We start from the raw sequence: 55,525 nt of genomic DNA on the forward strand, positions 1-55,525 counted from the left end.
CCGCGCGGACCGCCATGGCCGAGGCGTCCGGCACCGACCTCGCCGGCTATGACGCCCAGCTCGCGACGACGAAGATGTTCTATGATCCGGCGGACGCGGTCGCCTTCACCGAGGACCCGAAGCTGCTCCAGACCATGGATTTCGTGCGCAACTTCCTGTTCGACCACGGCATCCTGGGCGAGGGCGCGCGCTCGGTGGACGACATCGGCATGGCCTTTCCCGGCGGCGCCACGCTCGGCGATACCAGCAACATCAAGTTCCGCTTCGATCCCGCCTACATGGTGATGGCCGCCGAAGGGAAGCTGTGACGGCCAAGTCGCATCCGTCGCTGCCCGGCTCGTCCGGGCAGCCCACGGATCCGCTGATTTCGAGACATGGATTGCCCGGATGAACCGGGCAATGACGTCAGGGTTCCATTTTCCTGTCAGAGGGATTGGCCAAGCTCGATGCGCTGGATGAACCGCCGTCCCGTCAGGTCGGTCGCGGTGCTGCTCGCCGCCCTGCCCTTCGTGCTCACCCTGCTTGCCTATGTGGTCGGCTCGGAGGTCCGCCGGGCGGAGAACCCGAACGACAAGCTGCTGCCGGCGCCGGCGAAGGTGATCGAACGCGCCGCCGAACTCGCCACGGAACCGGACCGGCGCAGCGGCGACGTCCTGCTCTGGCGGGACACGGCGGCCAGCCTGCAGCGCCTGGCGGTCGGCGTCGCCATAGCCGCCTCGCTCGGCCTCGGCTTCGGCCTCGCGATCGGTCTGTTCCCGGCGGGCCGCTCCACCCTGGCCTCCTATGTCGCCTTTCTTTCCCTGATACCGCCGCTGGCGCTGCTGCCGATCCTTTTCATCGTCTTCGGACTCGGCGAAGTCTCCAAGGTCGTGCTGATCGCCGTCGGCATCACCCCCTTCATCATCCGCGACCTGAGCCAGCGGGTGCTCGAGATTCCGACGGAACAACTGGTCAAGGCGCAGACGCTGGGCGGGTCGTCATGGCAGATCCTGCTGCGCGTCGCGCTACCTCAGGTGGCGCCCCGGCTGGTGCAGGCGGTCAGGCTCTCGCTCGGTCCCGCCTGGCTGTTCCTGATCGCGGCCGAGGCGATCGCCGCACAGGACGGCCTCGGCTATCGCATCTTCCTGGTCCGCCGCTATCTGGCGATGGACGTGATCCTGCCCTATGTCTGCTGGATCACGTTTCTCGCCTTCGCCATCGACTGGTCGTTGCGCCGGTTCTCCCGGCGCGCCTTCGGCTGGGCCCATACGGAGGGAGAGAGCCTTTGAGCGCGGTCTCCGTCCGCCAGGTCTTCAAGACCTATGACCACACACCGATTCTGGAGAACGTCGACCTGGAAATCGACGAGGGGCAGTTCTGCGCCATCGTCGGCGCCTCGGGCTGCGGCAAATCCACCTTCCTGCGCATGCTGCTGGCGCAGGAGATGCCGAGCGCCGGCGAGATCCGCATCGACGGACAGCCGCCCGCGCGCGAACCCGGCCCCGACCGCGGCGTCGTCTTCCAGCGCTATTCCGTCTTCCCGCATCTGAGCGTGCGTCAGAACCTGCTGCTGCCGATGGAGTTCAGCGGGAGCCGCCTGCTCGGCCGGCTGTTCGGTCCGCGCAAGCAGGAACTGGAGCGCGAGGCCGACCGGGTGCTGGAGCGTATCGGACTGGCCCACATGGCCGACGCCTGGCCCAGCCAGCTCTCCGGCGGCATGCAGCAGCGTCTCGCCATCGCCCAGGCGCTGGCGCTGAAGCCGAAGGTGCTGCTGCTCGACGAACCCTTCGGCGCGCTGGACCCGGGCACCCGCAAGTCGATGCACGAATTCCTGCTCGACCTCTGGCGGGAAACCGGCATGACCATCTTCATGGTCAGCCATGACCTGTCCGAGGCTTTCACCCTGGCCAACAGGGTGCTGGTCTTCGACAAGCGCCGCTGGGACCCCCATGATCCGACCGCCTTCGGCGCCACCGTGACCTACGATTTCAAACTGACCGAGAAAGACTGGGAGAAACCCGATGTTCCTGCCTTTGGACCGCCGGACGCGCCGCAACCGGCCGCCGGCTGACGCCGCAACTCAGGAAAGCCGCCGCCGCCACCACCCCGACCTCTCGAAGCTGAGGGGCTGGAAGTCCATGCAGGCCGAGGCCGGCATTCCGGGCGACGAATGGGACAAGGAACGCCGCTGGGCGCTGCGCATGGGGCTCACGGGCGCGGATTCGATCGAGGACCGCTCGATCCCGACCTTCGCCCGCGGGGAACTGCCCCACTATGCCGGCATCAACACCTTCCTGAAGGCGCCCTATACCGAGGACGTGACCGAGGTCGGGAACTACGACGCGACCGTGCTCGGCGCCCCCTTCGACGGCGGTACCACCTACCGTCCCGGCACGCGCTTCGGGCCTCAGGGCATCCGCAAGATCTCGGCGCTCTACACCCCCTACAACTACGAACTGGCCGTCGACCTGCGCGAGCAGATGAGCCTCTGCGACGCCGGCGACATCTTCACTATCCCCGGCAATATCGAGAAGACCTTCGACCAGATCAGCCGCGCCTGCGCCCATGTCTTTTCCACCGGATCGATGCCGATCATCCTGGGCGGCGACCACTCCATCGGCTTTCCCACCGTGCGCGGCATCGCCGAGTGCACGTCGAAGACCATCGGCATCGTCCACTTCGACCGCCATGCCGACATCCAGGAAAAGGACCTGGACGAGCGCATGCACACCACGCCCTGGTTCCACGCCACGAACCTGCCCAACGTGCCGGCGAAGAACCTGGTCCAGGTCGGCATCGGCGGCTGGCAGGTGCCGCGCGAGGCCGTGGCCGTCGCCCGCGAGCGCGAGACCAACATCATCACCATGTCCGACGTGGAGAAGATGGGCATCGACAGGACCGCCGAGATGGCGCTGGAGATGGCCTGGGACGGCGCCGACATGGTCTACCTGTCCTTCGACATCGACTGCATCGACTGCGGTTTCGTGCCCGGCACCGGCTGGCCGGAGCCCGGCGGCTTCCTGCCGCGCGAGGCGCTGGGGCTGGTTTCCCGCATCGCGGCGGAGGGGATCTGCGGCATGGAGATCGTGGAGGTCTCGCCGCCCTACGACACCTCCGACATCACCGCGCTGATGGCGACCCGGGTGATCGTCGACGCGCTGGGCTCCATGGTCGCCGCCGGCAAGTTGGGCGCGCACAGCGGCCTGATCGACAAGCCGGTCGAGTTCCCCAAGGGCGACTATGATGCCGCTCGCGACGGTGCGCGGTGGACGACCAGCGCGCGGAAGGGCTGAGCCATGGCGCACGACCATCACGGCCACGGCCATCACGACCATCACGGTCCCGGCCACAATCACGATCACGCCGCGCCGACCCACCTGCATTCCCACATGGAGGGGGAGGACCGGGCGGAAGAGATCGCCATGCTGGCCGAACAGTTCCTCGAGGGCTTCCGCGAAGCCTCCGACAAGGCCAGCTATCTGCGCCTCGCCAGCGTGCCCCTGGAAATCGGCAGCGAGTGCGGCGGCAAACCGCTCCGGCTGGTCGACCTGACCATGGAATCGGCCTGGCAGGTCGGCGCAGCATCGCCGGGCTTCGGCGGCGGCGATCTGGTCTACATGCCCTTTCCGGGGCAGATGATCCGGGAGCGGGTCAACTGCCGCCTGACCTATGTCTCGCTGACCGAGCGCCGCGACGTCGACCTGCGCCGCTTCCTGGCGGAGAAGGTGCGAACCTAGGGGATCAGCACCGCCGCGCCGTTGAGCCGGCCCTCGCGCAGGTCATCCAGGGCGCGGTTGGCGTCCGCCAGCGGATATTCCGTGACGTGCGTCGCGATCGGCACTTCCGCCGCCAGACGCATGAACTCTTCCCCGTCGGCTCGGGTCAGGTTGGCGACCGAACGCACCACCCGCTCGCCCCAGAGTATCCCGTAGGGAAAGGCCGGGATGTCGCTCATGTGGATGCCGGCGCAGACCACCGTGCCGCCCTTGCGCACCGCCCTCAGCGCCGCCGGCACCAGAGGCCCGACGGGCGCGAAGATGATGGCGGCGTCCAGCGGCTCCGCCGGCGTCTCGTCCGACCCGCCGGCCCGGGCGCAGCCGAGGCTTCGGGCGAAATCCTGCGCGGCCGTATCGCCCTCCCGGGTGAAGGCATGGACCTCCACGCCCTTCGCGATCGCCACCTGGGCGATGATGTGGGCCGCCGCGCCGAAGCCGTACATGCCCAGCCGCTTCGCCTCGCGGACCATGGCCCAGGAGCGGTAGCCGATCAGTCCGGCGCAGAGCAGCGGCGCGGCCTCGGCATCGCCGTAGCGGTCCGGCAGCGAGAAGACGTAGCGCGCATCGGCGACGCAGTACTCGGCATAGCCGCCCTGCATGGTGTAGCCGGTGAAGCCCGGCGCGTCGCAGAGGTTCTCGTGACCCTCGCCGCAGTAGAAGCAGGTCCCGCAGGTATGGCCGAGCCAGGGCACGCCGACACGCTCTTCCTCCGCCAGACCGGATACGCCGGAGCCCAGCGCATCGACAGTCCCGACGATCTCGTGGCCGGGAATGACGCCCTGCGGCACGTCCGGCAGGTCCCCGTCGACCACGTGCAGATCCGTGCGGCAGACCCCGCAGGCGGCAATCTTCACCCGCACCTGACCCGGCCCGGGCTCGGGCAGCGGGACCCGGCTCGCCTCCAGAGCCGCGCCCGTGCGCGGCAGCGTCATCGCGTTCATTTCCGCCATCGCATCCCCCGTGGCGCTTCCTGCCGGACCATCATCTGCCCCAGCGCAAGCGAATCAAGCGACGCATCGCTCAGCCGGCGAGGCGGTCGGACTCCGCGACGCCGAGACCGCCGCGGCTGATGACGAAGTCGCGGATCGCCTCGACGCCGTCGCCGAAGCGGATGCGGGCGAAGACGAAGGGTCGTTCGCCGCGCTGCGCCTTCGCGTCCCGGTCCATGCGCCCGAGGTTCGCGCCAACGAGTTCGGCCAGATCGGTCTTGTTGATGATCAGCATGTCGGAGCGGGTGATGCCCGGGCCCCCCTTGGCCGGGATCTTGTCGCCCGCCGACACGTCGATGACGTAGAGCGTGATGTCGGCGAGTTCGGGGCTGAAGGTCGCGGCCAGATTGTCGCCGCCCGACTCGATCAGAATGACGTCGAGATCGGGAAACCGCTCCGTCATCTCGGCCACGGCGGCGAGGTTGATGGAGGCGTCCTCGCGGATCGCCGTGTGCGGGCAGCCGCCGGTCTCGACGCCCATGATCCGCTCGGGTGGCAGGGCGCCGGTGCGGGTCAGGATCTCGGCGTCCTCCTTCGTGTAGATGTCGTTGGTGATCGCGGCGACGGAGTAGTTGCCGGTCAGCGCCTTGGAGAGCTGCTCCATCAGGGCGGTCTTGCCGGAACCGACGGGACCGCCGATGCCGATGCGGAGAGGGCCATTGGGGGACTGGCTCATGAGCGGAACAACCTCGTTCTCTGGGTTTCGTGCTGCATGGATTTCAGATCCGCGACGAAAGCGCCGCTGGCGACGCTGGCGAGCGGCGTGGCCAGCGCGGCTCCCGCGACCTTCGGCAGAAGCGGCTCCACGGCGCGGGTCAGGTGCAGCCCGTCGGTCTGGCCGAGCGGCACCAGGCGCACCACGGCCGAGATCAGATTGCCGGCATAGGCGTGCAGATAGGCCACCGCCGCCTCGGTCAGGGGCAGTTCGTGGCCAGCCGCGGTGACGCCGACGGCCACGGGATAGGCGACGGGCCCGTCATGGACGCGCGCCAGCATTTCCAGCGCCGGCGTCGGCCAGGCCGCTTCCACCGCCTTGAGGAAGGCGCGGCCCTGGGACTCGGTCTCCAGCGCCAGTTCCGAGGTGGCCGAGAGCGCGGCGGCTGTCTCTGCCGTTTCCGCCAGCAGGGCCTCGTCGCCATTCGTCACCGCCCGCCAGGCGTGGGCCAGCAGCGTGGCATCGGTTCGTCCGGCGCCGAGCGTGACAAGGTCGACGATCCACGCCTCCGCGCTCCGGCGGTCGCGGATCAGATTGTCCTCGACGGCGGCCTCCAGCCCGTGACTGTAGGTATAGGCCCCGACGGGAAAGGCCGGGGAAAGCCAGCTCATGAGCCGAAGCAGGTTGGTATCGGACGGCATCTCAATGACCTCCATGACTGGAACGCGGGGCATGGCCATGATCGTGCGCGTGGACGGGGCCGTGGCCATAGGCCCCGCCCTCGGGTTCGAACGGCGCGGTGACATGCGCCACCTCGCCGCCAAGTCCTTCTACCATCGCCTCGATGACATGATCGTGGCGGATGCGCAGCTTTTCCCCCTTCAGTTCCGTCGGCAGATGACGGTTGCCCAGATGCCAGGCGATGCGGACCAGGTGCGCCGCGTCGCGGGCCGTGATCTCCGCCAGGCGCTCCGGCGCGGCGGCGACGGCGACGATGCGACCGTCCGTGAGCCGGAGCCCGTCGCCCTCCCTTAGCGCCGGCACCTCGGCGAGATCGAGCAGGAACGCCAGTCCGCTCTCGCCCGTGATCGACAGCCGCCGGCGCCGCCGGTCCTCCAGGTCGAGGACGACGCGGTCCGCGGCAGCGGCCGGCTCGAACGTTCCGGCGGGAATGATCTCGTGGCATTTCAGCATGAAGTCACTCCAGGACGGCGCCCCGGGCGAAGACGCGGGGCCATGCCTGAGAACCGCAACCATTCTCGTGCCCCCGGGAACACTCCGGCATGGGTCCTCGGGTCAAGTCCGAGGACGCCTTCGTACTGTGCGCGGAATACGCCATCAGAACAGGAAGTACCGCTGGGCCATGGCGAGCTCGGCGGCCGGCTCGCAGGTCAGCAGTTCCCCGTTGGCGCGGACCTCGTAGGTCTCCGGATGGACGTCGATCTCCGGCGTCATGCCGTTGAGCACCATCGATTTCTTGCCGATCCCCCCGCGCACGTTCTCGACCGCCAGCAAGCGCTTGGCCAGCCCCAGGCTCCCGCCGATGCCGGCGTCGAGCGCCGCCTTCGAGACGAAGGTCACCGAGGATTCGGTCAGCGAGCGACCGTAGGACCCGAACATCGGGCGGTAGTGCACCGGCTGCGGCGTCGGGATGGAGGCGTTGGGATCGCCCATCTGCGCCGCGGCGATGGTGCCGGACTTCAGGATCAGGTCCGGCTTGACGCCGAAGAAGGCCGGCGACCAGAGCACCAGGTCGGCGAGCTTGCCGGGCTCGACCGAGCCGATATGGGCCGACATGCCGTGCGCGATCGCCGGGTTGATCGTGTACTTGGCGATGTAGCGGCGGACGCGGAAATTGTCGTTGTCGCCCCGCTCCTCGGGCAACGGCCCGCGCTGGCGCTTCATCTTGTCCGCCGTCTGCCAGGTCCGGATGATCACCTCGCCGACCCGGCCCATGGCCTGGCTGTCGGAAGCGATGATCGAGAACGCGCCCATGTCGTGCAGGATATCCTCGGCGGCGATGGTCTCGCGGCGGATGCGGCTTTCGGCGAAGGCCACGTCCTCCGGGATGTTCGGATCCAGGTGATGACAGACCATCAGCATGTCGAGATGCTCGTCGATGGTGTTCACCGTGAAAGGCCGCGTCGGGTTGGTCGATGAGGGGATGACATTGGCCTCGCCGCAGACCTTGATGATGTCCGGCGCATGACCGCCGCCCGCGCCCTCGGTGTGGAAGGCGTGGATGGTGCGGCCCTTGAAGGCGGCGACCGTGTTCTCGACGAAGCCGGACTCGTTCAGCGTGTCGGTGTGGATCATCACCTGCACGTCCATCTCGTCGGCGACCGAGAGGCAGCAGTCGATCGCAGCGGGCGTCGTGCCCCAGTCCTCGTGCAGCTTCAGTGAGGACGCGCCGGCCAGCACCATCTCCTGCAGCGCCTTTGGCGTCGAGGCGTTACCCTTGCCCGAAAGCGCGAGGTTCATGGGGAATGCGTCGAAGGCCTGCAGCATCCGCCCGATGTGCCAGGCCCCCGGCGTGCAGGTGGTGGCGTTGGTGCCTGTCGCGGGACCGGTGCCGCCGCCCAGCATGGTGGTGATGCCGCTCATCAGCGCCTCCTCGATCTGCTGCGGGCAGATGAAGTGGATGTGCGCGTCGAAACCGCCGGCGGTGAGGATCTTCCCCTCGCCGGCGATGGCCTCCGTGCCCGGGCCGATGACGATGTCGACGCCGGGCTGGGTGTCCGGATTGCCGGCCTTGCCGATGCCGGCGATGCGGCCGTCGCGGATACCCACATCGGCCTTGATGATACCGGTATGGTCGATGATCAGCGCGTTGGTGATCACCGTGTCGACAGCGCCCTCGGCGCGGCTGACCTGCGACTGGCCCATGCCGTCGCGGATCACCTTGCCTCCGCCGAACTTCACCTCCTCGCCGTAGATCGTGCGATCTTCCTCGACCTCCACGATCAGCTGCGTGTCGGCCAGGCGCACCCTGTCGCCGACCGTGGGACCGAACATGTCGGCATAGGCTTCGCGTCCGATGCGATAGGCCATCAGTCCAGCCCTCCCATGATCTTCTGGTTGAAGCCGTAGACGAAGCGCCTGCCGCCATAGGGCACCAGCGTCACCTCGCGGCTCTGGCCGGGCTCGAAGCGCACAGCGGAGCCCGCCGGGATGTCGAGGCGCATGCCGCGCGCCTTGTCGCGTTCGAAGTCCAGCGCCGGGTTGGTTTCGTGGAAATGATAGTGGCTGCCGACCTGGACCGGCCGGTCCCCGGTATTGGCCACCGTGATCGTGACCGTTTCGGCGCCGGCGTTGAGTTCGATCTCGCCCGGCTTGATGAAGTATTCGCCCGGAATCATGCGGCTCTCCCCTAACGGATCGGCTGGTGGACGGTGACCAGCTTGGTCCCGTCGGGGAAGGTCGCCTCGACCTGGACGTCGTGGATCATCTCGGCCACACCGTCCATGACCTGGTCGCGGCTGATCACCTTCGCGCCCTCGCTCATCAGATCGGCGACGGGCCGGCCGTCGCGCGCGCCCTCGACCACGAAGTCGGTGATCAGCGCGATCGCCTCCGGATGGTTGAGCCTGACGCCGCGCTCCATCCGCCGCCTGGCGACAACCGCCGCCATGGCGACCAGCAGCTTGTCCTTCTCCCTGGGCGTGAGGTTCATGCCAGTTCCCTCCCTCTCGTCATATTCCGAAAACCCGCGGCAGCCGCGCGGGCTGACCCGTGACGACGCGGCGAAGCGCCGGTATCAGCGCCGCCAACCGCAAACGCAGCGTGTCGCCATCGGGCGCGGTCACACGGCCGACCACCAGCGGACCCCGGCGGCTCGCCCCGCCGTCGGCGCCAACCCCTTCGCGGATCGCGGCAAGCACGGCGTCCGGCTCGTCCGCCTGCGCGATCACGGTGGCATAGGCGCCTGCGCCCGCGAGCACCGCCGGACGCGCGATCTGCGCGGCCAGATCGTCCTCCAGCCGGAACGCGTCCAGCCAGACCAGCCGGCCGCCCACCCACACCGACCAGCGGTCGGCGATCATGCCGGTGCGTATGGTCTCGCCCATGGCCTTGCGGCCGAGCACGACGCTCTCGACCGCCAGGAAGCGCGACGCCGGATCCAGGTCGACCGCCGTCTCGCGGCGGAACCGGCCGGCATCGAACAGGATCGTCTCCTGCGGCAGCCACTCGGCCGAGGCCCCGGCGCCGGCGGTGAGCCTGTTGCGGATCAGCGCCGCGCCGCCGGAACTGCGGTAGATACGCTCGGCCGCCTGGGTCGAGAAGCAGGCCTGCGCCTCTGCTCCCCATTCCACCGCGGTTTCCACATCGTCGCCGCCGGTCAGGCCGCCGGCAGTGTTGATCAGAATCGCCGTGAGCGGATCGCCGTCATAGGATCGCGGCAGGCGGGCCTTCATGCAGCCCTGCTGATGGAGATCGGCCAGCGCCGTCCGCGTGCCCACCCCCAGGAAGGCGATGCGGACGGCGCCGACCGATCGCGGCGGCCCCGGACTGCCTGCCTTCGAATTCGGGACCGCCGATTCAGACCGTGAGATGGCGGCGAACATCGTCCTCGTCCATCTCGTCGGCCTTGCCTGAAAGCACGATCTCGCCACGGTCCATGACGTAGAACCGGTCGGCCAGATCGCGCGCGAAATCGAAATACTGCTCCACCAGCAGGATCGCCATGTCGCCCCGGTCGCGGAGCAGTTCGATGACCCGGCCGATGTCCTGGATGATCGACGGCTGGATGCCTTCGGTGGGCTCGTCGAGCAGCAGGACGCGCGGCCGCGTCACAAGCGCCCGGGCGATGGCGAGTTGCTGCTGCTGGCCGCCCGAAAGGTCGCCGCCGCGCCGGCCCAGCATGTCCTTTAGCACCGGGAACAGTTCGAACAGATCCTCCGGCACGTGACGCTCGGCGCGCGGCAGGCAGGCATAACCCGTCTCCAGGTTGTCCCGCACCGACAGCAGCGGGAAGATCTCGCGGCCCTGGGGCACGAAGGCGATGCCGCGCCGCGCCCGCTCGAACGGCTTCATGGCGTTGACCGCGGCCCCGTCGAGGCGGATCTCGCCCGACGAGACCGGATGCTGTCCGACGATGGCGCGCAGGGTCGAGGTCTTGCCCACGCCATTGCGGCCCATCAGACAGGTGACGGTGCCCGGCGCCACGTCAAGGGAGACGCCCCACAGGGCCTGCGAGGCGCCATAGGAGAGGTTGATATCGGAAACGTTCAGCATCCCTACCTCCCCAGATAGACTTCGACGACGCGCTCGTTGGCGCTGACCGTGTCGAGCGAGCCCTCGGCCAGCACCGAGCCCTCGTGCAGCACCGTAACCTTGACGCCCAGATCGCGCACGAAGGTCATGTCGTGCTCGACCACCACGACCGAGTGCGTCTTCGCGATGTCCTTCAGCAGGATCGCCGTCTCGGCGGTCTCGTCGTCGGTCATGCCGGCCGCCGGTTCGTCGACCAGCAGCAGCTTCGGATCCTGCGCCAGCAGCATGCCGATCTCCAGCCACTGCTTCTGACCGTGGCTGAGCGACCCCGCCAGCCTTCCCCGGTGATCGCCCAGACGGGTGATCGCGAGGATCTCGTCGATACGATTCTCGGTATCCTTCGAACGCCGCCAGAGCAGGGTCGCGAAGACCGAGCGGTCGGCCTTCAACGCCAGTTCCAGGTTGTCATGGACCGACTGGGTCTCGAACACCGTCGGCTTCTGGAACTTGCGTCCGATGCCCAGTTCGGCGATCGCCGCCTCGTCGTGCTTCGTCAGGTCGATGCTGCCCTCGAAGAAGATCTCGCCCTTGTCGGGGCGGGTCTTGCCGGTGATGACGTCCATCATGGTCGTCTTGCCGGCGCCGTTGGGGCCGATGATGGCTCGCATCTCGCCCCTGCCCATGACGAGCGAGAGATCGTTCAACGCCTTGAAGCCGTCGAAGGAAACGCTGACGCCGTCGAGGTAGAGGATGCTGTCAGTCAGTTGCTGCGCCATGGTTCCTACTCCGCCGGGGCCGGGCCAAGGGCCGGCTTGGTGGGATCCGGACGTCCGGGCCGCCGGTTCCAGAGGGACGCGGCGAGCCCGACCAGCCCCTTCGGCAGGAACAGCGTGGCGCCGATGAACAGACCGCCCAGGGCGAACAGCCAGACATCGGGCAAGGTGCCCGTGAAATAGGTCTTGGCGTAGTTCACCAGGATGGCTCCGATCACCGCGCCGTAGAGCGTGCCCCGGCCGCCGACGGCGACCCAGACCACGATTTCGATGGACACCGCGGGCGCAAACTCGCTGGGATTGATGATGCCGACCTGCGGCACGTAGAGCGCGCCGGCGACGCCGGCCATGCAGGCCGAGAGCGTGAAGACGGCCAGCTTGTAGCGGTCCACCCGGTAGCCCAGGAAGCGGGTCCGGGATTCGGCGTCGCGGATCGCGGCGATCACCTTGCCGTATTTCGAGCGGGTAACCGATTTGCAGATCAGGAAGCCGAGCGCCAGCGCGGCGGCCGAGGCGAACAGGAGCCCCACGCGCGTCGCGTCCGACTGCAGGTCGAAGCCCAGGATGTCCTTGAAATCGGTCAGGCCGTTGTTGCCGCCAAAGCCCATGTTGTTGCGGAAGAAGGCGAGCATCAGCGCGAAGGTCATAGCCTGGGTGATGATCGAGAGATACACGCCCGTCACCCGGCTGCGGAAGGCGAACCAGCCGAAGACGAATGCCAGCGCGCCCGGCACCAGGATCACCATGACCATGGCGAACCAGAACATGTCGAAGCCGAACCAGTACCAGGGCAGCGCGTCGTAGTTCAGGAAGACCATGAAGTCCGGCAGCTCCGGATTGCCGTAGACGCCGCGATCGCCGATCTGGCGCATCAGATGCATCCCCATGGCGTAGCCGCCGAGGGCGAAGAACGCGCCGTGGCCGAGGCTGAGAATGCCGCAATAGCCCCAGATCAGGTCCACCGACAACGCCAGCAGGGCATAGGTCAGGTACTTGCCGACCAGGCTGACCATGTAGGTCGGCGCATGCAGCGGTGACGACGCCGGGAGCAGCTGGTTGGACAGGCCGACCAGCAGGATCACGCCCAGCAGGATGGCGAGAAAGATCATCCCGCCACGGTCGAACGCGCGAAAGACGAAGCCTTTCATGATCATGACTCCACCACGCGGCCCTTGAGCGCGAACAGACCGCGCGGCCGCTTCTGGATGAACAGGATGATGAAGACCAGGATCAGGATCTTGGCCAGCACTGCACCGGCGAAGGGCTCGAGGAACTTGTTGGCGATGCCCAGCGTCAGGGCGCCCACCAGTGTCCCCCACAGATTGCCGACGCCGCCGAAGACCACGACCATGAAGCTGTCGACGATGTAGGACTGCCCCAGATTGGGGCTGACATTGTCGATCTGGCTCAGCGCCACGCCGGCGATGCCGGCGATGCCGGAACCCAGCCCGAAGGTCATTGCGTCGACCCAGTCGGTGCGGATGCCCATGGCGCCCGCCATGCGGCGGTTCTGCGTCACCGCGCGCATCTGCAGGCCCAGCGGCGTCCTGCGCAGCACCAGCATCAGCGCCGCCAGCACCACGAAGGCGAAGCAGATGATCCAGATGCGGTTGTAGGTCATCGTCATGGCGCCGATCTCGACCGCGCCGGACATGAAGGACGGATTGCCGACTTCCTGGTTGGTCGGCCCGAAGATCGTCCGGACCGCCTGCTGCAGCACCAGGCTGACACCCCAGGTGGCCAGCAGGGTCTCCAGCGGCCGGCCGTAGAGATAGCGGATGATGCCGCGTTCGATGGCGACACCCACGGCGCCGGAGACGAGGAAGGCGAGCGGTATGGCGAGCGCCAGGCTGCCGTCGAACAGCTCCGGCGCATGATTGCGGATGACTTCCTGGACGACGAAGGTCGTATAGGCCCCCAGCATTACCATCTCGCCATGGGCCATGTTGATGACGCCCATGACGCCGAAGGTGATGGCGAGACCGATGGCGGCCATCAGCAGCACCGAACCCAGGCTGATGCCGTAGTAGATGTTCTGCGCCGTCGCCCAGAGCGCCAGCCGGTCCTCGATATCGCCGATCGCGGCGACGGCCGCCTGACGCAGTTCCGGCGGCGCGTCGGCCGGAAGCCGCTTGAGCATTGACATCACATCGCGGCCGCCCTTCTCGGCGAGAATGCGCACAGCCTCGACCTTGGTCGCCGTGTCGAAGTCGGAACGAAGCACCGAAGCGGCGCGGGCCTGCATCATCGCCTCGAGTATGGCCTCATCACGCTCGTTGGCGATCGCCTGGTCCAGACTGGCGATCGCCTCCGGATCGGGACTGCCGAACAGCGACGCGGCGGCGGCGCGGCGAACCTTCGGGTCCTTGGCCAGCAGCGTCAGCGCGCCAAGCGCGCTGTCGATGGCGCGCCGCAGGTTGTTGTTGACGCCGATGCGGCGGGCGTCGCGGCTGCCGACATTCTCGACGAACTCGCCGGTGATCGGATCCAGCAGATCGCGGCCGCTTTCGGCCTTGCGGGCGATGAAGACCTTGCCGTCGGACTTGCGGGAATAGAGATCGCCGTCGCGGAAGGCGGTGAGCGCGCCGGCGGCCCGGGCGTCGCCGGTGGCGGCGATCTTCGCGACGATCGCCTCCTTCTCGGCGTAGTCGTCGGTGTTCAGTTGTTCGATCAGCCCTGTCAGGTCGTCCGCGCGCGCCTCGATCGCTGGCAGGCAGAGGCAGAGAGCGAACAGCAGGGCGAGAAAGCGGGCCATCATCAGCCGATCTCGCTTCGTTGTCTGGGGGTCTGGAACTCGTCTCGGTCGGTCAGGGACCGGCGGCGGCCGTCGCTCAGGGAGCGCAGGCCGCCGCCTGCCCGTTCGTCACGCCGCCATGAAGGCGGCGCCTCTCAGGTCAGGAACCCGAGCCGTACTTCGGCTTCTCGCAGCCGCCGCAGACCCAGGGATAGGTCCAATTGGCGGTCAGCTTGGAGCTCTCCGGAATGAAGTCCGACCAGGCGTCGCCCTTGACCACGCCTTCGGTCGACCAGACGGTCTGGAACTGGCCGTCATCCTGGATCTCGCCGATCAGCACCGGCTTGGACAGATGATGATTGGTGTTCATCACCGCGACGCCGCCGGTCAGGTTCGGAACCTCCTGGCCGTACATGGCCTGGCGCACCGCATCGACGTCGGTGGTGCCGGCCTGCTGGACGGCCTGCACCCACATCTGGAAGCCGATGTAGTGGGCTTCCATCGGGTCATTGGTGACGCGGTCCTCATTGCCGATGAAGGCGTGCCACTTGCCGATGAAGCTGTCGTTCTGCGGCGTGTCGACGCTCATGAAGTAGTTCCAGGCGGCCAGGTGACCGACCAGCGGGCCGGTGTCGATGCCCGCCAGCTCTTCCTCGCCGACCGAGAAGGCGACGACCGGGATGTCCTGGGCGGCGATGCCCTGGTTGCCGAGCTCCTTGTAGAACGGCACGTTGGCGTCGCCGTTGATGGTGGAGACCACGGCGGTCTTCTTGCCCGCGGAACCGAAGTTCTTGATGTCCGCCACGATCGTCTGCCAGTCGGCGTGACCGAACGGCGTGTAGTTGATCATGATGTCCTCGGCCGCGACGCCCTTGGCCTTGAGGAAAGCCTCGAGGATCTTGTTGGTCGTGCGCGGATAGACATAGTCGGTGCCGGCGAGAACCCAGCGCTCGACGCCTTCCACATTCATCAGGTACTCGACAGCCGGGATCGCCTGCTGGTTCGGCGCGGCGCCGGTGTAGAACACGTTCTTCGAGCTCTCCTCGCCCTCATACTGGACGGGGTAGAACAGCAGGCTGTTCAGTTCCTCGAAGACCGGCAGCACGGACTTGCGCGACACGCTGGTCCAGCAGCCGAAGACCACGTCGGCCTTCTCGACCTCGATCAGCTCGCGCGCCTTCTCGGCGAACAGCGGCCAGTTGGAGGCCGGGTCGACAACGACCGCCTCGAGCTGCTTGCCGAGCAGGCCGCCCTTCTTGTTCTGGTCCTCGATCAGCATCAGCATGACGTCCTTCAGGGTCGTCTCGCTGATCGCCATGGTGCCGGACAGCGAATGCAGCACGCCGACCTTGATCGTCTCTTCAGCCTGGGCTGCGCCTGATACCAGGCCGAGCGCCATTGCGCTCGCGGCTGCCAGGGCTTTTACCCTCCCGAATTTCAACATCGTCTCATCCACCTCCTGTGAGCGATTGGCCTAACGCTCTCCCTAGTCCAAGAGACGTGCCAGTCGTTGTTGCGCTCGCGAAGGTGAAATTAGCGATTTACTTACATGAGGTTAGACGAATATGACTGAAAATCGGGCACCGTTGTAACTCGCCTTTATTTTGGGCATGGCGACAGGACATCGCCCAAAATTCATGCATACTCGCCGCCTGCATACGAATGAACCAGCAGGGATCAGGGGCCGGCCGCGATCGCCTTGTCGATGATCGCGGCGGCTTCATCGGCATCGACCCAGCCATGGACCTTGACCCACTTGCGCGGCTCCAGATCCTTGTAGTGCTCGAAGAAGTGACGGATCTGGTCGAGCAGAAGCTGCGGCAGGTCGCTGTAGGACGACACGCCGGCGTAATACGGATGCAGTTCGTTGACGGGCACGGACAGGATCTTCTCGTCCATGCCGGCCTCGTCCTCCAGCACCAGCGCGCCGACGGGCCGCGCGCGCACCACCGCGCCGGGAATCACCGCCGGCCGGCCCGCGACCATGATATCCAGCGGGTCGCCGTCATCGGCCAGCGTATGCGGGATGAAGCCGTAATTGCACGGGTAGTACATCGCCGTGTGCAGGAAGCGGTCGACGAACAGCGCGCCGGACTTCTTGTCCACCTCGTACTTCACCGGCTCGCCGCCGATGGGGATTTCGATGATGACGTTGACGTCCCAGGGCGGGTTCCGCCCGATCTCGATCTCGTTGACGTTCATCGCTGGATCGCCGCTCCCTTGCCGGTTCGATGGGCCCTGAAACCAGAGGTCGGGCCTGAGGCCGCGAAAGCAAGGGCGGGCTCAACTGCCGGCGACCGGATCCTCGCCCACCACGAACTGGACACGATCGGCGGCGAACAACGCGACGCCGTATTCGACCGGCGCCCCGTCGGCGTCGACATTGACGCTTTCGGTGCGCAGCAACGGGCGGCTGCGCGGTAGCTCCAGCGTCTCGGCTTCGGCGGCGGTCGGCAGCAAGGCCTGGATGCGCGTCACCGCGCGGCGGTAGTTGACTACCCCGCACTCGGCCAGCGCGCGGGAGACCGACAGCGTCGCCTCGAAGCGCCGCGCGATGTCGGGAAAGCGCGCTGCCGGGAAGCTGTGGGTCGTCAGGCTGAGCGGCCGGCCGTCGACCAGGGAGACCGTGCGGATCGCCCACAGCCGGGCGCCGCGGCGCAAACCGAGCGCGGTGGCGGCGGCGGTGTCGGCGGCGACCTTCCCGGCCGATAGCAGGCGCCTTGAGCGCTCGGCCTCGGGCCCGGACAGACTCTCGGAGAACCGCGTCCGCGGACCCACGGCATAGTCGCGCACATGCTCGCGCACGAAACTGCCCCGCCCCTGCTCGGAGCGGATCAGGCCCGCATCGTCCAGCGCCGCCAGGGCGCGGCGCACGGTGTGACGGTTCACCCCCGCGTCGCGCGAAAGCGCGGCCTCGGTCGGCAGACGTTCGCCCGGTTTCAGACCGCCTCCCCGGATGCGGGCGGCGAGCTGTTCGGCGATCTGCGCCCAGACGGAGGCGGCCCCGCCGCGTTCGATCTCGAATGTCATCAAGACGTCGTCGAATCCCTGTTGAACTGCATCGTGCAGATTGGTAAATAGTCGATAATTGTCTAGACATCTAGACAAATCTTCAAATTGTTCGGTTTTCGGGACGGCGCGATGACGGACTCGGCGGAACTCACATCAGGACAGCGGGACCGGCGGCGCTGGATGGGCGTACTGGCGAAGGCCGATCCGGCGCATCTGGCGGAACTCTGGCAGGTGGCCATGCGCGCTGGCGAACCGGCGCATGAGACGGTGCGCGCGCCGGAGATCGGCATGGTGATGACCCGCGGCCGGGCCGGCGGTTCCGGACAGGCGTTCAACCTGGGCGAGATGACCGTCACGCGCTGCGCCGTACGGCTGGCGGACGGCGCGGTCGGCCAGTCCTGGGTCGCGGGCCGGAGCAAGAAGCACGCGCGTCTCGCCGCGCTCTGCGACGGGCTGATGCAGGGCGATGCTGCGGCGATGATCGAAGCCGCCATCGTCGCGCCGCTGGCGCGGGCCGAGGCCGAACGCCGGCGGCTGCAGGCCCGCAAGGCGGCGGCGACCACGGTCGAGTTCTTCACCATGGTGCGCGGAGAGGACGAATGAGCCTTCAGGGCGAACTCCATGCCGGCCTCGCCGATCCGGTCTTCGATTCCCAACGGGTCTTCCGCGCGGTTCTCGACGCGCTGGCGCGCCCCGGTCGCGTCGTCGCCTTCCCCCGGTCCTGCGACGCCCTCGGCGGACTTGCCGCCGAACCGCTGGCGATCCTGCTGTCGCTGGCCGACAACACCACACCGGTCTGGCTGCCCGAAAGCCTGCAGGACGGCACGCTCGCGGGCCACCTCGCCTTTCACGCGGGTGTCGTGCTCACGACGGAGCCCGTGAAGGCCGCATTCGCCGTGATCGACAGCGCGGTGGACGCGGCCTTCATCGACCGCTTCGCGATCGGCGCGCCGGACTATCCCGACCGTTCGACGACGCTGATCCTGCCCTGCGCCAACGTGACGGACGACGCCGGGTGGAGCCTTGCCGGCCCCGGCATCGAGACGACGGCCCGCCTCGGCATCGAGCCCGCGCACCCGGCGCTGGAGACGGCGATCCGCCGCAACGCGACGCTGTCGCCGCTGGGCCTCGACGTGATCTTCACCGCGCCCGGCCGTGTCGCCGCCATCCCCCGTTCCACCCGGCTGGAGGAGTGATCGCATGTATGTCGCCGTCAAGGGTGGCGAGAAGGCCATCGAGAACGCCCACGACTGGCTGGACGAGGAGCGCCGCGGCGATCCGGACCTGCCGCGCATCACGCCCGAGCAGATCGAGCAGCAGCTCCGTCTCGCCGTCGACCGGGTCATGACGGAGGGCTCGCTCCACGACCGGAAGCTCGCTGCGCTCGCCATCCGCCAGGCCCGGGGCGACCAGATCGAGGCGATCTTCCTGCTGCGGGCCTATCGCACCACCCTGCCCCGCTTCGGCGAGGCCGAGCCCATCGACACGGGCGCGATGCGGGTCAAGCGGCGCATCTCGTCGACCTTCAAGGACCTGCCGGGCGGTCAGGTGCTGGGGCCGACATTCGACTACACCCATCGCCTGATCGATGTGGACGACGACGGCGAAAGCGCAGTCGCCGCCGAGGCCGAAGCCGAGGGAACCGCCGCGCCTCGCGTGATCAACCTCCTGGACCGCGAGGGGCTGATCGAGGCAGAGAAGCCGGCCGGCGCAGAGACCGAACCCGCCGACATCACGCGCGCGCCTCTGGAGTTCCCGGCCGGCCGCGACGCACGTCTGCAACGCCTGGCTCGGGGCGACGAGGGCTATCTGCTGGCGCTCGGCTACTCCACCCAGCGCGGCTATTCCCGCAGTCATCCCTTCGCCGGCGAGATCCGCCACGGCGCAGTCGCGGTCGAGTTCGCGCCGCCCGAGTTGGGCTTCCCCATCGAGATCGGCGAGATCGACGTGACGGAATGCCAGATGATCACCCAGTTCTCGGGGTCCGAGACCGCCCCGCCCCAGTTCACCCAAGGCTACGGCCTTACATTCGGTTTCTGCGAGCGCAAGGCCATGGCCATGGCGCTGGTGGATCGCGCCTTGCGGGCCAGCGACTTCGGCGAGGAAGTCACCGCGCCGGCCCAGGACGAGGAGTTCGTTCTGGCCCATTGCGACAACGTGCAGGCTACCGGCTTCGTCGAGCACCTGAAGCTGCCTCACTATGTCGACTTCCAGTCCGAACTGGAGCTGGTCCGCAAGCTGCGCAGGGAGCACGCCGGGCGGCATGCCGCCGGCGCCGGCGAACCGTCCATGGCCGCGGAGTGATGCGATGAGCAAGTGGACGGAAACGCCGGGCCGCTGGGATCCAGCCTACAATTTCGCCTATCTGGACGAGCAGACGAAGCGGATGATCCGCCGCGCGCTGCTGAAGGCGGTGGCCATTCCCGGCTACCAGGTCCCCTTCGCCAGCCGGGAGATGCCGATGCCCTATGGCTGGGGCACCGGCGGCATCCAGGTGACCGCCGCCGTCATCGGCCGGACGGACCGGCTGAAGGTGATCGACCAGGGCTCCGACGACACCACCAACGCCGTCAGCATCCGCCGCTTCTTCCGCCGTACCACGGGCGTGGAGACCACCGAGCGCACGGCCGAGGCGACGATCATCCAGACCCGCCACCGCATTCCGGAGAAGCCGCTCGCCGAGGATCAGATCCTGGTCTACCAGGTGCCGATTCCGGAGCCGCTGCGCTTCCTGGAGCCGCGCGAGACCGAGACGCGGAAGATGCACGCGCTGTCCGAATACGGCCTGATGCATGTCAAGCTCTACGAGGACATCGCCCGCCATGGCCACATCGCCACCACCTACGCCTATCCGGTCAAGGTGAGCGGGCGCTATGTCACCGATCCCTCGCCGATCCCGAAATTCGACAATCCGAAGATGGACAACATGCGTTGTCTGCAGCTCTTCGGCGCGGGGCGGGAACAGCGCATCTACGCCATCCCGCCCTTCACCCGGGTCGCCAGCCTGGACTTCAAGGACCATCCCTTCGAGGTGCAGACCTGGGACGAGGCCTGCGCGATCTGCGGCTCGACGGAAAGCTTTCTGGACGAGATCGTCACCGACGACCGGGGCGGGCGGATGTTCGTCTGCTCCGACACCGACTATTGCGCCGCGCGGCGCGGCGAGAGACCGGAGGACGCGGCATGACGGCGGTTCCGCCCCTGCTCGAGGCGCGCGGTGTCTCCAAGCGTTTCGGCCGCATCGAGGCGTGCCGCGACGTCTCCTTCTCGATCCGCCCCGGAGAGGTGCTGGGCGTGGTCGGCGAGTCCGGCTCAGGCAAGACGACCCTGCTGCGCTGTATCTCCGCCCTCATGGAGCCGAACGCCGGGGAAGTCCTCTACCGCATGAACGACGGCGAGACCCGCAACGTGTTCGGCCTTTCCGAGCCCGAACGGCGGCTTCTGATGCGCACGGACTGGGGCTTCGTTCACCAGAACCCACGTGACGGACTGCGCATGGGCGTCAGCGCCGGCGCCAATGTGGGCGAGCGGCTGATGGCCGTGGGGCAGCGTCACTACGGCAATATCCGGGGCGCGGCGCTAGACTGGCTCGACCGCGTGGAAGTGGCTGCGGACCGTATCGACGACCGGCCGGACACCTTTTCCGGCGGCATGCAGCAGCGCGTGCAGATCGCGCGAAACCTCGTCACCCATCCGCGGCTCGTGTTCATGGATGAGCCGACGGGCGGCCTCGACGTTTCGGTGCAGGCGCGGCTGCTCGACCTGCTCCGCGGCCTTGTGGCGGAACTCGGCCTGTCGGCCATCGTGGTCACTCACGATCTCGCAGTGGCGCGCCTGCTCTGTCAGCAGCTCATGGTCATGCGCCAGGGCGAGATCGTCGAACAGGGCCTGACCGATCAGTTGCTCGACGACCCGCAGCACCCCTACACGCAGCTGCTCGTCAGCTCCGTCCTGCAGCCCTGAGGCCGATCTCATGAAAGACATGCTCCGGGTCGAGAACGTCGCCAAAAAATTCACGCTCCACTTGCAGAGCGGTGTTGAACTCTCTGTACTGAAAGATATTTCCCTGTCGGTCCAAGCCGGAGAGTGCGTCGCACTTGCCGGCGAATCCGGCAGCGGCAAGAGCACGCTGACGCGCATGATCTACGGCAACTACCGCTGCGACGAAGGCGCCATCCGCGTCCGTCATGGCGACGCGTGGGTCGATCTGGCGAAGGCCGATCCCTGGACGATCACCGAGGTTCGCCGACGCACGCTGGGTTATGTCAGCCAGTTCCTGCGCGTCATTCCGCGCGTGCCGACGCTGGAGATCGTCGCCGAGCCGGCGATCGTGCGCGGCGTGGAACGCAGGGAGGCTCTGGATCGGGCCCGGCAATTGCTGGAGCGGCTGCGCGTGCCGGAGCGGCTCTGGTCCCTGCCGCCCGCCACCTTTTCCGGCGGCGAGCAGCAGCGCGTCAATGTCGCCCGCGGTTTCATCGCGCGCTTTCCGGTCATGCTGCTGGACGAGCCGACGGCGTCACTGGACGCCCTCAACCGCGCGACGGTGCTGGAACTGATCGAGGAGGCAAAATCCGCGGGCGCGGCGGTGGTCGGCATCTTCCACGATGCGGACGCGCGGGCGCAGGTCGCCGACCGCAATTTCGAAGTCGCCGCGCGCGCCGGCGCAGGCGCCGCATGATGACGAACGGGGCCCGCTACGCGATCTACTTCATGCCGGAGCAGGGCGGCATGCTGGCCCGCCGCGGCGCGTCCTGGCTGGGCCGGAACGCGCTGACCGGCGAGACGGTCGAACAGCGCTGCCCGGGAGAGATCGAACCGGCCGGTTTCGTGGCGCGGACGCAATCGCCCAGCCGCTACGGCTTCCACGCGACCCTTAAAGCGCCGATCCGTCTGTCTCCGGGTGTCTCCGAGAGAGCCTTCCGCGCGGCGGTCGCCGAATACGCCTCCCGCGCCCGGTCCTTCAACCTGGGCCGGCTCTCGCCGAAATGGATCGGAGCCTTCCTCGCCCTGACGCCGGACAGCGCAGATCCCGAACACATGCGGGCGCTGAATGACTGGGCCTTCGGGATCGTCCGCACCCTCGACCCCTTTCGGGCGGCGATGCCGGCCGAGGAGTTCGAACGGCGCGTACGGGGACTGGACGACCGCCAGCGCCAGCTTCTGGAGCGCTGGGGCTACCCCTATGTCTGCGACCAGTTCCGCTTCCACATGACGCTCTCGGCCCCGGTGCCGGAGGCCGAGCGCAGCGCCTGGCGGGCGGCCGCGGACCGCTGGTTCGCTCCGGCGCTCGCGCGGGACGTGGCGATCGACGCCATCAGCATCGCCGTCGAACGCAACCCGACCGGGCCCTTCGTCGAACTGGCCCGCTACCCGCTCGGCGATGGTTGAGCGAAGCCCGGCCTCAGGGCAACCCGGCGCCGGCGACGTCCACTTCCGTGACCTCGACGCGGCCCGCCGTGCGCTCCGCGACGCCGGGACCGCTGTCCTCGTTGGTGATGACGAACAGGTGCCGCTTCTCCGGACCGCCCAGCATGCAGGCATAGGCGCCACGGCCTTCCAGCGCGATCTCCTCGGCGACGCGGCCACCCTCCAGGATCCGCTGCACGCGACGCCCGCGCGGGTCGGCGACCCAGATGGCGCCCTCCTGGTCCAGGCAGATGCCGTCGGGCACGCCCCCCTCCATCTCCGCCCAGACCCGGCGGTTCGACAGCGCGCCGTCTTCCGCCACATCGAACGCGGTCAGGCGGCTGGCGAAGGTCTCGCCGACGATCAGCGTGCCCCCGTCGGGCGTGATCACCGTGCCGTTCGGGAACATCAGCTCGTCCGCGGCCTCGTGCATCGAGCCGTCGGGGTCGACGCGCCACATGCTGGTGGTCTTCGGCGACTGGCCCTTGTGACGCTCGAAGCCGAAATTGCCGACATAGGCGCGGCCCTTCGCGTCGACGACCATGTCGTTGCAGGGGGCCTCGACCCGGTCCGACAGGTCGGCGTGCTCCGTCAGCTTGCCGTCCTTCAGCCGCAGCAGCCGGCGGTCGAGCATGGAGACGATCAGGCACGAACCGTCGGGCATGAAGCCGAGACCGGAAGGCTGGTTGGCGACATCGACCACCTCGTCCACCCGGCCCTGCAGGTTCACCCGCCGGACGTGATGGGCGTAGAAGTCCGAATACCAGAGCCAGCCATCCCGCCAGCGCGGGCCCTCGCCGAACTTCAGCCCCTCGACCAGCGTTTCCAGTGTCCGCGTCATCCGTCGCCTCCTATTGCCTCGTCATGGCCGCGCGCGCCTCGGCGCTGGCTTCCGCCCTGCGGTCCTTGCCTGTCATGGGCTTCGGCAGGTCGAAGATCACCCGCGCGATCCGCCCCGGGTACTCGAAGGGCGCGCGGTAGTCGTCGGTCACCGGCGCCATGGAGCGCCCGAAGTCCATGCCCGTCGACGAGAGGATCCGGACCAGCAGCGGGATCGCCGCCCGCCCCGCTTCGGCGCCGTCGATGCGGAGTACCGCCTCGGCCGATTGGTCGCCGGTGCGCGTCACCGCAACCTCGACCACATGATCGCCGGGCGCAAGCGGTTCGGCGGCCTCGATCCGGCTGTGATCGCGGAAGCAGTTGTAGTCGAAGACCACACGCCCGCCCTGGACGAACAGAACGTAGCCGGAATTGATCGTGCCGCGGGCGATCAGTGCGCCGTCAGCGCCCGCCTCCGGATGAACGATCTCGGCGGACATGGTGAAGTCCCGCGCGGCGCTGGGACAGGCGTCGGCGACGATATGGCTGAGCGGCGGGTAGTAGGTGAAACGGCTGCGCGCCGTCGGCGTGCCTGCGCGGCGGGAAGCGCGGAAAAGCTGCGCCGCACCCCGGTCGTCCAATGGCAGGACGCCGTGCTTTTCGGCCTCCTGCCACCAGAGGTCCACCATCTCCTTGACCTTCTCCGGCTGCGCCCCGGCCAGGTCGTCGCTTTCCGAGAAATCCTCGTCAAGGTGATAGAGCTCCCAGCGGTCCCCGTCGAAGCCGTTGCGCCGGTCGTGACGGGTCACGGCCTTCCAGCCGTCGCGCCAGATGCCGCGATGGCCCAGCATCTCGAAATACTGCACCGCCCGGTTCGGCCGGGCCTCAGGATCGGTCAGCGTCGGCAGCAGGCTGACACCGTGCATGGGCATCTGCTTCACACCGGCGACCTCTTCCGGCGGTTCCAGCCCGGCGGCGTCCAGGATCGTCGCGGCGATATCGGTGGCGTAGGCGAACGGCCGGCGGAACTGTCCCTCCTGGCCTTTCAGCTTCTCCGGCCAATGGACGATCAGGGGGTCGCGGACGCCGCCGCCATGGGTGTTCTGCTTGTACCATTTCAGCGGCGAGTTGCCGGCCTGCGCCCAGCCCCAGGGGATGTTGGAATGGCTCCGCGGCCCGCCGATCAGGTCCAGATGTTTCACTGCCTCGTCAACGTCTTCCTTCAAGCCATTGAAATAACGCATTTCATCGAAGACTCCGGTCGCCCCGCCTTCCTGGCTGGCGCCGTTGTCGGACATGACGATCAGCAGGGTGTTGTCCAGCTGGCCCACCTCTTCGAGAGCGCGCACGAAGCGCCCGATCTGCTGGTCGGTGTGATCCAGCATGGCCGCGAAGGCCTCCTGCAGACGGTTGGAGAAGGCCCGTTCGTTGTCGGAAAGCTCCTTCCAGGGCCGGACGCCGGGATTGCGCGGGGCCAGCTTCGTGCCCGCCGGGATCACGCCCATGTCGAGCTGTCGCGCATACCATTCCTCGCGCACCGCATCCCAGCCGGCGTCGTAGCGCCCGTGGTACTTTTCCATGAAATCCTTCGGCGCATGGTGCGGCGAATGGGTCGCGCCGAACGCCATGTAGAGGAAGAACGGGCGCTCCGGCACCAGCGAGGTCATGTCGCGCACCATGCGGATCGACTGGTCGACCATGTCCTCGGAGAAGTGATAGCCCTCCTCCGGTCCGGCCGGCGGGTCGACGAAGTGGTTGTCGTGGGTCAGCTCCGGATGGAACTGGTCGGTCTCGCCCTGCAGGAAGCCGTAATAGCGGTCGAAACCCTTCTGCAACGGCCAGTTATGAAACGGTCCTGCAGCAGAACATTCACTCATCGGCGCGAGGTGCCACTTGCCCGTGCACATGGTGGCGTAGCCGCTCTCGCGCAGGATCTCCGCCACCGTCGCTGCCGAGCGGGGCATGGCGCCGCGCATGTTCGGAAAGCCGGAATCCATGTTGGAGATGGCGCGCATCCGCACGGCGTGATGGTTGCGCCCGGTCAGGATGCAGGCCCGCGTCGGCGAGCAGAGCGCCGTGGTGTGGAAACTGGTGTAGCGCAGCCCGTTCGCAGCCAGCGCGTCCGTGTTCGGCGTCTCGATGGTCGAACCGTAGCTGCCGAAATGTGCGAAGCCGGTGTCGTCGAGCACGATCAGGACGACGTTCGGCTTGCCCTTCGGCAGCTTTTCCTGGGGCCACCAGGCTTCGGAATCGTCGACCGTGCGGCCGATCCTGCCGCCGAAATCGGGTTCCCCCGGATGCGTGTAGCCCATCGTCGTCCCTCCCCGGCGCACTGGCGCCACGGGAAGTGTGCCGTCAACCGCCCGCCGCCGCAAAGGAAGAGAGCACAGGGCTACTCCGTGTCGGGCGCGGGCCGGTTGGCGCGTTCCTCCACGAACCGCTCCAGATCCTTGAAGGCGACGCGCCAGTCGCGGCCGAACTTCACCGCGCGGAGGGAACCGTCATTGATCCAGCCGCGCACGGTCGTCTCCTTCATCTTCAGGAGTTCGGCCACCTCGTGAATCGTGAGCATCGGTCGTGACAGCATGGTTCAAACCATATGATCCTTGGGTTCCGGCGAGGCAAGGTTGATATCAGTTTGAATCAGTTTATTGACATTCATATCTGTTTCTATATCTCAGCGTCAATTTTCACCAGCAAGAGAGACTTCGACATGATAACGCGCGCGATTGAGAAGTTCATCAATCAGACGGCTTCCACCCCGGTCGCCGTGACGCGCGTTTCCCGCCGACGCCCCGCAGGAGAAGACCAGGCCCGCCCGGCGCGCGACTGAGGGGGCCGACATGACCGAGATACTCTCGCTCGCGGCCGGCAACCTGCTGAGCCCGATGGTTCTTTTCTTCGCGCTGGGGCTGGCCGCCGGTCTGGCGCGCTCCGACCTCGCGGTCCCGGAAGTGCTGGCCAAGGGCATGGCCCTCTATCTCATGCTCGCGATCGGCCTGAAGGGCGGCGTCGCCCTGTCGGAGACGGGCCTCACACTGGCCGTGATCGCCATGCTCGCCCTGGGGGCGGCGCTCAGCTTCCTGCTGCCCTTCCTCGCCTTTTTCCTTCTGCGAGCAACGACAGGCATGTCGGCAACGGATGCCGGCTCCGTCGCCGCGCACTACGGCTCCATCAGCGTGGTCACCTTCGTCGCCGCCAGCACCTTCCTGACCGAGGTTGGCGTCGTCCATTCCGGCGCCATGGTGGCGGTGGTCGCCCTCATGGAAACGCCGGCCATCGCCGCCGGCCTCCTGCTGGTCCACATGAACCGGCAGAAGACCGCCGACAGCGAACCGGAAGTGGGCGGCAGGCTGGTCCGCGAAATCCTGCTGAACGGTTCGATCGTGCTGCTGATGGGCTCCTTCGTCATCGGCTGGATCACCGGCGGCGAAGGCTTGGAAGCGGTCTCCCCCTTCGTCGTCGACCCCTTCAAGGGCGTGCTCTGCCTCTTCCTTCTCGACATGGGGCTGGTGGCCGCCAGCCGCCTGAGAGAGGCAAAGGGCATCGGACCGTCGGCGCTGCTGTTCGGGATCTACATGCCGCTCATCTCGGCGGTGCTCGGCTGCGGCCTGGCGGCCCTGCTGGGGGTTCAGGCGGGCGACGTCATGCTGTTCGGCCTGCTGGCCGCCAGCGCATCCTATATCGCCGTTCCGGCGGCAATGCGTCTGGCGCTGCCTGACGCCAACCCGTCGATCAGCCTGTGTCTCAGCCTGGGCGTCACGTTCCCCTTCAACCTCGCCATCGGCATTCCGCTCTATCTGGGCTTCGCGCGCTGGCTGACCGGCTAGGGCCGGATTTCATCGAAGCGTTCGAAGGCCCGGCGCATGACGGCGATGTCGGGGGCGACCCCGGTGAACAGTTCGAAGGCGCGGACCGCCTGGTGGATCGCCATGCCCTCTCCCGACAGGGTCTGGCAGCCGAGCGCGCGCGCGGCCCGGAGAAACTCGGTTTCCAGCGGCAGGTAGACGATGTCGGCGGCCCAGTGGGCGGAGCCGAGCAGATCGAGCGGCAGCGGCGCGCCGGGAAGCTTGTCCATGCCGACCGGCGTCGCGTTGACGATGCCATCGGCCGAGGCGGCTTCGCCCGCCACATCGGCCGCCATGCGAACGCGGTCGGCGCCGAAGCGCCCCGCCAGCCGCCGGACAAGTTCATCGGCCCTGTCCGGCTCGACGTCCAGCAGGACAAGTTCTCCGACGCCGCAGTCGAGCAACGCGCGCGCCACGGCGGCCCCGGCCCCGCCGGCCCCGAGCTGCAATACCCGGCGGCGTACGACGCCGGTCATCCGTTGCTGGAAGCTCTCGCGGAAGCCCCAGTAGTCGGTGTTGTGGCCGGTGCTTCGGCCGCCGCGGAAGACCACGGTGTTGACCGAGCCGATCTCGTCGGCTTCCCGCGCCACGTCGTCGAGCAGCGGCAGCACCGCCTGCTTGTAGGGATGCGTGATGTTGAGGCCGGAGAAGCCGAACATCGCCGCCTGGTCCAGCAACTGCCCCAGGTCGGGCCCCGCCGGCCCCATCCGGTCCGTGTCCAGCAGGCGGTAGACCAGCGAGCGCCCGAGGTGCCACGCCGCGGCCTCATGCATCGCCGGCGTGCGCGAGAGACCGATACCGCTGCCGATCAGGCCGACCAGCACGCCCGCCAACGCCTCCGCGCCGCCCCGGTTTTCAGTGTTCTTCCAGTTCATGGACCGGCCTCCGCCATCACGCTGGCGGACATGTGTTGTGCCGCCCGCCCGGCGACTATAGTGCGGCGGATCACAACGGGAGGAGCGGATGTTGGATCTGGGACTGGAAGACAAGGTCGCCGTCATCACCGGCGGCAGCGACGGACTGGGACGGGCCACGGCTCACCGCATGGCCGCCGAGGGGGCGAAAGTGGTGATCTGCGCGCGGCGCGAGGATTATCTTCAGACGGTCGCCAGTGAACTTACCGACGAGACCGGCGGCACGGTGCTGGGGGTGCAGGCCGACGTCTGCAAGGCCGCCGACTGCGAGAAGCTGATCGAGGCGGCGCGCGAGGCCTTCGGCGGCGTCGACATCCTGGTCAACAACGCCGGCGCCTCGGCCGCGGCGGGCTTCATGGACGTTACCGACGAAGGCTGGCAGGCGGACTTCGACCTGAAGATCATGGGCGCGGTGCGAATGTGCCGCGGCGTCATCCCCATGATGCAGCAACGCGGCGGCGGGGCGATCGTCAACGCCACCATCGGCTGGGGCAAGGCGCCGGGCTCGGCCAAGCTGCCCACCAGCCTGTCGCGCGCCGCCGGCATCAACCTGACCAAGTCGCTGTCCAACGAATACGCCGCCGACAACATCCGCGTGAACACGGTCTGCATCGGCCTGATCAAGAGCGCCCAGTGGACGCGGCGCGCCGACGGCGACGCGGAACTGGCGGCACTCTACGACCGGATGTCGGAACAGGTCCCGCTCGGCCGCATGGGCGAGGCAGAGGAGTACGGCGATCTCGTCGCCTTCCTCTGTTCCAAGCGCGGCGCCTACATCACCGGCACGGCGATCAACCTCGACGGTGGCATGTGCCCGGTGGTGTAGGACCGGGGAGGCGACCGTAGCGTGCGGCGATGCCCGACTTCCTGAACAGCCTGGCCGGAATGCCGACGCCCCTGGCGGGCTTTCTCGGCAGCCTGGCCGCCGGGTTGATGAGCGGCGTCGGCGCGGCGCTGATTCTGCTGGTCGACACGCGCAACGAGCGGGCGGAGGTGCTGCTGCTGGGTTTCAGCGCGGGAGTCATGCTGGCCGCGACCTCCTTCTCGCTGATCGTGCCGGGCGTGGATGCGGCCCTCGCCGGCGGGTCCAGCCCCATGGCCGCCGCCTTCATCATGGCCGCCGGCCTGATGCTGGGCGGCGTGGCGCTGTGGCTGATCAACGCCTATGCGCCCCATGAGCATTTCGTGGGCGGCCACGAGGGGCCTCCGGCCGAGAGCCTCAGCCGCATGTGGCTGTTCGTCATCGCCATCACACTGCACAACTTCCCCGAAGGCCTGGCGGTCGGCGTCGGTTTCGGCGGCGACAAGCTCTCCGACGGCGTGCCGCTGGCGGCGGGCATCGGCCTGCAGAATATCCCGGAAGGTTTCGTCGTCGCCCTGGCGCTCGCCTCGGAAGGCTACTCGCGGAGCCGGGCCATCGGGATCGGCCTGCTCACCGGGCTGGTGGAGCCGGTCGGTGGCCTGGTGGGCGCCGCCGCCGTGACCCTCAGCGCCGCCGTCCTGCCCTGGGGCATGGCCTTCGCCGCGGGCGCCATGCTGTTCGTCATTTCCGGCGAGATGATCCCGGAAACGCACCGGGAAAGGCGCGGCGTTCTGCCGACCTTCGGCATCCTCATCGGCTTCGCCGTCATGATGGTCCTCGACATCGGACTGGGCTGACGGGCCGTCACGGAACCGATCAGGACTGTCATCAACGAGTCACAGCGAATCGCTATCACCGCCTCAAACAGGAGGTGGCTGGTGCTGGAAGTCTCGCAGATCAGAAAGGAATTCGGCGGCCGCGTGGTGGCCGTCGACAATGTCAGCTTCGGCGCCGACAGGCCCCAGATGATCGGCGTGATCGGGCGCTCCGGCGCCGGCAAGTCGACCCTGCTCAGGATGATCAACCGCCTGACGCCGGCGACCGCCGGCGAAGTGCTGGTGGAGGGCCGCGACATCCTGCGTCTCAAGGGCGCCGAGAAGCGGGCCTGGCAGCGCGACTGCGCCATGATCTTCCAGCAGTTCAATCTGGTGCCGCGGCTCAACGTCGTCACCAACGTGATGCTGGGCCGCCTGAACGGCCACGGCGCGCTCCGCAGCCTGTTCTCCATCTTCGGTGACGACGACATCGAACGCGCCCTGTCGGCGCTGGACCGCCTCGGCATTGCCGGCCAGGCGCTGCAGCGCGCGGAGACGCTCTCCGGCGGCCAGCAGCAGCGCGTCGCCATCGCCCGGGCCCTGACCCAGAACCCGAGGATGGTCCTCGCCGACGAGCCCATCGCCTCGCTGGACCCGCTGAGCGCCGAGGTGGTGATGAAGTCGCTGCGCGAAATCCACGAGCGCGACGGCCTGATGGTCATCTGCAACCTGCACACCCTGGATACCGCCCGCGCCTATTGCGACCGGGTCCTCGGCATGCGGCAGGGCAAGCTGGTGTTCGACGGCCCGTCGAGCGAACTCAGCCCGGCCGTCGTGCGCGACATCTATGGCGCAGACCACGAAATCGACGAGGCGGCCACATCCACGTCGATCGGACCGGTCCCGCGCCCCGCAGAGCATATCGGCCCGGCGGCCGTACCCGCCTGAGGACAATGCCGCGCCGCGACAACCATCTTCGTTCGAGTCCAAATCCGAGAGGGAGACGACCATGAAGTACACCACCATCCTGGGAGCCGCCGCGGCGGCGATGATCTCGACCGGCGCGCTGGCGCAGGACAAGATCGACGAGTTCCGCATCGGTATCCTCGGCGGCGAGAACGCCTCCGACCGCCTGCGCTCCAACGCCTGCCTGGAGGAGAAGACCGAGAAGCTGCTGGGCGTGCCCGTCAAGCTGTTCGCGCCGGCCGACTACAACGGCGTCATCGAGGGTCTGCTGGGCGGCAACCTGGACATGGCCTGGCTGGGCGCGTCCGCCTACGCCAAGGTCCATCTGACCAACCCTGACGCGGTCGAACCGGTGCTGACCAAGATCAATACCGACGGCTCCTTCGGCTACCACTCGATCGGCTTCGCCCGCATCGACAGCGGCATCGAGAACCTGGACGACATGAAGGGCAGGAAATTCGGCTTCGGCGACCCGAACTCGACTTCCGGCTATCTGATCCCGTCGGTCGAAATCCCGAAGGCCGGCTATTCCATGAAACCGGGCGAGCACTTCAGCGACGTCGTCTTCACCGGCGGTCACGAACAGACAATCGTCGCGGTGCAGAACGGCGATGTCGACGGCGGCGTGAGCTGGGCCGACGGCCTGGGCAACTGGGAAGACGGCTTCAACTCGGGCGCCTTCCGCAAGGCCGTGGACGCCGGCCTGGTGGACATGACCCAGCTGAAGGAGATCTGGCGCTCCAAGGTCATCCCCGAGGGCCCGATCGTCCTGCGCAAGGATCTGCCTGAAGACGTCAAGCTGAAGGTCGTCGGCATGCTGGCCAGCCTGCCATCGATGGATCCGGAATGCGCCTACGGTTTCATGGCCGGCGAGATCAAGGCCATCGCGCCGATCTCCCACGCCGACTATGAGAGCATCGTCGCCGCGCGCCAGGCGAAGTCCAACTGATCATCGTCTGACCCGAGCAACGGGCGGTCCGGATCGCCGGGCCGCCCGCGCTCTTCCTGCCAGCGGCGGCCCCCACCCATGAACACGTCCCTGTTCCACGAAGAACTGCTGCGGATGAAGCGCCGCCGCCAGCTCTACTCCATGGCTGTCGTGGCCATCGCCGCCGCGGTCATCGTCGCGGGCTACGGCCAGGCCAATTCCATGAACTCCGGCGGGTTCCTGAGCGGTCTGGAGCAGTTCTTCGACTATCCGGGCGAGATCGTCGTGGAGGCCTGGCAGGCAGGCCCTGCCTTCTTCGACCTGCTCATCCGGTTCCTGCCGGCCCTGATCGAGACGCTGAACATCGCCGCCGTCGCCACGATCCTGGGGGGCCTGGCGGCCGTGATCTTCGCCTTTCTGGGCGCCTCCAACCTGAATGTCTGGCCGCCGGCAGTCCCGGTTGCGCGCCGCCTCATGGACCTGTTGCGCGCCTTCCCCGAACTCATCGTCGCACTGTTCCTTATCTTCGTCCTGGGCACCAGCCCGGTGCCGGCGATGATCGCCGTCGCCCTCCACACCACCGGCGCGCTGGGCAAGCAGTTCTCCGAGGTCAACGAGAACATCGACCGCAAGGCCATCGAGGGCCTCGAGGCGGTCGGCGCGAGCTGGTTCCAGCGCATGAAGTTCGGCGTCCTGCCGCAGGTGCTGCCCAACTATCTGAGCTATTTCATGATGCGCTTCGAGATCAACGTACGCGCTTCGGCCATCCTCGGCTTCGTCGGCGCCGGCGGCATCGGCTCCGAGCTTCGCCGCACCATCGGCTGGGGCCAGGGCAGCGGCGACGAGACCGCGGCGCTGTTCCTGCTGCTGATCATGGCCATCTTCGTCATCGACCAGGCGTCATCCTGGATGCGCCACCGCGTGTCCGGCGGAGGGCTGCCGGCATGAGCGCCCCGGCGATGGGCATGGACACCGGCGAGGCGGTCCCGACGCGCGGCCGGATCGCCCGCTCGGTCCGCATGCAGTCCCGGATCGGCTTCGCCATGCTGGCCGGCGTGCTGATCTATCTCGCCTATGCCTGGACCGCCTTCGACGTCAGCGGCCTGATCGCCAGCGCCCGGCCGGAACGTGCGGCCCTGCTGGCGACGGACGCGGTCGCCCACAAGGTCCATGTCGAGAAGTCGTTGCGTTTCGACAAGCTGGTGATCGCCGTCGAGGGCGAGCGCACGGCGACCTACAAGACGCCGCCCGAGTGGGTGGACATCGACGGCGAGCGGGTCCGGGTCGATCTGGGCGACGGCTACACGGCCCTGATCGAAGGCCGCACGGTGATCCTGAACGCGCCGGACTATGGCGAGATCCGGGTGACCGCCACAAAGGACGGCGTTGAAACGGAATTGCCGGCGGGCGAACAACCGGACTGGCTGCGCGCCACCGACGCCAAGTTCGACGCCAGACCCAGTCTGGCGCAGCGCGTGCAGGTCTCCCGCGCCAAGATCGAGGTGCACCGCTATTTCCTAGGCTGGGAGAATTTCTTCTTTCCCTTCGATTCGCCGCTCGCCGCCTTGTCCTTCGGCGAGGTCACGGATCTCGTCTTCGACGGCCGCCGTCTGGACCCGGAACGCTCCAACGCCGCGCTGGTGTTCCGCAGCTTCTGGGAGAACCCCGACTGGCAGCACGGCAACGTCTTCGTGGCCCTGCTGGAAACCCTGCTGATGGCCGTGCTTGGCACCTTTACCGCCGCCTTCGTCGGGCTTCCGCTGGCGTTCCTGGCGGCGCGCAACTTCACGCCCTCGGGCACGCTGCGATTCATCGTCAGACGCGTGTTCGACTTCCTGCGCGGCATCGACATGCTGATCTGGTCGCTGATCTTCATCCGCGCCTTCGGCCTGGGGCCGCTGACCGGCGCGCTGGCCATCGCCTTCACCGACACGGGCACGCTGGGCAAGCTCTTCTCCGAAGCGCTGGAGAACATCGACAGGAAACAGGTCGAAGGCGTCAACGCGACCGGCGCGTCGAAGTTGCAGACCTATCGCTTCGGCGTCATCCCGCAGATCCTGCCGATCTTCGTCTCCCAGGGCCTCTACTATCTGGAATCCAATACCCGCTCGGCAACGGTGATCGGCGCGCTGGGCGCCGGCGGCATCGGCCTGATGCTGGTGGAGACCATGCGCACCTCGCGCGACTGGGAGAACACCCTCTACATCATCATCCTGACGATCCTGCTGGTGATCGCCATGGACAACCTGTCGGGCCTGCTGCGCCGCCGGTTGATCCGGGGCAAGCCGGACTGATCGTCCGCGCCTTGCGGCAGATCAAGACAAGCGCCCTGTGAACCTGAGAGACTGGTCCCCGTTCGCCACCGCGAAGAGGGGAAGGGCCCGTGAACCGGTTGAGCCGATTTATGGTCACAGCCGCCGTCCTGGCCGCTGCGGCGCTGCTGTGGCTCCCGCCCGCGACGAGCCTGTCGCCGGCCGCGCTCGCGGTTGCGGCGACGGGTATCGTGATGGCCGCGCTCTGGATGACGGAAGCGCTGCCGCTGGCGGCCACCGCGTTGCTGCCGCTGGTCGTCTTCCCGCTGCTTGGCGTCATGCCGCTCGACGCGCTTGGCCGATCCTACGCGCACCCGCTGATCTTCCTGTTTCTGGGCGGCTTCATGCTGGCGGCGGCGATCGAACGCTGGGGCCTGCACCGGCGGCTGGCGCTGGCGGTGATGCGGCTGGCCGGAAAGCGGCCTTCGGGGATCCTCGCGGCCGTCATGGCGGCGACCGCCTTCCTCAGCCTGTGGATCTCCAATACCGCCTCGGCCATGGTGATGGCGCCGATCGCGGCCGCGATCGCAGCCCGTGAGGGCGCGAACTCGCCCTTCGCCACGGCGCTGATGCTGGGCGTGGCCTACGCCGCCACCATCGGCGGCATGGGATCGCTGATCGGTACGCCGCCCAACGCCCTTTTCGCGGCCTACATGACCGAGAGCCACGGCATCGAGATCGGCTTCGCCGACTGGCTCGCCGTCGGCCTGCCGGTGGTGGCGATCATGCTGCCCGCCGCCTGGCTGCTGCTGGGCCGGATGCTCTACCGGCTGCCCGAAACCTTCGACGCACCGCCCGAAACGGCCCTGCCGCCCTGGACCACGGGCGAGCGGCTTGTCGCCATCGTCGCGGGGCTCACGGCGCTGGCCTGGATCACGCGTCCGCTCACCGCTTCGCTCCTTCCGGCGATCGAGATCAGCGACGGCGGCATCGCCATGGCGGCGGCCGTGGCCCTGTTCGTGCTGCCGGCCGGAGGCGGCTCCCGCCAGCGTCTGCTGGACTGGCCGACGGCGGCAGGCATCCGCTGGGACGTGTTGTTGCTCGTCGGCGGCGGGCTGGCGCTGGCGTCGGGGATCGAGCAGTCGGGACTCGCCACATGGATCGGCGCCCAGGCGTCGGTTCTGAAGTACTGGCCGGAGTTCCTGGTACTGCTGGCGATCGCGGCAACCATCGTCTATCTGGGCGAACTGGCCAGCAACACGGCAATGGCAGCGATCTTCCTGCCCGTCGCCGGCGCGATGGCCATCGGCGCCGGCGCGGCGCCGCTGACCTTCGCCCTGCCCGTGGCGCTCGCGGCCTCCATCGGCTTCATGCTGCCGGTGGCGACGCCGCCCAACGCCATCGTCTTCGGCAACCCGGCGGTGGGCCGCGTGGACATGCTCCGCGCCGGCGCCATACTGAACCCCATCGGCCTCGTCGTCGCGCTCGCCGCCGGCATGCTCATCGGACCACTGGTGTTCTGAGACCGCTCAGCCGGTAGCGGGGGTCTGCCGCCCGGCCGGTGCGAAATGGCTGAGCGCATACCATTCACCGAACGCCGCGATTTCCGCCCGATCGCCCTCCAACTCGAGATCACCGGTATTGCGGGCGGCCGCGATGGTTCGATGGCCAAGCCAGATTTCGACCAGCGTGCGGATATGCGCATGGATCCACAGATCGACCTCGAAGCCCGGATCGCGCACGCACATGTCCACCTCCGGCCCCTCGAAGACCAGCCAATAGAACCGCCGGGCCGCAGGCACGCCCTCCAGGTGAAAGCGGACCACCCGGCGCGGCTCCACGTCTCGATCGGCGATCAACGCGCTCTGCCGCAGTTCCCACATCAGCAGGTCCGGATCGAGATTGGCCTCCTGCGTGATCTCCCTGCGAAGCCATTTCTGCGCCCAGGCGCCCATACGGTCGAGCACCGGAAACAGTTCCTCGCCCGCCGGGGTCAACCGGTAATCGTGGCTGCGTCCACCCTCCGGCACAGGCCGCTTCTCCACGATATTGGCGGCCTCGAGTTCCTTCAGCCGCCGCGACAGCAACGCCGGCGACATGCGCGGCACGCTGGCCTGAATGTCGTTGAATCGCGTCGCGCCGCAGAACAGGCCGCGCAGGACCAGCGGCGTCCAGCGCCCGGCCATCACTTCGGCGGCGATGGCGATGGGGCAGTACTGTCCATAGCCTTTCTTTCCCGACATGTCCGCAGGCTACGGATCACCTGCCGCTGCGGCAACTACACATGCTGAAGTTGAGCGTCGGCGCTTCGAAGTCGATCCTCCCGGCCATGGAACCGGCGAGACATGGAGACCGGAAATGACCCGACAGATCGATCTCGACGCCCTCCTCGGCGAGCTGGGCCCCGCCTTCGCCGCCCGGTCGGCGGACCATGAGGCAGAAGATCGCTTCGTGGCCGAGAACTACGACGCGCTGCGCGACCGCCGCGTCTTCTCGGCTCTCGTACCATCGGAAATCGGTGGCGGCGGGGCGAGTCACGAAGCCATGTGCGGCTTCTTGCGCGCCCTCGCCCGGCACTGCCCTTCGACGGCGCTGGCCCTGTCGATGCACCAGCATCTGGTCGCGGCCGCGGTCGCCAACGACCGGGCCGGGCGACCCGGCCGCGCGCTGCTGGAAAAGGTCGCCGCCAACGAGGCGATATTGATCAGCACGGGCGCGAACGACTGGCTCGATTCCAATGGCGAGGCGGTTCGCGTCGACGGCGGCTACCGCGTCAGCGCGGTGAAGCCTTTCGCCAGCGGCTCGCCGAAGGGCGACGTGCTGGTGACCTCGGTCGCCCACCCGGCCGGGCGGGACGGACCCGAGGTGCTGCATTTCCCCGTGCCGCTTCATGCAGAAGGCGTGACCTCGCTGGACGACTGGCTGGTCCACGGGATGCGGGCCACCGGATCCCAGACGATCAGGCTGGAGAACGTTTTCGTGCCCGATGAAGCCGTCGCCATGCGCCGCCCACAGGGGCCGTTCCATCCGGCCTTCGCCGTCATACTGACCGTGGCGCTCCCGCTGATCATGTCGGTCTATACCGGCATCGCAGAGGCGGCGAGCGTGATTGCCACGAAGCGGATCGAAAGCCAGAGCTGCGATGCCATCGCCGCGATCCAGGTCGGGGAGTTGGAGAACCTTGTGACCACCGCCGACATTGCGGTCCGCGATGGCATCCGCCTCGCCAACGGACTTGATTTCGAGCCGACGGCGGAGATCGCCAGCCAGGCGCTGGCGCGAAAGACCATCGCAGCCAATGCGGCCATCGCCGGCGTCGAGAAGGCGATGGAGATAGCGGGTGGCGCGGGATTCTTCCGCAAGACGGGGCTGGAGCGGCTACTCCGGGATGTAAGGGGCGCACGCTACCACCCCTTGCCAGAGAAAAAGCAGGTTCTGTTCACCGGCCGCCATGCGATCGGCCTGCCCCCGGTCGCCTCGATGACAACGGGAATGCCCCGGGCCGCGGCCTGAGACCGCTCAGCCGGCGCGCCGGCCCTTGAGCCAGGTGTCGGCGGCCATGTCGGCGTATTCCTCGGGGCCGACCGGGCCCGCCGGATCGTACCAGATGTAGGTGTAGTTGATCATGCCGACCAGCATCATGGTGCGCGCCGAAAGGGTCCGGCGGTCCCGGCCTGCAGCCGGATCGCAGGCGGCGATCAGGTCGCGCACGACGGCGAGGATGTCGCGCTGCTTCGCCTCGATGGCCGCGCGGTCGGCCTCGGCCAGGTTCTGGAGATCGTGCAGCAGGGTGACCTGAAGATCCTTCGAGGCGGCATTGATCCTGACGAAGGTCCGGACCGTCTCGCGGAAGCGCGCCTCCGGTTCACCCTCCCCCGCCGCCGCCCGGCGCACCGCAGCCAGCATCATGTCCAGATGCTCGTGCAGCATCTCCGAGAGCAGCGCCTCCTTGGAGGCGAAGTAGTGGTACAGCAGGCCGCGCGAGATGCCGTTCGCCTTCGCCAGATCGGCGATCGAGGTATTGGCGTAGCCCTGCCCGGCGAAGACCGTCGCCGCCCGCCTCAGGATACCCTGGCGGATTTCGTCGTAGTTTTCGGCCTGCGTGCGCGCCATTCGTCCGCCCTGTCTCCGCGGGTCAGCTCCGAACCAGAACCCGCTGCGCCTTGGCTTCGTAGCGCGGCAGGGCTCCCGCCGGATGACACTCCACCGGCACCTTCAGGCCCAACCGGCTGGTCAGGCTGCGGCCGACCGCATCGGCGAGGTCATCGGGGTTGCCGTTGTAGCCGTTCTCCTGCTCGATCGCGACCGTCAGGCTGTTCGGCGAACTCCCCGGCTGGTCGACATAGATCTGCCAGGCTTCCTTGACCGTTCCCGGCGTGGCGGCCACCACATCCTCGATCTGCGACGGATAGACGATGACGCCACGAACCTTCAGCATGTCATCCGATCTGCCGATGATGCGCCCGATCGCGCCCATGCCCTTGCGGCCGCACGGACAGTCGCCTGAATGCTCGGCCACGCGCACCAGATCACGGGTGCGCCACCGCACCACCGGCGACGCCTCCTTGTCGAGCGTGGTCACGACAAGTTCTCCCACTTCGCCCGGACCGACCGGGGTCAGTGTCTCGGGGTCGAGGATCTCCACCAGCACACTGTCTTCGTTCATCAGGTGCATCTCGTCGCGCTCATGGCTCCACGGACAGGTGCTGGCAACAATTGGGCCGCCGGCTTCGGTCGTGCCGTAGGTGTTGAACGAGCGGAATCCCTCCGGCATCTCGGCTTCCAGTTCGTCCCGGAACGCACGGGAGACCGACTGACCGCCGATCACCGCATGCTGCAGTTTCCAGTGGCGTTTCGGATCGATGCCTTTCTCCTTGGCTGCGCGTATCAGACTGGAAAGAAAGACGGGGGAGACCGTCGCCAGCGTCCACGCCATGTCCTTCAGCCATTCGACAACGAGATCGCTGCGGCCGGGACCGAGGGGGAAGTTCGTCACCCCCAGTTCCGCCATGCCGATGTCATAGGCCAGGCCGCCGGCCCAGAGTCCGAACCCGAAGCCGTTATAGCCCCGGTCGCCCGGCCGCACGCCGTGACTGTAGAGCTGGCGGGCGACCTGCCGGGCCAGCAGATCGATGTCGCTGGCGGTGAACCCGAACAGGACCGGCAGGCCGGTGGTGCCCGACGTGGCGCAGAAGCGCTGCACGGCGGCCGTCTCGACCCCCAGCATGGGCAACGGATAGCGTTCCCGAAGCTGCGACTTCTCCAGGAAAGGGAGCGCCGCCAGCGCCTGGCGGTCGGCAAGATCCCCGGGCTTCAGACCGGCCTGACGGAAATGCTCGACCCATTCCGGCGACCGGGCGAGGCGTTCGCCCAGCGCCGCCAGTTTGCCGTTCTGGAGTTTCAGAAGATCATCACGCTCCAGGGCTTCGATTTCGGGTTCGAGCATGGTTTCGTTCGGCTTGCGCATCGCGTTTCGTCCTCCCCGTCAGGATACCGTTCGCCGCTTCCCCCGTCGGCGCACTCGCGACCGTTGCGTCCTGAGCAGCGTTGTATTATAAACCGGACGACCGTTCAATGAATAACCGCGGGACGCCAGCCATGAATCTTTCGGTACAGCCGACCGATCTTTCCGACCGTATCCGGGACGAGCACATCCACGGCTCCCTCTACACCGACCCGGCGGTGTTCCAGGAAGAACTGGAGAAGATCTGGTACCGGACATGGGTCTATGTCGGGCACGAGAGCGAAGTGCCGGAGGCCAACGATTTCGTGCTGAAATCGATCGGCCCGCAGCCCGTGATCATGACCCGCGGCGCGGACGGCGAGGTCCACCTGCTGCAGAACCGCTGCCCGCACCGCGGCAACCAGGTCTGCACGCGGGCGAAGGGCAACGCGCGGCGCTTCACCTGCCCCTTCCACAACTGGACTTTCGAGAATGACGGCCGGCTCGCCGCCTATGCCTTCCCCGAGGGTTATGCGGGCCGCGACATGTCGGAACTGGGGCTTGGCCGCGTGCCGCGGGTCGCCAGCTATCGCGGCTTCGTCTTCGGTTCCTTCGCCGGGACCGGCCCCAGCCTGGCGGACCATCTGGGCGGCGCCGCTGAAACCATCGACCGGCTCTGCGAACACTCGCCCGAGGGCGAAGTGGAACTGACCGCAGGATTCCTGCAGCACCGGGTGAAGGCGAACTGGAAGTTCGTGCTGGAGAACGAGACCGACGGCTATCACCCGGCCTTCGTCCACGCGTCGATCTTCAAGGTGGCGGAAAGCGGGCTGGGCGGCCTCTACGGCGACCGCTCGACGGCCCTGACCCGCGATTTCGGCAACGGCCATACCGAGATCGACCTTCGGCCCGAGTTCCGCCGCCTGGACAGGCCCATGGGCTGGTTCGGCACGACAGCGGAGAAACTGCCGGACTACACGGCGGCGATGACGGCGGCCCACGGGGCGGACAAGGCGCGCGAAGTCATGATCGACGGCACGCCGCACGTCATGATCTTTCCCAACCTGTTCATCGCCGAGATCCAGATCTTCGTCATCCAGCCGCGGGCCGTCGACGACACGGTCCAGCACGTCACGGCCTTGCAGTTGAAGGGCGGACGGGAGATGAACCGCCGCCTGCGGCAGCAGACCATGGGCTCGGTCGGCCCGGCCGGTTTCCTGCTGGCCGACGATTCGGAGATGTACGAACGCACTCACCGCGGCGTGCAGAGCCTGCAGCCCGAATGGCTGTTCCTCGGCCGCGGCGACCACCGCGAGCGCCGCGACGCCGACGGCTACATGGTGGCGCACGCCACCGACGAGGTGCCCTCCCGCGGCATCTGGCAGCACTACCGCCGTCTGATGGAGGCGGCGTGATGCTGGCGCCCGCGACCGACGAGACCCTGCTCCGCCGGGTGGAGCAGTTCATCTATCTGGAAGCCCGTCTGCAGGACGAGCACGAATACGCGGCATGGGAGGCGCTCTGGACCGACGACGCCATCTACTGGGTGCCGGCCAACGGGGCCGACATCGATCCCGAACAGCAGATGTCGATCATCTATGACAACCGCAGCCGCATCGGGGTGCGCGTCCGTCAGTTGATGACCGGCAAGCGCCACACCCAGGAACCGAAATCCTCGATCCGCCACTTCGTCACGAACATCGAGATCATCGGGCGCAGCGGCGGCGACATCGCGGTCGGCTGCAACGTCATGGTCTACGAGTCGAACCTGCGCGGCGAAACGATCTGGGCGGCGCGCACGGACTACACGCTGCGCGAGGCGGACGGCGCGCTGAAGATGGCGCGCAAGAAGGTGGCGCTCGTGAACAACGACAAGCCGCTCTACACCCTCTCCTTCCTGATCTGAGCCCGGAGGTCCCAATGAACGCCGACAGCGCAACCATCGCCGAGGGGAATGTCCTGCTGACCATTGAGGACCGCGTCGCCCATATCCGGCTGAACCGGCCCGACGCAGCCAACGGCATGTCGGTGGAACTGCTCCGCGACTTCTACGATGCGGTCATGGCCGTGCACGAGGCCGACGACGTGCGCGCCGTCCTGATCACCGGCGCGGGCAGGAACTTCTGCGCCGGCGGCGATATCCGCGCCTTTCATTCGAAGGGCAAGGACCTGCCGGCCTATATCCGCAAGGCCACCGCTTATCTGCAGGACGCCATGCAATCCCTGATGCGTCTCGACGCGCCGGTGATCGCCGCCGTGCAGGGCTACGCCACCGGCGGGGGCGGCTTCGGCATGGTCTGCGCCGTCGACCTGGTGGTGGCCGCCGAGAACGCGAAGTTCCTGGCCGGCGCGACCAAGGTCGGCATGGCCCCGGACGCCGGCACCACGGCGACGCTGCCGGCCATCGTCGGCCAGCGCCGGGCGACCGAGATCCTGCTGCTGAACCCGACCATGACCGCGGCGGAGGCGCACGATCTGGGCATCGTCAACCGGGTGGTGCCCGAGGCCGAACTCTTCGACGCCGCCATGGCGATGGCGAAGGAACTGGCCGCAGGCCCGCCGCTCGCCCAGGCGGCGGTGAAGCGGGAAATCCGCAATCACGCCAAGCTGCCCGTCGAGGCCGTCTTCACCGAGGAGGCCCGGACCGTGGCCGAGCTCTCCGGCACCGACGACGCGCTGGAGGGCCTTGCCTCCATGATCGAACGCCGCCCCGCGAAGTTCACGGGGCGGTAGTTCCATTGTCATCCCCGCCGCCGCAGGCGCGCGGGGATCCGCAAACGGCCTGGCTCTCCGCAAATCCCGCCGCGATCCCCGGCCGCGCTTCGCGCGAACGGGGATGACATCGAAAGGGCCGCCCCCTAGCCTCCCTCTGGGGAGACCGAGGGGAGGCGCGAGATGACCTGGAACCTGCCGGACTATGACGACCTGCCGGTGATCGAGAAGATCGGCCTGCGCCACGCCTGGGGCGTCTTCGGCGAGAATGACGAGCTGGGCTGCATCAACCTGCTGAGGCCCGAATGCCGGCTGGCGGCGGCGAAGGAGATCCGCCAGGGCAAAGTGGTGAACCTGTCATTGCCGCTGAACGAGCCCGATCCGCCGCTTTTCGGCCGCCAGCCACTACATCACGAGATCTTCAACCTGGACCGCAACACGCTGGACGACCGGCTGGACTCGCTCTATCCGCAGGCTTCGAGCCAGTGGGACAGCCTGCGCCATGTCCGCGCCCGGGAATTCGGCTACTGGGGCGGTGTGATGGAGGACTTCAAGCCCGGACCGGGCCGGCTCGGGATCGAGCACTGGGTCGAACACGGCATGGTCGGCCGCGGCGTCCTGCTGGATATCGCCGGCTGGTTCGCTGACCGCGACGAGCACTACCACGCGCTGAAGCCCCGCGCCGTGACCGCCGCCGAGCTGGAAGCCGTCGCTGCGCATCAGGGCGTCAAGATCGAGCCCGGCGACATGCTCTGCCTGCATTTCGGCTGGGTCGAGGCCTACCGGGCACTCGACCGTTCGGCCCGGGAGAACTACGTCGACAACATCACTCACGCCGGCCTGAACGCCTCCGAAGAGGAAGCACGGCGGTTGTGGAACTGGCACCCGGCAGTGCTGGCCTGCGACAATCCGGCGGTGGAAGTCATACCGGGCGACCCGGCGATCGGCTCGCTGCACCGCCGCGTCCTGCCGCTGATGGGCTTCTGCCTCGGGGAGATGCTGGACTTCAGCGCGCTCACCCGGGAATGCCGCACGGCCGGCAAGTGGACCTTCATGATGACCGCCGTTCCGCTCAACCTGCCTGGCGGTATCGGCTCGCCCGCCAACGCCATCGCCATCATCTGAGGAGAGGCGCCATGTTCGACCGGCTCATCCCGACCATGCTGGTCGGCAGCTATCCCCAGCCGGCATGGCTGGTCGACCGCGACGCCCTGCTGGGCAGCGCCCCGCCACGGGTGCGGATGGCGCAGGTCTGGCAGCCTTCGGCGGACGTTCTCGAGGAAGCGCAGGACGACGCCACGCTGATCGCCCTGCGCGACCAGGAGCGCGCCGGAATCGACGTCCTCGGCGACGGCGAAGTCCGGCGCGAGAGCTATTTCAACCACTTCGCCAATGCGCTCGACGGCATCGACATCGACAACCCGGGCACCGTTCCGGGCCGCACCGGCAAGCCGACGCAGGTGCCCCGGGTCGTCGGGCCCATCCGCCGCACGCGGCCCGTGCAGGCGCGCGAGGTCGCCTTCCTGCGCGGCCAGACGGACAAACCGATCAAGATCACCCTGCCCGGCGCCTTCACGATGGCGAAGATGGCCAGGGACGAACATTACAGCGACCAGGAAGAGCTGATCGCCGCCTACGCCGACGTGCTGAACGCAGAGATCCGCGATCTCAAGGCGGCCGGCGCGGACGTCATCCAGCTCGACGAGCCGCACATGCAGGCCCACCCGGAGGAAGCGCGCCGCTTCGGCGTCGCGGCCATCGACCGGGCGCTGGACGGGATCGAGGGACCGACGGTGGTCCATGTCTGCTTCGGCTATGCCTATGTCGTGAAGGACAAGCCGTCGGGCTACTCCTTCCTCGCCGAACTCGATGCCTGTTCGGCCGGCGCCATCTCCATCGAGGCCGCGCAACCGAAGCTGGACCCGGCCATCGTCGAACGCCTGCCGTCCAAGCGCATCGTCTACGGCGTGCTCGATCTGGGGGACGAGGCCATCGAGACGCCCGAGACGGTCGCGGAAAGGCTGCGTGGCGCGCTCGCGCACCTACCGGCGGAACGGCTGATCGCGGCGCCGGACTGCGGCATGAAATACCTCGCCCGAGACGTCGCCTTCGGCAAGCTCAAGGCGCTGGCCGAGGGCGCGGCGATCGTCCGACGGGAGGTCGCAGGCGTGTGACCGCTCAGAACATTCCCACAACCACCATGACCGCGAGAAGGGCCGCCAGACCTGCGGTGATGTAGATGAAGTTCTGCATCTCTCGGCCTCCACTCATTGTTCCCGCCTTCATTGGCCGACAAGGAAGGCGCGCTACGCTGATCGATTCATGGGAAGAGGTTGGCCGCCGGGCGGCGCGCTTCAAGACGCCACCGCCCACGCAAGCGATGCGTCGCATCCGCCGGACGGGCACGGTCTATTCGCCGGCGGGGCTGTAGCCGGTCGGCGTTTCGTCGGCCAGGGCCATGGAGCGGACGAAGTCCTCCATGTCCATCAGCGGGATGGCCTTGCTGTATTTCGCCAGCCCGAAGGAGTCGGTCAGGTGGAGGTTCGCGGCCAGGGCCGCGTCGTCCGGCATCTCGTAGATGTAGACCATGTCGTACTCGCCATAGCTGCCGAACTGGGCGATCGGCCTGCCGCCGAAATCGGCGATCGCCTTGCGGTGGATCGCGGCGCGGTCGCGCATGTCGGGGTTCTTCACCATGGCGCGTTTCTGGTCGTTCTCGTACTTGACCATGTAGAGGACGAGCTGGCCCATGACCCGCGCCTCCCTATTCGAACGGCGCGAAGGCGGCCAGCATCCGGCCCGGCGCCTTCGTGTCGTCCGGCGCATGGACGGGCTGGATGCAGACATGGTCCGCGCCCGCCTCGAAATGCGCGTCGATGACGGCGCGGATCGCCGCCTCGTCGCCATTGGCGACCATGGCGTCGAGGAAACGGTCGTTGCCGCCGTCGGCCAGTTCGTCTTCCGTGAAGCCCAGCCTGAGCCAGTTGTTGCGGTAGTTGGGCAGCGGCATGTAGCGCTCCAGCTCCTTCCGGGCCAGATCGCGGGCGCGCGCCTTGTCCGTCTCCAGGCAGATCTTCTGTTCGACGCAAAGCCACCTGTCCGGCCCCAGCGCCTCGCGGGCGCGGCGGGTATGCTCGGGGGTGACGTTGTAGGGGATGGCGCCGGCGGTCATCTCGCGCGCCAGGTCGAGCATCTTCGGACCCAAGGCAGCGACGAATGTGGTGCGCGAGGGATCGTCGAGGCCCGGTCCGTCCTTGCCGCGGAGCGCCGTCAGATACTCCCGCATGGCTGTGAGCGGCTTGCCGTAGCTGTGGCCGCGCAGGCGCTCGACCATGGGCGCGTGGCTGACGCCGAGCCCCAGCATGAAGCGCCCGCCCGAGATCGCGTTCAGCGTCATGTGGCCCTGACGGGCGGCGAAGGCGTCGCGGGCGTAGATGCTGGCGATGGAGCTGCCAACCAGCAGGCGTTCAGTCTGGCCCAACAGGAACGCGCCCTGGGACATGGATTCATAGCCGACCGATTCGGGATACCAGAGCGCGGCGTAGCCCAGCGCCTCCACCTGCCGCGCGAAACCCTTGAGCTGTGTCGCGTCGAACTTGTGCGTGGCGTACCAGACGCCCAGCCGGCCGATCTTTTCCATCGCGTCGCCTCCCCTGTTTCAGGCGGCGATGGTCGCCGCTTGCGCCGTGCGGTTCAAGCGGCGAGCGAGACGGGAGAGTTTCCCGGGGGCGCGCTGCAGCGGCTTCTGTCCGCGGAAGCTAGCCGGTCAGCCCTTCCTCCAGGGCCTTGATCTGCAGCGCCAGGTATTTCGAGTAGATGCGGCACTGCGCCAGGCTGCCGGCGATGAACCACAGGCCGGGCTGACACGTGCGGCGGAACATGGCCCTGAGCTCCTGGTCCTCGCCGAAGCCCCAGACCGGTCCCACCCGGTCGGCCACGGCGTCGCCGAACAGACGCCGCACCAGCCATTCCTGCTCGCGGTAGCCGGTGGCCAGCACCACCAGATCGGCGTCCCGCCGTTCGCCGTCGCGCAACGTCATGCCGCCTTCGTCGAAACCCTCGATCTCGTCCCATTGCACGAGCCCGATCTCGCCAGCGGCGATCAGGTCGGAACAGCCGACATTGAAGTAATAGCCGCCGCCGCGGGTCAGGTACTTGAACTGCCAGCCGGTATCGTCCTCGCCATAGTCGAGGCGGAAGCCGGCCCGTTCCAGCCCGGCGAGCAGGTCCCGGTCCAGTTCCCGCGATCTCGCGGTGAAGGTCTGGTGCGAGGCGCGGGCCAGGGCGAGCGGCGTGCTCGCGACGATCAGGTCGCAGTCCTCCAGCGGCGGACCCTCGGAATAGAGAGCATAGGGAAGCTGGGCGCTCGGCTCGATATTGACCACCATGGTCGGATTGCGCTGGACCATGGTGACGCGTGCGCCGCTGGAATGAAGATCCTGGGCGATGTCGTGGCCGCTGTTGCCGGTGCCGATGACGATGGCGTCCCGGCCCGCGAAGTCCTCCCCGTCGCGGTACTCGGCGGAGTGCATCACGGGACCATGGAAGTTCTCCAGCGACGGGATCTCCGGACGGCTGGGAATGCCGCTGACGCCGGTGGCCATGACGACGTGACGCGGGTTCATCGTCCTGAGCGAGCCGTCCTCGCGGCGGAGCGAAACCGTCCACCGGCCCGCTGCCTCGTCCCATTCGCCCCCCTCGAACTCGGTGCCGGTCCAGACATTGAGCTCCATTGCCTCGGCATAGGCCTCGAACCAGCCCGCCAGCTTGTCCTTGGGGATATAGGTCGGCCAGTTGGGCGGAAACGGCATGTAGGGCAGGTGATTGACCTGCACCTGGTTGTGCAGGGTCAGGGCGTGGTAGCGCTTGCGCCAGTTGTCGCCGACGCGCCAGTGCCGCTCGACCACCAGCGTGTCCACGCCAAGCTGGCCGAGGCGGGCCGCGATGGCGAGGCCGGCCTGGCCCGCGCCGACGACGATCGCCACCGGATCGTGCTCCGCATAGGCCGCTTCCGCCTGCCGCTGATCCAGCCAGTTCGGACCCCGGAAATCGCGGGAATGCGACTGGCCGGTGGGCCGGTTGCTGCCCAGCCTCTCCTCATGCCCCTTCAATTCGTCGAGTGCAGTGAGCAGGGTCCAGGCCCTGGGTTCGCCATCCGCGCCGGCGCGCAGCCGCAGAATGCCGCTGCCTCGGCCGAGCCGGGTCTCGAAATCGAAAAAAGCTTCGACGCACTCCGCGCCGGCGCGCTGCACCGTCCGCGGCGCAGTCCGGTCACGCGCGGCCCGGAAGCCCGAGGGTCCGGTCCCGGCGGCATGATGCGCCAGCGCGCTGGCGACTTCGGCGCGGCCACTGACCGTTCCGATCGTCCAGGTCAGCGCCACCACGTCGCGCCAATGGCAGTCCTCGGCGAACAGCGGCGCGAGCGCCGCCGCCTCGCCCGAGGCCAGCGCTCGCCCGAAACGGCCGAGCCATTCGTCGATCGCATCCGTCTGCCGCGCGGGCGCCGTGTCGGCCATGCCATTTCTCCAGAACGTCTCCGTACAAGCCTAGGGAACTTGCGCCGGCCGACGCAACTCGTTGCACGCCGGCGTGGCATGCGTGGCCATTTCGTGGGCAGTGCCGGGTCCCCGATGGCCGCGCAGGGGTGGCCCCGCGCTGGTGCGGGTCTTGCAGCCGGCACGGACGGAAAATCCGGCAAGGGAAGGATCGGGAATGAACAAGCCGCCGACGGATGCGGGAACGGCAAGGCGCCGGCTTGGCGCGGGGGACAGCTATCACTGGCGCGTCGACGAGACTGTCGTCGACATGGCAATGCCGCTCCCCGAGCCGCGCCGCGCCGCCATCGCCGCCGAGCCGCAGTCGGTGGTCTGCGACCTGAACCGCACCGCGCTGGTGGTCATCGACATGCAGAACGACTTCTGCGCGCCGGGCGGCTGGGTCGACCATCTCGGGCAGGATTTCACACCGGACAGGCGCCCCATCGAGCCTCTGAACACGCTGATCCCGCCCCTCCGCGAAGCCGGGGTGCCGATCATCTGGGTCAACTGGGGCAACCGGGCGGACCTGGCCAACATGCCGCCGAACCAGATCCACCTCTACAAGCCCGACGGCGGCGGCATCGGCCTGGGCGAGCCCCTGCCCGGCAGCGGCGCGCCTGTACTGCAGAAGGACAGCTGGGCCGCCGCCATCGTCGACGAACTCGACACCGATCCGGGCGACATCTTCGTCGACAAGCACCGCATCAGCGGCTTCTGGGATACGCCGCTGGACAGCATCCTGCGCAATCTGGGCACGCGGACCATCCTGTTCGCCGGGGTCAACACCGACCAGTGCGTGCTGCATTCGCTGACCGACGCCAACTTCCTGGGCTATGGCTGCATCCTGCTGGAGGACTGCTGCGCCACCACCTCCCCGGAATTCTGCACCGAGGCCACGGTCTGGAACGTCAGGAAATGCTTCGGCTTCGTCAGCGATTCCACGCACGTCCTGGCGGCCCTGCGCGAGATGAAGGACTGAGAACCCCGGCGCCCGCCGCGAAAGAGGCTGGCGCCGGCGCGCGCCGTTGCGCATCCTCGCCGGGCATCGGAATCGGGAACGGGTGGCGCGCGTGGCAAGGACGGCCGCCGGCAGACCGCCCGGGCGCGGCGGCGGCCGCATGACCCGGGTCGAACTGCTGACACAGAAACTCGCCGAGGACATCCTCGACGGCCGGCTGAAGCCTGGCGCGAAGCTGGACGAACAGGGTCTGGCCGACCGCTTCGGCGTCTCCCGCACACCGGTCCGGGAAGCCATCGGTCAGCTGGTCGCCATGGGCATGCTGGAAAAGCGCCCCCATGTCGGCGCTGTCGTCCGCCAGGTCACGGCCGAGCGCCTGAGCCAGATGTTCGAGGTCATGGCCGAGCTGGAAGCCGCCTGCGCGCGCCTGGCGGCCGAACGGATGACGGCCGCCGAGCTCGGCGAACTGCTGGCGCTGCACGAGGAGACCCGCATCGCCGTGGAGGACGGGGACCACGAGGCCTACGAGGTGCTCAACCGCCGTTTTCACAATGCGATCTACAGCGGCACCCACAACGACATGCTGGTGGACACGACCCTGGAGGCCCGCCGCCGGGTGGCGCCCTATCGCCGCGCCCAGTTCTCGGTGGCCGGCCGCGTGGCGGCCTCCTACGACGAGCATGGCGATGTCGTCGCCGGCATCCGGCGGCGCGACGGCGAACGGGCCTATCAGGCCATGCGCGCGCACATCCGGACCGTGAAGGACGCCTCCATGAACTATGTCGCGCAGACGCTCAATCTCGATACGGACAGATCCTGAAATATTACGTAACATCAATATATTAAATAATATTGCATACAAAATGCCGAATTCTCCGACACTCTGCGCCCGAATTGTGCAGCGCACATATTTTCGCCACCGGCCAGGCCCGATCTCCGCAACCGATTGAATTCATTTGAATGTTTCCAATCCCCTCCGACCGGTCGCGCCGAGAGGCTGCCCCCGCACTGCCGAAGGAACGGGCGCAAGCATTCGATAATTGCATGCAATATTTTATACACCCTTGTTTTTACATATAACTTTTTCTGGCCTGTTGCTTGCTAGTTCCGTCTCAGGGTCGCGGCGTCCGCCGCGGAGACAGGGAGCAGAACAATGGACAGGCGCAACTTTCTCAAGCTGACGGCATTCGGAGCGGGTGCGGTAGCGGTGCCGATGCTGGCGCCCTTCGGCGCGCCGCGGGCGGCGGGCCGCGCGGACACGCTGCTGGTCGTCGTCGGCAGCACCGTCAACAGCATGGACATCCACCGCGCGGGCACCAACCGACCAAGCTACGCCATCGCGGTCAACCTGTACGACCGCCTGGTCGGCTTCGGAACCAAGACGCTGGCCGACGGCACGGAGATGTACGACTACCAGAACCTCACGCCGGAACTGGCCGAAAGCTGGGCGTTCGCGGCGGACGGCAATTCGGTGACCTTCAAGCTCAAGCCGGACGCAATCTTCTGGGACGGCTCGCCGGTGACGGCCGAGGACGTGAAATGGTCGTTCGACCGGGCCGTTTCGGTCGGCGGCTTCCCGACCACGCAGATGCGCGCGGGTTCGCTGGAGAAGCCCGAGCAGTTCACGGCGGTCGACGAAAAGACCTTCCGCATCGATTTCCTGCGTCCCTCCAAGCTGACCATGCCCGATCTGGCGGTGCCGGTGCCGATCATCATCAACTCGAAGGTGGCGAAGGCCCACGCCACCCAGGACGATCCCTGGGCGACCGAGTACCTGCACCGCAATCCCGCCGGCAGCGGCGCCTTCATGCTGGAGCGCTGGGATCCGGGCCAGCAGGTGGTCTACAAGCGCTTCGACGACTGGAAATGCGGTCCCCTGCCCGGCGTCGAGCGGGTCATCATGCGCGAGATTCCCTCGTCCTCGACCCGCCGGGCGCTGCTGGAGCGCGGCGACGCGGACATCTCGCTGGACCTGCCGCCGAAGGACTTCGCCGAACTCAAGGCCTCGGGCAAGTACACGGTGGCCGCGGCGCCGATCGAGAATTCGATGATCGCCATCGGCCTCGACACCACCTACGGCCCCTTCCAGGACAAGCGGGTGCGCCAGGCCGTGGCCTATGCCATTCCCTATGAGCAGATATTCAAGCAGGCGGCCTTCGAGCGCGGCATTCCCATGTGGGGCGGCGCATCCTTCGAGCCGGCCGATATCAGCTGGCCGCAGCCCTTCCCCTACTCGACCGACTACGACAAGGCGAAGGCCCTGCTGGCGGAGGCCGGATACGCGGACGGTTTCGAGGTGCCCTTCGCCTTCAACCTGGGCTTCGCCCAGTGGTCCGAACCGATGGCGCTGCTGGTTCAGGAAGGGCTCGGCAAGGTGGGCATCCGTACCGCGGTCGAGAAGGTGCCGGGCGCCAACTGGCGCACCCAGGTGCTGATCGAGAAGAAGTGGCCGATGCACATCAAGAACTTCGGCGGCTGGCTCAACTACCCCGACTACTACGCCTACTGGGTCTACCAGGACGGCAGGCTGTTCAACTCCATGAAGTACCGCAACGAGACAGTCGAGACGGTGACCGAAGAGGCCCTGCATCTGCCGGTGGAGCACCCGGACTACGCGCCGAAGATCAAGCAGCTCATCGCCACTTTCTTCGACGAGGTACCGCTGATCCCCGTCTTCCAGCCCTATCTGGACGTGGCGATGCAGTCGAACGTCTCGGGCTACAAGTTCTACTTCCACCGCCAGCTCGACGCGCGCTGGCTGAGCAAGGCCTGAGGGGGCGCGGCGCGTGGCCCGGCGCTCCACCGTTGCGCTGATCGGGGGACGGCTGCTGCAGGCCGTCCCCTCGATCGCCGGCGTCATCGTCGTCACCTTCATCCTGACCCGGGCGTTGCCCGGCGATCCGGCGGTCTACTTCGCCGGACCGGCGGCCGACGCCCAGTCAATCGAGCAGGTGCGGCAGGCCCTGGGCCTCGACCGCAGCCTTCCCGAACAGTTCCTGATCTATCTGGGCGACCTGTTCACCGGCGACCTCGGCCAGTCGATCAGCACCGGCCGCCCGGTTGTCGAGGAACTGATCCGGCGCATGCCGGCCTCGCTGGAACTGACCTTCCTGGCGCTGCTGTTCTCGCTGTCGGTGGCGCTGCCGCTCGGCATCCTGGCGGCCACGCGCCCCAACAGCTGGATCGACCATCTCTGCCGCGTGATCGTCACCGCCGGCGTCTCGTTGCCCGTGTTCTTCACCGGGCTGTTCCTAGTCTATGTCTTCTACTTCATCCTCGGCATCGCGCCCTCGCCGCTGGGGCGGATCGACATCTTCTATCTCGACCCGCCGCACGTGACGGGCTTCTTCACCATCGATTCCCTGCTGGCGGGCGACATCGACACCTTCGGCGCGGCGCTGGCGCAGCTCGTCCTGCCGGCGATCACGCTCGGCCTCTTCACCCTGGCGCCGCTGGCGCGCATGACCCGCGGCGCGATGCTGGCCGTGCTGTCGAGCGATTTCATCCGCACGGCCCGGGCCTCCGGCCTGTCGCGGCCGACCGTGCTCTACACCTACGCACTCCGCAACGCGATGCTGCCGATCCTGACCACGCTCGGCATGGTCTTCTCGTTCATGCTCGGCTCCAACGTGCTGGTGGAAAAGGTCTTCGCCTGGCCCGGCATCGGCTCCTTCGCCATCGAGGCGCTGATCGTCTCCGACTACGCCGCGGTTCAGGGCTTCGTGCTCGCCATGGCCTTCCTGTACGTCGCCCTGAACCTGGTGATCGACATTCTCTACACCGTCGTCGATCCCCGCATCGGACTGGAGGGCTGAGCCATGCGGGAGTTCCTGAAACACCTGCGCTACATCCTGACCGAGAACCCGGTCACGCTGGTCGCCGGATCGATCTTCGCGCTGCTGGTCCTGTTCGCACTGTTCGGGCCCTGGATCGCGCCCTACGACCCGCTGGCAAGCTCCGCGAACGCGCTGCAGCCGCCCAGCGCCCGCCACTGGTTCGGCACCGACCAGCTGGGCCGCGACGTGCTCAGCCGGGTCATCGTCGCCACGCGGCTGGACCTGACCATCGCCGTCGTGGCGGTCGCGCTCTCCTTCATGGCGGGCAGCGTGCTGGGTTCGGCGGCCGGCTATTACGGCGGCTGGATCGACCGGGTCGTGGGCCGCCTGACCGACACGATCATGGCCTTTCCCCTGTTCGTGCTGGCCATGGGTATCGTCGCGGCGCTGGGCAACAGTGTCGAGAACATCATCTACGCCACCGCGATCATCAACTTTCCCTTCTACGCCCGCGTGGCGCGCGCCGAGGTCAACGTCCGCCGGGAAGCGGGCTTCGTCCTGGCGGCGCGGCTGGCGGGCAATTCCGACGTCCGCCTGCTGGCGACGCAGATCTACCCCAACGTGCTGCCGCCCATGATGGTGCAGGTCTCGCTCAACATGGGCTGGGCGATCCTCAATGCCGCCGGTCTTTCCTTCATCGGTCTGGGCGTCCGCCCGCCGACCCCGGAATGGGGGATCATGGTGGCCGAGGGCGCCGGCTACATCGTCTCCGGCGAGTGGTGGCTCGCGCTGTTCCCCGGCGCGGCGCTGATGATCGCCGTGTTCTGCTTCAACCTGCTGGGCGACGGTCTGCGCGACCTGATCGACCCGCGCCGGCGCACCTGAGGAGGCGGCCATGACCGAACCGAAGGATCCCGTCCCCATCCTCTCCGTGGAGGGCCTGAGCGTCGACTTCAAGACCCGGGGTGGCGTGGTCCACGCCGTGCGCGGCGTCGATTTCGAGCTGTTCCGGGGTGAGACCCTGGGCGTCGTCGGCGAGAGCGGCTCCGGCAAGTCCGTCACCGCCTTCAACATCATGGGCATCCTGGAGGCTTCGGGTCGGGTGGCGGCAGGGCACGTCCGCTTCCGCGGCCTGGACCTGACCACCGCGTCGGAGCGGGCGCTGCGCGAGATCAGGGGCCGGGAGGCCTCCATGATCTTCCAGAATCCCCGCGTCGCACTGAACCCCATCCGCACCGTCGGCGACCAGATCGAGGACGTGCTGCGCCGGCACACGACGATCCATTCCCTCGACCTGAAGAAGAAGGCCATCGAGGCGCTGGATGCCGTCCGCATCCGCAACCCGGAACTGCGTTACTCGGCCTATCCCTTCGAGCTGTCGGGCGGCATGTGCCAGCGCGTCATGATCGCCCTGGCGCTGGCCTGCGACCCGCAACTGCTGATCGCGGACGAGCCGACCACCGGCCTGGACGTCACCACCCAGAAGACGATCATGGACCTGATCCGCGACCTGGGACGGGAGCGCAACCTGGCCACCGTGCTGATCACCCACGATCTGGGACTGGCGAGCCAGTACTGCCAGCGGCTCGTGGTGATGAAATCCGGCGAGGTCGTGGAAGCGGCCGCCACGCTGGAGCTGTTCGCCAATCCGCAGCACCCCTATACGCGGAAACTCATCAAGGCGACGCCGCGCCTCGACAGCCGCCTCGAGGATCTCTCGGACGAGCCGGCCGCCAGCCGTCCGAGTCCGGTCGCCGCGCCGCCTGCCGCCGACGGGCCGCCGCTGCTGGCCGTGGAGAATCTGGTCAAGGAATTCAGCGCCGCGTCCGGCGACGGCTGGTGGCGGCGGCTCGCCGGCCGGGCGACGGACGAAACACCGCCCTTCCGCGCCGTCGATGATGTCAGTTTCGAGGTCTGCGCCGGCGAAAGCGTCGGTCTGGTCGGCGAATCCGGCTGCGGCAAGTCCACGACCTCCAACATGATCACGCGCCTGATGGACCCGACCGCGGGCCGCATCCTGTTCGAAGGCCACGACCTGGCGGCGATTCCGTCGGCGGACTTCGCGCTCAGGCCGGAACGGCGGCTGATCCAGATGGTCTTCCAGGATCCGACGGAGAGCCTCAACCCGCGCTTCAACGCGCGCAGCTGCATCGCCGATCCGCTGATGCGCCTCGACGGCATGCGCAACGCCGCCGAACGGGAGGCACGGATCGTCGAACTGGCCGGCATGGTGGGCCTGCCCGAAGATCTGCTCGGGCGCTTCCCGCACCAGCTCTCGGGCGGCCAGAAGGCCCGCGTCGGCATCGCCCGCGCCATCGCCGTCGCGCCGAAGCTGCTGATTCTGGACGAACCGACTTCTGCGCTCGACGTGTCGGTGCAGGCGATCGTGCTCAAGCTGCTGGCGGACCTGAAGCGCCGCCTGGGCATGAGCTATCTGTTCGTCAGCCACGACCTGAACGTCGTGCGCCTGCTCTGCGACCGGGTGATCGTCATGAACGCCGGCCGGATCGTCGAGCAGGGTCCGGCGGAAGAAATCCTGTCAAACCCGAAGGACGACTATACCCGCGCCCTGATCGAGGCCGTGCCGCACCTGGAGATGGACAGCGCCGCGGCGAAGGCCCGGCTGGCGGAGGAAGTATCTTGAACGTGCTGGCCGATGAAATGCTGACCATCGAGGCGCTGCGCCGCGCCCTGCTGGCGGGTGAAATCCGGCCCAGCGAGATCGCCGCCGAAGTCGCGCGCCGTTGCGACGACGCCGACCCGGCCATCTGGATCAACCGACCGTCGGCGGACGCTCTCATGGCCGAGGCCCGGCGGCTCGACGGGCTCGATCCAGCGACGCACCCCCTGCTCGGCATCCCCTTCGCGGCAAAGGACAATATTGACGTGGCCGGCCTGCCGACTACGGCCGGCTGCGCCGCTTTCGAATACGCGCCCGCGCACGACGCGGAAGTGGTCCGGCGGCTGCGCGAGGCGGGTGCGCTGGTCGTCGGCAAGACCAATCTGGACCAGTTCGCCACCGGCCTCGTCGGCGTGCGCTCGCCCTATGGCGTGCCCGGCAACAGTTTCGATCCGGCCTTCGTGCCCGGCGGCTCCAGTTCCGGTTCCGCGGTGGCCGTGGCGAAGGGTCTCTGCGCCTTCTCGCTGGGCACGGACACGGCGGGTTCGGGCCGCGTGCCGGCAGCCTTCAACAACCTCGTGGGCTGGAAGCCGAGCA

59 protein-coding genes (2 of these 59 only partly in view) are annotated in these 55,525 nt (G+C 67.7%); 34 read left to right on the plus strand and 25 right to left on the minus strand.

What is annotated here, in order from left to right; all coding sequences use genetic code 11:
- From TEF_15125 to TEF_15145, 5 genes are all read left to right on the plus strand, one after another.
- Positions 1–308, plus strand: partial view of a lipid kinase gene (locus tag TEF_15125; GenBank protein ID ANK83520.1) — the end only. The gene continues 757 nt to the left of window position 1, outside the view; the window shows 308 of its 1,065 coding nt (coding positions 758–1,065); its start codon lies off the left edge, out of view; it ends in the stop codon at positions 306–308.
- A gap of 138 nt (positions 309–446) precedes the next feature.
- Positions 447–1,268 carry a lipid kinase gene (locus TEF_15130; GenBank protein ANK81975.1) on the plus strand — a complete coding sequence of 274 codons (822 nt, stop codon included), beginning with the start codon at positions 447–449 and terminating at the stop codon, positions 1,266–1,268.
- On the plus strand, positions 1,265–2,050 hold the full coding sequence (locus tag TEF_15135; GenBank protein ID ANK81976.1) for a lauroyl acyltransferase: 786 nt from the start codon (positions 1,265–1,267) through the stop codon (positions 2,048–2,050). The genes TEF_15130 and TEF_15135 overlap by 4 nt, the downstream gene beginning before the upstream one ends.
- Positions 2,001–3,272, plus strand: a complete 1,272-nt coding sequence (locus TEF_15140) for an agmatinase (protein ID ANK81977.1) — start codon at positions 2,001–2,003, stop codon at positions 3,270–3,272. Before TEF_15135 ends, TEF_15140 begins: the two co-directional genes overlap by 50 nt.
- A 3-nt stretch (positions 3,273–3,275) precedes the next feature.
- Positions 3,276–3,716 carry a hypothetical protein gene (locus tag TEF_15145; GenBank protein ID ANK81978.1) on the plus strand — a complete coding sequence of 147 codons (441 nt, stop codon included), beginning with the start codon at positions 3,276–3,278 and terminating at the stop codon, positions 3,714–3,716.
- Here the strand turns inward: TEF_15145 and TEF_15150 are convergent.
- The 15 genes from TEF_15150 to TEF_15220 form a co-directional block, all read right to left on the minus strand.
- Entirely contained in the window at positions 3,713–4,696 is a 984-nt protein-coding gene (locus TEF_15150; protein ANK83521.1) for an alcohol dehydrogenase, read from the minus strand. The two genes, TEF_15145 and TEF_15150, sit on opposite strands and share 4 nt — an antisense overlap.
- 79 nt (positions 4,697–4,775) lie before the next feature.
- Positions 4,776–5,420: an urease accessory protein UreG gene (locus tag TEF_15155; protein ID ANK81979.1), complete on the minus strand. Its 645-nt coding sequence runs from the start codon at positions 5,418–5,420 to the stop codon at positions 4,776–4,778.
- Positions 5,417–6,115 carry a hypothetical protein gene (locus tag TEF_15160; protein ANK81980.1) on the minus strand — a complete coding sequence of 233 codons (699 nt, stop codon included), beginning with the start codon at positions 6,113–6,115 and terminating at the stop codon, positions 5,417–5,419. The genes TEF_15155 and TEF_15160 overlap by 4 nt, the downstream gene beginning before the upstream one ends.
- Entirely contained in the window at positions 6,102–6,593 is a 492-nt protein-coding gene (locus tag TEF_15165; GenBank protein ID ANK81981.1) for an urease accessory protein UreE, read from the minus strand. Before TEF_15165 ends, TEF_15160 begins: the two co-directional genes overlap by 14 nt.
- Positions 6,594–6,737: 144 nt before the next feature.
- Entirely contained in the window at positions 6,738–8,450 is a 1,713-nt protein-coding gene (locus tag TEF_15170; GenBank protein ID ANK81982.1) for an urease subunit alpha, read from the minus strand.
- Positions 8,450–8,758, minus strand: coding sequence for an urease subunit beta (locus tag TEF_15175; GenBank protein ID ANK81983.1), 309 nt, complete (start codon positions 8,756–8,758; stop codon positions 8,450–8,452). The genes TEF_15170 and TEF_15175 overlap by 1 nt, the downstream gene beginning before the upstream one ends.
- A gap of 11 nt (positions 8,759–8,769) precedes the next feature.
- Positions 8,770–9,072 (minus strand): urease subunit gamma, encoded by a 303-nt coding sequence (locus TEF_15180; GenBank protein ANK81984.1) that lies wholly within the window; start codon positions 9,070–9,072, stop codon positions 8,770–8,772.
- Between the two features lie 19 nt (positions 9,073–9,091).
- Positions 9,092–9,952 (minus strand): hypothetical protein, encoded by an 861-nt coding sequence (locus TEF_15185; protein ANK83522.1) that lies wholly within the window; start codon positions 9,950–9,952, stop codon positions 9,092–9,094.
- Entirely contained in the window at positions 9,939–10,634 is a 696-nt protein-coding gene (locus TEF_15190; protein ID ANK81985.1) for an urea ABC transporter ATP-binding subunit UrtE, read from the minus strand. Before TEF_15190 ends, TEF_15185 begins: the two co-directional genes overlap by 14 nt.
- 2 nt (positions 10,635–10,636) lie before the next feature.
- Positions 10,637–11,389: an urea ABC transporter ATP-binding protein UrtD gene (locus tag TEF_15195; GenBank protein ANK81986.1), complete on the minus strand. Its 753-nt coding sequence runs from the start codon at positions 11,387–11,389 to the stop codon at positions 10,637–10,639.
- 5 nt (positions 11,390–11,394) lie between these two features.
- Entirely contained in the window at positions 11,395–12,540 is a 1,146-nt protein-coding gene (locus tag TEF_15200) for an urea ABC transporter permease subunit UrtC (GenBank protein ID ANK81987.1), read from the minus strand.
- Positions 12,537–14,141 carry an urea ABC transporter permease subunit UrtB gene (locus tag TEF_15205; GenBank protein ID ANK83523.1) on the minus strand — a complete coding sequence of 535 codons (1,605 nt, stop codon included), beginning with the start codon at positions 14,139–14,141 and terminating at the stop codon, positions 12,537–12,539. The genes TEF_15200 and TEF_15205 overlap by 4 nt, the downstream gene beginning before the upstream one ends.
- Before the next feature lie 139 nt (positions 14,142–14,280).
- Positions 14,281–15,564 (minus strand): urea ABC transporter substrate-binding protein, encoded by a 1,284-nt coding sequence (locus tag TEF_15210; GenBank protein ANK81988.1) that lies wholly within the window; start codon positions 15,562–15,564, stop codon positions 14,281–14,283.
- A 233-nt stretch (positions 15,565–15,797) separates the two neighbouring features.
- Positions 15,798–16,322 carry an inorganic pyrophosphatase gene (locus TEF_15215; GenBank protein ANK81989.1) on the minus strand — a complete coding sequence of 175 codons (525 nt, stop codon included), beginning with the start codon at positions 16,320–16,322 and terminating at the stop codon, positions 15,798–15,800.
- 81 nt (positions 16,323–16,403) lie between these two features.
- Positions 16,404–17,150, minus strand: coding sequence for a phosphonate metabolism transcriptional regulator PhnF (locus TEF_15220; protein ID ANK81990.1), 747 nt, complete (start codon positions 17,148–17,150; stop codon positions 16,404–16,406).
- A 111-nt stretch (positions 17,151–17,261) separates the two neighbouring features.
- On the opposite strand from TEF_15220, the gene TEF_15225 reads away from it, so the two are divergent.
- Genes TEF_15225 through TEF_15255 form a run of 7 tightly spaced genes read left to right on the plus strand, consistent with a single transcriptional unit; the run spans position 17,262 to position 22,520 of the window.
- Positions 17,262–17,735 (plus strand): phosphonate C-P lyase system protein PhnG, encoded by a 474-nt coding sequence (locus TEF_15225; protein ID ANK81991.1) that lies wholly within the window; start codon positions 17,262–17,264, stop codon positions 17,733–17,735.
- Positions 17,732–18,328, plus strand: coding sequence for a phosphonate C-P lyase system protein PhnH (locus TEF_15230; protein ANK81992.1), 597 nt, complete (start codon positions 17,732–17,734; stop codon positions 18,326–18,328). Before TEF_15225 ends, TEF_15230 begins: the two co-directional genes overlap by 4 nt.
- Positions 18,329–18,332: 4 nt before the next feature.
- Entirely contained in the window at positions 18,333–19,436 is a 1,104-nt protein-coding gene (locus TEF_15235; GenBank protein ID ANK81993.1) for a carbon-phosphorus lyase complex subunit PhnI, read from the plus strand.
- 4 nt (positions 19,437–19,440) lie between these two features.
- Positions 19,441–20,319 carry a carbon-phosphorus lyase complex subunit PhnJ gene (locus TEF_15240; GenBank protein ID ANK81994.1) on the plus strand — a complete coding sequence of 293 codons (879 nt, stop codon included), beginning with the start codon at positions 19,441–19,443 and terminating at the stop codon, positions 20,317–20,319.
- Entirely contained in the window at positions 20,316–21,095 is a 780-nt protein-coding gene (locus TEF_15245) for a phosphonate C-P lyase system protein PhnK (protein ID ANK81995.1), read from the plus strand. Before TEF_15240 ends, TEF_15245 begins: the two co-directional genes overlap by 4 nt.
- 10 nt (positions 21,096–21,105) lie before the next feature.
- Positions 21,106–21,810, plus strand: coding sequence for a phosphonate C-P lyase system protein PhnL (locus TEF_15250; protein ID ANK81996.1), 705 nt, complete (start codon positions 21,106–21,108; stop codon positions 21,808–21,810).
- Complete coding sequence (locus tag TEF_15255) at positions 21,807–22,520, plus strand: hypothetical protein (GenBank protein ID ANK81997.1); 714 nt, start codon at positions 21,807–21,809, stop codon at positions 22,518–22,520. The genes TEF_15250 and TEF_15255 overlap by 4 nt, the downstream gene beginning before the upstream one ends.
- Positions 22,521–22,533: 13 nt before the next feature.
- On the opposite strand, the gene TEF_15260 is transcribed toward TEF_15255, so the two are convergent.
- The 3 genes from TEF_15260 to TEF_15270 all read right to left on the minus strand — a co-directional run bounded on the left by TEF_15260 (position 22,534) and on the right by TEF_15270 (position 25,944).
- Complete coding sequence (locus TEF_15260; GenBank protein ANK81998.1) at positions 22,534–23,379, minus strand: gluconolactonase; 846 nt, start codon at positions 23,377–23,379, stop codon at positions 22,534–22,536.
- A gap of 10 nt (positions 23,380–23,389) precedes the next feature.
- Positions 23,390–25,669 carry a sulfatase gene (locus TEF_15265; protein ANK81999.1) on the minus strand — a complete coding sequence of 760 codons (2,280 nt, stop codon included), beginning with the start codon at positions 25,667–25,669 and terminating at the stop codon, positions 23,390–23,392.
- Positions 25,670–25,749: 80 nt separating this feature from the next.
- Complete coding sequence (locus tag TEF_15270; protein ID ANK82000.1) at positions 25,750–25,944, minus strand: excisionase; 195 nt, start codon at positions 25,942–25,944, stop codon at positions 25,750–25,752.
- Positions 25,945–25,956: 12 nt separating this feature from the next.
- On the opposite strand from TEF_15270, the gene TEF_15275 reads away from it, so the two are divergent.
- Positions 25,957–26,190, plus strand: a complete 234-nt coding sequence (locus tag TEF_15275; protein ANK82001.1) for a hypothetical protein — start codon at positions 25,957–25,959, stop codon at positions 26,188–26,190.
- A 10-nt stretch (positions 26,191–26,200) separates the two neighbouring features.
- A complete protein-coding gene (locus tag TEF_15280; protein ID ANK82002.1) occupies positions 26,201–27,187 on the plus strand; it encodes a sodium-dependent bicarbonate transport family permease in 987 nt (328 codons plus the stop codon).
- Here the strand turns inward: TEF_15280 and TEF_15285 are convergent.
- Positions 27,184–28,080: a shikimate dehydrogenase gene (locus tag TEF_15285; GenBank protein ID ANK82003.1), complete on the minus strand. Its 897-nt coding sequence runs from the start codon at positions 28,078–28,080 to the stop codon at positions 27,184–27,186. The genes TEF_15280 and TEF_15285 overlap by 4 nt on opposite strands.
- 91 nt (positions 28,081–28,171) lie before the next feature.
- On the opposite strand from TEF_15285, the gene TEF_15290 reads away from it, so the two are divergent.
- The 7 genes from TEF_15290 to TEF_15320 all read left to right on the plus strand — a co-directional run bounded on the left by TEF_15290 (position 28,172) and on the right by TEF_15320 (position 35,405).
- Positions 28,172–28,945, plus strand: a complete 774-nt coding sequence (locus TEF_15290) for a short-chain dehydrogenase (protein ANK83524.1) — start codon at positions 28,172–28,174, stop codon at positions 28,943–28,945.
- 59 nt (positions 28,946–29,004) lie between these two features.
- Positions 29,005–29,778: a protein gufA gene (locus TEF_15295; protein ANK83525.1), complete on the plus strand. Its 774-nt coding sequence runs from the start codon at positions 29,005–29,007 to the stop codon at positions 29,776–29,778.
- A gap of 81 nt (positions 29,779–29,859) precedes the next feature.
- Positions 29,860–30,684, plus strand: a complete 825-nt coding sequence (locus TEF_15300) for a phosphonate ABC transporter ATP-binding protein (protein ID ANK82004.1) — start codon at positions 29,860–29,862, stop codon at positions 30,682–30,684.
- A 100-nt stretch (positions 30,685–30,784) separates the two neighbouring features.
- Positions 30,785–31,651, plus strand: coding sequence for a phosphonate ABC transporter substrate-binding protein (locus tag TEF_15305; GenBank protein ID ANK83526.1), 867 nt, complete (start codon positions 30,785–30,787; stop codon positions 31,649–31,651).
- 78 nt (positions 31,652–31,729) lie between these two features.
- Entirely contained in the window at positions 31,730–32,578 is an 849-nt protein-coding gene (locus TEF_15310) for a phosphonate ABC transporter, permease protein PhnE (protein ANK82005.1), read from the plus strand.
- A gap of 11 nt (positions 32,579–32,589) precedes the next feature.
- On the plus strand, positions 32,590–33,924 hold the full coding sequence (locus TEF_15315; protein ID ANK83527.1) for a phosphonate ABC transporter, permease protein PhnE: 1,335 nt from the start codon (positions 32,590–32,592) through the stop codon (positions 33,922–33,924).
- 110 nt (positions 33,925–34,034) lie between these two features.
- Positions 34,035–35,405 (plus strand): anion transporter, encoded by a 1,371-nt coding sequence (locus TEF_15320; GenBank protein ANK82006.1) that lies wholly within the window; start codon positions 34,035–34,037, stop codon positions 35,403–35,405.
- A gap of 6 nt (positions 35,406–35,411) precedes the next feature.
- Here the strand turns inward: TEF_15320 and TEF_15325 are convergent, their stop codons facing one another.
- Positions 35,412–36,125, minus strand: a complete 714-nt coding sequence (locus tag TEF_15325) for a hypothetical protein (GenBank protein ANK82007.1) — start codon at positions 36,123–36,125, stop codon at positions 35,412–35,414.
- Between the two features lie 115 nt (positions 36,126–36,240).
- Between TEF_15325 and TEF_15330 the strand changes: the two genes are divergently transcribed.
- Entirely contained in the window at positions 36,241–37,395 is a 1,155-nt protein-coding gene (locus TEF_15330) for an acyl-CoA dehydrogenase (GenBank protein ANK82008.1), read from the plus strand.
- Between the two features lie 6 nt (positions 37,396–37,401).
- Here the strand turns inward: TEF_15330 and TEF_15335 are convergent, their stop codons facing one another.
- Together TEF_15335 and TEF_15340 are read right to left on the minus strand one after the other, a co-directional pair.
- Positions 37,402–37,995, minus strand: coding sequence for a hypothetical protein (locus TEF_15335; GenBank protein ID ANK82009.1), 594 nt, complete (start codon positions 37,993–37,995; stop codon positions 37,402–37,404).
- Positions 37,996–38,017: 22 nt separating this feature from the next.
- Positions 38,018–39,328: an acyl--CoA ligase gene (locus TEF_15340; GenBank protein ANK83528.1), complete on the minus strand. Its 1,311-nt coding sequence runs from the start codon at positions 39,326–39,328 to the stop codon at positions 38,018–38,020.
- Between the two features lie 152 nt (positions 39,329–39,480).
- On the opposite strand from TEF_15340, the gene TEF_15345 reads away from it, so the two are divergent.
- The 5 genes from TEF_15345 to TEF_15365 all read left to right on the plus strand — a co-directional run bounded on the left by TEF_15345 (position 39,481) and on the right by TEF_15365 (position 44,211).
- On the plus strand, positions 39,481–40,740 hold the full coding sequence (locus TEF_15345; protein ID ANK82010.1) for a ring-hydroxylating oxygenase subunit alpha: 1,260 nt from the start codon (positions 39,481–39,483) through the stop codon (positions 40,738–40,740).
- Positions 40,740–41,231 (plus strand): ring-hydroxylating dioxygenase subunit beta, encoded by a 492-nt coding sequence (locus tag TEF_15350; protein ID ANK82011.1) that lies wholly within the window; start codon positions 40,740–40,742, stop codon positions 41,229–41,231. Before TEF_15345 ends, TEF_15350 begins: the two co-directional genes overlap by 1 nt.
- Before the next feature lie 14 nt (positions 41,232–41,245).
- On the plus strand, positions 41,246–42,058 hold the full coding sequence (locus TEF_15355; GenBank protein ID ANK82012.1) for an enoyl-CoA hydratase: 813 nt from the start codon (positions 41,246–41,248) through the stop codon (positions 42,056–42,058).
- A gap of 162 nt (positions 42,059–42,220) precedes the next feature.
- Positions 42,221–43,162, plus strand: a complete 942-nt coding sequence (locus TEF_15360; GenBank protein ANK82013.1) for a hypothetical protein — start codon at positions 42,221–42,223, stop codon at positions 43,160–43,162.
- An 11-nt stretch (positions 43,163–43,173) separates the two neighbouring features.
- Positions 43,174–44,211, plus strand: coding sequence for a 5-methyltetrahydropteroyltriglutamate--homocysteine methyltransferase (locus TEF_15365; GenBank protein ANK82014.1), 1,038 nt, complete (start codon positions 43,174–43,176; stop codon positions 44,209–44,211).
- 235 nt (positions 44,212–44,446) lie between these two features.
- Here TEF_15365 and TEF_15370 read toward each other — a convergent pair whose 3' ends face one another.
- The 3 genes from TEF_15370 to TEF_15380 form a co-directional block, all read right to left on the minus strand.
- Positions 44,447–44,788: a hypothetical protein gene (locus TEF_15370; protein ANK82015.1), complete on the minus strand. Its 342-nt coding sequence runs from the start codon at positions 44,786–44,788 to the stop codon at positions 44,447–44,449.
- A gap of 13 nt (positions 44,789–44,801) precedes the next feature.
- Complete coding sequence (locus TEF_15375) at positions 44,802–45,677, minus strand: hypothetical protein (GenBank protein ID ANK82016.1); 876 nt, start codon at positions 45,675–45,677, stop codon at positions 44,802–44,804.
- A gap of 118 nt (positions 45,678–45,795) precedes the next feature.
- Positions 45,796–47,553 carry a monooxygenase gene (locus tag TEF_15380; protein ID ANK82017.1) on the minus strand — a complete coding sequence of 586 codons (1,758 nt, stop codon included), beginning with the start codon at positions 47,551–47,553 and terminating at the stop codon, positions 45,796–45,798.
- Positions 47,554–47,749: 196 nt separating this feature from the next.
- On the opposite strand from TEF_15380, the gene TEF_15385 reads away from it, so the two are divergent.
- The 7 genes from TEF_15385 to TEF_15415 all read left to right on the plus strand — a co-directional run.
- On the plus strand, positions 47,750–48,553 hold the full coding sequence (locus TEF_15385; protein ANK82018.1) for an isochorismatase: 804 nt from the start codon (positions 47,750–47,752) through the stop codon (positions 48,551–48,553).
- 139 nt (positions 48,554–48,692) lie between these two features.
- Positions 48,693–49,352 carry a hypothetical protein gene (locus TEF_15390; GenBank protein ANK83529.1) on the plus strand — a complete coding sequence of 220 codons (660 nt, stop codon included), beginning with the start codon at positions 48,693–48,695 and terminating at the stop codon, positions 49,350–49,352.
- A gap of 333 nt (positions 49,353–49,685) precedes the next feature.
- The gene (locus TEF_15395; protein ANK82019.1) at positions 49,686–51,305 is read left to right on the plus strand and encodes an ABC transporter substrate-binding protein; all 1,620 of its coding nucleotides are present in this window, start codon (positions 49,686–49,688) and stop codon (positions 51,303–51,305) included.
- A 13-nt stretch (positions 51,306–51,318) separates the two neighbouring features.
- Positions 51,319–52,347 carry a peptide ABC transporter permease gene (locus TEF_15400; protein ID ANK82020.1) on the plus strand — a complete coding sequence of 343 codons (1,029 nt, stop codon included), beginning with the start codon at positions 51,319–51,321 and terminating at the stop codon, positions 52,345–52,347.
- Between the two features lie 3 nt (positions 52,348–52,350).
- Positions 52,351–53,193 carry a peptide ABC transporter permease gene (locus tag TEF_15405; protein ANK82021.1) on the plus strand — a complete coding sequence of 281 codons (843 nt, stop codon included), beginning with the start codon at positions 52,351–52,353 and terminating at the stop codon, positions 53,191–53,193.
- 10 nt (positions 53,194–53,203) lie between these two features.
- Positions 53,204–54,952, plus strand: coding sequence for an ABC transporter ATP-binding protein (locus TEF_15410; GenBank protein ID ANK82022.1), 1,749 nt, complete (start codon positions 53,204–53,206; stop codon positions 54,950–54,952).
- A gap of 17 nt (positions 54,953–54,969) precedes the next feature.
- Positions 54,970–55,525: the start of an allophanate hydrolase gene (locus tag TEF_15415; protein ANK83530.1), read on the plus strand. The gene runs 1,262 nt beyond the window's last position; the window shows 556 of its 1,818 coding nt (coding positions 1–556); it begins with the start codon at positions 54,970–54,972; the stop codon falls past the right edge of the window.

This window comes from Rhizobiales bacterium NRL2 (assembly GCA_001664005.1).
In the GTDB taxonomy this organism is placed as follows: domain Bacteria; phylum Pseudomonadota; class Alphaproteobacteria; order Minwuiales; family Minwuiaceae; genus Minwuia.

Bases quoted from the DNA above. Each gene is read 5' to 3' on its own strand.
- TEF_15150 (ANK83521.1), bottom strand. From the start codon at position 4,696: ATGAACGCGATGACGCTGCCGCGCACGGGCGCGGCTCTGGAGGCGAGC.
- TEF_15140 (ANK81977.1), top strand. From the start codon at position 2,001: ATGTTCCTGCCTTTGGACCGCCGGACGCGCCGCAACCGGCCGCCGGCT.
- TEF_15190 (ANK81985.1), bottom strand. From the start codon at position 10,634: ATGCTGAACGTTTCCGATATCAACCTCTCCTATGGCGCCTCGCAGGCC.
- TEF_15235 (ANK81993.1), top strand. From the start codon at position 18,333: ATGTATGTCGCCGTCAAGGGTGGCGAGAAGGCCATCGAGAACGCCCAC.
- TEF_15285 (ANK82003.1), bottom strand. From the start codon at position 28,080: ATGAACTGGAAGAACACTGAAAACCGGGGCGGCGCGGAGGCGTTGGCG.
- TEF_15375 (ANK82016.1), bottom strand. From the start codon at position 45,677: ATGGAAAAGATCGGCCGGCTGGGCGTCTGGTACGCCACGCACAAGTTC.
- TEF_15265 (ANK81999.1), bottom strand. From the start codon at position 25,669: ATGGGCTACACGCATCCGGGGGAACCCGATTTCGGCGGCAGGATCGGC.
- TEF_15360 (ANK82013.1), top strand. From the start codon at position 42,221: ATGACCTGGAACCTGCCGGACTATGACGACCTGCCGGTGATCGAGAAG.
- TEF_15365 (ANK82014.1), top strand. From the start codon at position 43,174: ATGTTCGACCGGCTCATCCCGACCATGCTGGTCGGCAGCTATCCCCAG.
- TEF_15310 (ANK82005.1), top strand. From the start codon at position 31,730: ATGAACACGTCCCTGTTCCACGAAGAACTGCTGCGGATGAAGCGCCGC.
- TEF_15250 (ANK81996.1), top strand. From the start codon at position 21,106: ATGAAAGACATGCTCCGGGTCGAGAACGTCGCCAAAAAATTCACGCTC.
- TEF_15330 (ANK82008.1), top strand. From the start codon at position 36,241: ATGACCCGACAGATCGATCTCGACGCCCTCCTCGGCGAGCTGGGCCCC.
- TEF_15195 (ANK81986.1), bottom strand. From the start codon at position 11,389: ATGGCGCAGCAACTGACTGACAGCATCCTCTACCTCGACGGCGTCAGC.
- TEF_15305 (ANK83526.1), top strand. From the start codon at position 30,785: ATGATCTCGACCGGCGCGCTGGCGCAGGACAAGATCGACGAGTTCCGC.
- TEF_15390 (ANK83529.1), top strand. From the start codon at position 48,693: ATGACCCGGGTCGAACTGCTGACACAGAAACTCGCCGAGGACATCCTC.
- TEF_15155 (ANK81979.1), bottom strand. From the start codon at position 5,420: ATGAGCCAGTCCCCCAATGGCCCTCTCCGCATCGGCATCGGCGGTCCC.
- TEF_15295 (ANK83525.1), top strand. From the start codon at position 29,005: ATGCCGACGCCCCTGGCGGGCTTTCTCGGCAGCCTGGCCGCCGGGTTG.
- TEF_15225 (ANK81991.1), top strand. From the start codon at position 17,262: ATGACGGACTCGGCGGAACTCACATCAGGACAGCGGGACCGGCGGCGC.
- TEF_15180 (ANK81984.1), bottom strand. From the start codon at position 9,072: ATGAACCTCACGCCCAGGGAGAAGGACAAGCTGCTGGTCGCCATGGCG.
- TEF_15220 (ANK81990.1), bottom strand. From the start codon at position 17,150: ATGACATTCGAGATCGAACGCGGCGGGGCCGCCTCCGTCTGGGCGCAG.
- TEF_15335 (ANK82009.1), bottom strand. From the start codon at position 37,995: ATGGCGCGCACGCAGGCCGAAAACTACGACGAAATCCGCCAGGGTATC.
- TEF_15210 (ANK81988.1), bottom strand. From the start codon at position 15,564: ATGTTGAAATTCGGGAGGGTAAAAGCCCTGGCAGCCGCGAGCGCAATG.
- TEF_15275 (ANK82001.1), top strand. From the start codon at position 25,957: ATGATCCTTGGGTTCCGGCGAGGCAAGGTTGATATCAGTTTGAATCAG.
- TEF_15315 (ANK83527.1), top strand. From the start codon at position 32,590: ATGGGCATGGACACCGGCGAGGCGGTCCCGACGCGCGGCCGGATCGCC.
- TEF_15205 (ANK83523.1), bottom strand. From the start codon at position 14,141: ATGGCCCGCTTTCTCGCCCTGCTGTTCGCTCTCTGCCTCTGCCTGCCA.
- TEF_15240 (ANK81994.1), top strand. From the start codon at position 19,441: ATGAGCAAGTGGACGGAAACGCCGGGCCGCTGGGATCCAGCCTACAAT.
- TEF_15370 (ANK82015.1), bottom strand. From the start codon at position 44,788: ATGGGCCAGCTCGTCCTCTACATGGTCAAGTACGAGAACGACCAGAAA.
- TEF_15325 (ANK82007.1), bottom strand. From the start codon at position 36,125: ATGTCGGGAAAGAAAGGCTATGGACAGTACTGCCCCATCGCCATCGCC.
- TEF_15270 (ANK82000.1), bottom strand. From the start codon at position 25,944: ATGCTGTCACGACCGATGCTCACGATTCACGAGGTGGCCGAACTCCTG.
- TEF_15395 (ANK82019.1), top strand. From the start codon at position 49,686: ATGGACAGGCGCAACTTTCTCAAGCTGACGGCATTCGGAGCGGGTGCG.
- TEF_15320 (ANK82006.1), top strand. From the start codon at position 34,035: ATGGTCACAGCCGCCGTCCTGGCCGCTGCGGCGCTGCTGTGGCTCCCG.
- TEF_15345 (ANK82010.1), top strand. From the start codon at position 39,481: ATGAATCTTTCGGTACAGCCGACCGATCTTTCCGACCGTATCCGGGAC.
- TEF_15200 (ANK81987.1), bottom strand. From the start codon at position 12,540: ATGATCATGAAAGGCTTCGTCTTTCGCGCGTTCGACCGTGGCGGGATG.
- TEF_15350 (ANK82011.1), top strand. From the start codon at position 40,740: ATGCTGGCGCCCGCGACCGACGAGACCCTGCTCCGCCGGGTGGAGCAG.
- TEF_15340 (ANK83528.1), bottom strand. From the start codon at position 39,328: ATGCTCGAACCCGAAATCGAAGCCCTGGAGCGTGATGATCTTCTGAAA.
- TEF_15260 (ANK81998.1), bottom strand. From the start codon at position 23,379: ATGACGCGGACACTGGAAACGCTGGTCGAGGGGCTGAAGTTCGGCGAG.
- TEF_15175 (ANK81983.1), bottom strand. From the start codon at position 8,758: ATGATTCCGGGCGAATACTTCATCAAGCCGGGCGAGATCGAACTCAAC.
- TEF_15145 (ANK81978.1), top strand. From the start codon at position 3,276: ATGGCGCACGACCATCACGGCCACGGCCATCACGACCATCACGGTCCC.
- TEF_15165 (ANK81981.1), bottom strand. From the start codon at position 6,593: ATGCTGAAATGCCACGAGATCATTCCCGCCGGAACGTTCGAGCCGGCC.
- TEF_15170 (ANK81982.1), bottom strand. From the start codon at position 8,450: ATGGCCTATCGCATCGGACGCGAAGCCTATGCCGACATGTTCGGTCCC.
- TEF_15255 (ANK81997.1), top strand. From the start codon at position 21,807: ATGATGACGAACGGGGCCCGCTACGCGATCTACTTCATGCCGGAGCAG.
- TEF_15280 (ANK82002.1), top strand. From the start codon at position 26,201: ATGACCGAGATACTCTCGCTCGCGGCCGGCAACCTGCTGAGCCCGATG.
- TEF_15355 (ANK82012.1), top strand. From the start codon at position 41,246: ATGAACGCCGACAGCGCAACCATCGCCGAGGGGAATGTCCTGCTGACC.
- TEF_15410 (ANK82022.1), top strand. From the start codon at position 53,204: ATGACCGAACCGAAGGATCCCGTCCCCATCCTCTCCGTGGAGGGCCTG.
- TEF_15215 (ANK81989.1), bottom strand. From the start codon at position 16,322: ATGAACGTCAACGAGATCGAGATCGGGCGGAACCCGCCCTGGGACGTC.
- TEF_15160 (ANK81980.1), bottom strand. From the start codon at position 6,115: ATGGAGGTCATTGAGATGCCGTCCGATACCAACCTGCTTCGGCTCATG.
- TEF_15130 (ANK81975.1), top strand. From the start codon at position 447: ATGCGCTGGATGAACCGCCGTCCCGTCAGGTCGGTCGCGGTGCTGCTC.
- TEF_15245 (ANK81995.1), top strand. From the start codon at position 20,316: ATGACGGCGGTTCCGCCCCTGCTCGAGGCGCGCGGTGTCTCCAAGCGT.
- TEF_15405 (ANK82021.1), top strand. From the start codon at position 52,351: ATGCGGGAGTTCCTGAAACACCTGCGCTACATCCTGACCGAGAACCCG.
- TEF_15385 (ANK82018.1), top strand. From the start codon at position 47,750: ATGAACAAGCCGCCGACGGATGCGGGAACGGCAAGGCGCCGGCTTGGC.
- TEF_15380 (ANK82017.1), bottom strand. From the start codon at position 47,553: ATGGCCGACACGGCGCCCGCGCGGCAGACGGATGCGATCGACGAATGG.
- TEF_15230 (ANK81992.1), top strand. From the start codon at position 17,732: ATGAGCCTTCAGGGCGAACTCCATGCCGGCCTCGCCGATCCGGTCTTC.